Source organism: Microbacterium paulum (assembly GCF_015707995.1).
Taxonomy (GTDB): Bacteria; Actinomycetota; Actinomycetes; order Actinomycetales; family Microbacteriaceae; genus Microbacterium; species Microbacterium paulum.
In genome coordinates this window covers 1-42243 of sequence record NZ_JAAGRY010000023.1, presented here as the reverse complement: position 1 = coordinate 42243, position 42243 = coordinate 1, and the positions used below count along the sequence as shown (strand labels likewise).

At 68.6% G+C, this 42243-nt stretch carries 44 protein-coding genes and 3 pseudogenes; 25 read left to right on the top strand and 22 right to left on the bottom strand.

Annotation, left to right across the window (positions count from 1 at the left end):
• From rpsF to G3N18_RS07365, 8 genes are all read left to right on the top strand, one after another.
• Positions 1 to 231: 30S ribosomal protein S6 (gene rpsF, locus G3N18_RS07400; RefSeq protein ID WP_196383651.1), on the top strand; the 231-nt coding region annotated here is incomplete at its 5' end.
• A 6-nt stretch (positions 232 to 237) separates the two neighbouring features.
• A complete protein-coding gene (locus G3N18_RS07395; protein ID WP_196383650.1) occupies positions 238 to 735 on the top strand; it encodes a single-stranded DNA-binding protein in 498 nt (165 codons plus the stop codon).
• Between the two features lie 70 nt (positions 736 to 805).
• The gene (gene rpsR / locus G3N18_RS07390; RefSeq protein WP_005054609.1) at positions 806 to 1060 is read left to right on the top strand and encodes a 30S ribosomal protein S18; all 255 of its coding nucleotides are present in this window, start codon (positions 806 to 808) and stop codon (positions 1058 to 1060) included.
• 12 nt (positions 1061 to 1072) lie between these two features.
• On the top strand, positions 1073 to 1525 hold the full coding sequence (gene rplI / locus G3N18_RS07385; RefSeq protein WP_196383649.1) for a 50S ribosomal protein L9: 453 nt from the start codon (positions 1073 to 1075) through the stop codon (positions 1523 to 1525).
• A 135-nt stretch (positions 1526 to 1660) separates the two neighbouring features.
• Positions 1661 to 2290, top strand: coding sequence for a DUF6198 family protein (locus G3N18_RS07380; RefSeq protein WP_196383648.1), 630 nt, complete (start codon positions 1661 to 1663; stop codon positions 2288 to 2290).
• A gap of 333 nt (positions 2291 to 2623) precedes the next feature.
• Positions 2624 to 4003 (top strand): replicative DNA helicase, encoded by a 1380-nt coding sequence (gene dnaB / locus G3N18_RS07375; protein WP_196383647.1) that lies wholly within the window; start codon positions 2624 to 2626, stop codon positions 4001 to 4003.
• Positions 4004 to 4502: 499 nt separating this feature from the next.
• A complete protein-coding gene (locus tag G3N18_RS07370; RefSeq protein WP_045247062.1) occupies positions 4503 to 5669 on the top strand; it encodes an MFS transporter in 1167 nt (388 codons plus the stop codon).
• A 336-nt stretch (positions 5670 to 6005) separates the two neighbouring features.
• Positions 6006 to 6632: a dienelactone hydrolase family protein gene (locus G3N18_RS07365; protein WP_338038369.1), complete on the top strand. Its 627-nt coding sequence runs from the start codon at positions 6006 to 6008 to the stop codon at positions 6630 to 6632.
• Between the two features lie 431 nt (positions 6633 to 7063).
• Here G3N18_RS07365 and G3N18_RS07360 read toward each other — a convergent pair whose 3' ends face one another.
• From G3N18_RS07360 to cmtR, 9 genes and pseudogenes are all read right to left on the bottom strand, one after another.
• Positions 7064 to 7705, bottom strand: coding sequence for a M23 family metallopeptidase (locus tag G3N18_RS07360; protein ID WP_196383645.1), 642 nt, complete (start codon positions 7703 to 7705; stop codon positions 7064 to 7066).
• Between the two features lie 446 nt (positions 7706 to 8151).
• Positions 8152 to 8988 (bottom strand): WD40/YVTN/BNR-like repeat-containing protein, encoded by an 837-nt coding sequence (locus G3N18_RS07355; protein ID WP_230403968.1) that lies wholly within the window; start codon positions 8986 to 8988, stop codon positions 8152 to 8154.
• Positions 8989 to 9049: 61 nt separating this feature from the next.
• Positions 9050 to 9662: pseudogene (locus G3N18_RS07350) on the bottom strand (DUF305 domain-containing protein).
• 99 nt (positions 9663 to 9761) lie between these two features.
• A complete protein-coding gene (locus G3N18_RS07345) occupies positions 9762 to 10211 on the bottom strand; it encodes a DUF6153 family protein (protein WP_196383644.1) in 450 nt (149 codons plus the stop codon).
• A gap of 37 nt (positions 10212 to 10248) precedes the next feature.
• On the bottom strand, positions 10249 to 12393 hold the full coding sequence (locus G3N18_RS07340) for a heavy metal translocating P-type ATPase (RefSeq protein WP_196383643.1): 2145 nt from the start codon (positions 12391 to 12393) through the stop codon (positions 10249 to 10251).
• A 39-nt stretch (positions 12394 to 12432) separates the two neighbouring features.
• On the bottom strand, positions 12433 to 12756 hold the full coding sequence (locus G3N18_RS07335; RefSeq protein WP_196383642.1) for a heavy-metal-associated domain-containing protein: 324 nt from the start codon (positions 12754 to 12756) through the stop codon (positions 12433 to 12435).
• A gap of 31 nt (positions 12757 to 12787) precedes the next feature.
• Entirely contained in the window at positions 12788 to 13069 is a 282-nt protein-coding gene (locus tag G3N18_RS07330) for a metal-sensitive transcriptional regulator (RefSeq protein ID WP_196383641.1), read from the bottom strand.
• Between the two features lie 82 nt (positions 13070 to 13151).
• Positions 13152 to 13793, bottom strand: coding sequence for a cation diffusion facilitator family transporter (locus G3N18_RS07325; RefSeq protein ID WP_196383640.1), 642 nt, complete (start codon positions 13791 to 13793; stop codon positions 13152 to 13154).
• Positions 13790 to 14143 (bottom strand): Cd(II)/Pb(II)-sensing metalloregulatory transcriptional regulator CmtR, encoded by a 354-nt coding sequence (gene cmtR, locus G3N18_RS07320; protein ID WP_196383639.1) that lies wholly within the window; start codon positions 14141 to 14143, stop codon positions 13790 to 13792. Before cmtR ends, G3N18_RS07325 begins: the two co-directional genes overlap by 4 nt.
• Before the next feature lie 461 nt (positions 14144 to 14604).
• Here cmtR and G3N18_RS07315 point away from each other — a divergent pair, with 461 nt between their 5' ends.
• The gene (locus G3N18_RS07315; RefSeq protein WP_196383660.1) at positions 14605 to 15855 is read left to right on the top strand and encodes an IS256 family transposase; all 1251 of its coding nucleotides are present in this window, start codon (positions 14605 to 14607) and stop codon (positions 15853 to 15855) included.
• Positions 15855 to 16534 (top strand): annotated as a pseudogene (locus G3N18_RS16595) (SDR family oxidoreductase). The gene G3N18_RS07315 and the pseudogene G3N18_RS16595 overlap by 1 nt, the downstream one beginning before the upstream one ends.
• A gap of 32 nt (positions 16535 to 16566) precedes the next feature.
• Here the strand turns inward: G3N18_RS16595 and G3N18_RS07305 are convergent.
• The gene (locus tag G3N18_RS07305; protein WP_338038368.1) at positions 16567 to 17838 is read right to left on the bottom strand and encodes a COG4705 family protein; all 1272 of its coding nucleotides are present in this window, start codon (positions 17836 to 17838) and stop codon (positions 16567 to 16569) included.
• Between the two features lie 80 nt (positions 17839 to 17918).
• Between G3N18_RS07305 and G3N18_RS07300 the strand changes: the two genes are divergently transcribed.
• Together G3N18_RS07300 and G3N18_RS07295 are read left to right on the top strand one after the other, a co-directional pair.
• Positions 17919 to 18671, top strand: a complete 753-nt coding sequence (locus G3N18_RS07300) for an ABC transporter permease (protein WP_196383638.1) — start codon at positions 17919 to 17921, stop codon at positions 18669 to 18671.
• 48 nt (positions 18672 to 18719) lie between these two features.
• Positions 18720 to 19361 (top strand): hypothetical protein, encoded by a 642-nt coding sequence (locus G3N18_RS07295; protein WP_196383637.1) that lies wholly within the window; start codon positions 18720 to 18722, stop codon positions 19359 to 19361.
• A gap of 459 nt (positions 19362 to 19820) precedes the next feature.
• Here G3N18_RS07295 and G3N18_RS07290 read toward each other — a convergent pair whose 3' ends face one another.
• Positions 19821 to 20045: a hypothetical protein gene (locus G3N18_RS07290; protein WP_196383636.1), complete on the bottom strand. Its 225-nt coding sequence runs from the start codon at positions 20043 to 20045 to the stop codon at positions 19821 to 19823.
• Between the two features lie 71 nt (positions 20046 to 20116).
• On the opposite strand from G3N18_RS07290, the gene G3N18_RS07285 reads away from it, so the two are divergent.
• From G3N18_RS07285 to G3N18_RS07270, 4 genes are read left to right on the top strand one after another with little or no spacing between them, the layout of a single operon-like run.
• Positions 20117 to 21019, top strand: a complete 903-nt coding sequence (locus G3N18_RS07285; protein ID WP_206693051.1) for a DUF1295 domain-containing protein — start codon at positions 20117 to 20119, stop codon at positions 21017 to 21019.
• Positions 21020 to 21028: 9 nt separating this feature from the next.
• Entirely contained in the window at positions 21029 to 21256 is a 228-nt protein-coding gene (locus G3N18_RS07280; protein ID WP_196383635.1) for an RNA-binding S4 domain-containing protein, read from the top strand.
• Positions 21257 to 21295: 39 nt separating this feature from the next.
• Positions 21296 to 21856 (top strand): dihydrofolate reductase family protein, encoded by a 561-nt coding sequence (locus tag G3N18_RS07275; RefSeq protein WP_196383634.1) that lies wholly within the window; start codon positions 21296 to 21298, stop codon positions 21854 to 21856.
• Positions 21853 to 22086 carry an aldo/keto reductase gene (locus G3N18_RS07270; RefSeq protein WP_196383657.1) on the top strand — a complete coding sequence of 78 codons (234 nt, stop codon included), beginning with the start codon at positions 21853 to 21855 and terminating at the stop codon, positions 22084 to 22086. Before G3N18_RS07275 ends, G3N18_RS07270 begins: the two co-directional genes overlap by 4 nt.
• Positions 22087 to 22145: 59 nt before the next feature.
• On the opposite strand, the gene G3N18_RS07265 is transcribed toward G3N18_RS07270, so the two are convergent.
• Positions 22146 to 22595, bottom strand: a complete 450-nt coding sequence (locus G3N18_RS07265) for an effector binding domain-containing protein (protein ID WP_196383633.1) — start codon at positions 22593 to 22595, stop codon at positions 22146 to 22148.
• A gap of 107 nt (positions 22596 to 22702) precedes the next feature.
• Here G3N18_RS07265 and G3N18_RS07260 point away from each other — a divergent pair, with 107 nt between their 5' ends.
• A complete protein-coding gene (locus tag G3N18_RS07260) occupies positions 22703 to 23566 on the top strand; it encodes an NAD-dependent epimerase/dehydratase family protein (protein WP_196383632.1) in 864 nt (287 codons plus the stop codon).
• Positions 23567 to 23585: 19 nt separating this feature from the next.
• On the opposite strand, the gene G3N18_RS07255 is transcribed toward G3N18_RS07260, so the two are convergent.
• Positions 23586 to 24248, bottom strand: a complete 663-nt coding sequence (locus G3N18_RS07255) for a DUF4386 domain-containing protein (RefSeq protein ID WP_196383631.1) — start codon at positions 24246 to 24248, stop codon at positions 23586 to 23588.
• 106 nt (positions 24249 to 24354) lie between these two features.
• Here G3N18_RS07255 and G3N18_RS07250 point away from each other — a divergent pair, with 106 nt between their 5' ends.
• Positions 24355 to 25059, top strand: a complete 705-nt coding sequence (locus G3N18_RS07250; protein ID WP_338038365.1) for a TetR/AcrR family transcriptional regulator — start codon at positions 24355 to 24357, stop codon at positions 25057 to 25059.
• 10 nt (positions 25060 to 25069) lie between these two features.
• Here the strand turns inward: G3N18_RS07250 and G3N18_RS07245 are convergent, their stop codons facing one another.
• The 5 genes from G3N18_RS07245 to G3N18_RS07225 are packed head-to-tail and all read right to left on the bottom strand — an operon-like array spanning position 25070 to position 30935.
• Complete coding sequence (locus G3N18_RS07245; protein ID WP_196383629.1) at positions 25070 to 25993, bottom strand: NAD-dependent epimerase/dehydratase family protein; 924 nt, start codon at positions 25991 to 25993, stop codon at positions 25070 to 25072.
• 57 nt (positions 25994 to 26050) lie between these two features.
• Positions 26051 to 27757, bottom strand: coding sequence for a glycoside hydrolase family 13 protein (locus G3N18_RS07240; protein WP_338038364.1), 1707 nt, complete (start codon positions 27755 to 27757; stop codon positions 26051 to 26053).
• A gap of 60 nt (positions 27758 to 27817) precedes the next feature.
• Positions 27818 to 28729: a carbohydrate ABC transporter permease gene (locus G3N18_RS07235; protein ID WP_196383628.1), complete on the bottom strand. Its 912-nt coding sequence runs from the start codon at positions 28727 to 28729 to the stop codon at positions 27818 to 27820.
• A complete protein-coding gene (locus G3N18_RS07230; protein WP_196383655.1) occupies positions 28729 to 29652 on the bottom strand; it encodes a carbohydrate ABC transporter permease in 924 nt (307 codons plus the stop codon). Before G3N18_RS07230 ends, G3N18_RS07235 begins: the two co-directional genes overlap by 1 nt.
• On the bottom strand, positions 29652 to 30935 hold the full coding sequence (locus tag G3N18_RS07225; RefSeq protein WP_420827084.1) for an ABC transporter substrate-binding protein: 1284 nt from the start codon (positions 30933 to 30935) through the stop codon (positions 29652 to 29654). Before G3N18_RS07225 ends, G3N18_RS07230 begins: the two co-directional genes overlap by 1 nt.
• Before the next feature lie 113 nt (positions 30936 to 31048).
• On the opposite strand from G3N18_RS07225, the gene G3N18_RS07220 reads away from it, so the two are divergent.
• Entirely contained in the window at positions 31049 to 32236 is a 1188-nt protein-coding gene (locus G3N18_RS07220; protein ID WP_338038362.1) for an ROK family protein, read from the top strand.
• A 51-nt stretch (positions 32237 to 32287) separates the two neighbouring features.
• On the opposite strand, the gene G3N18_RS16320 is transcribed toward G3N18_RS07220, so the two are convergent.
• The 3 genes and pseudogenes from G3N18_RS16320 to G3N18_RS07210 all read right to left on the bottom strand — a co-directional run bounded on the left by G3N18_RS16320 (position 32288) and on the right by G3N18_RS07210 (position 34330).
• A complete protein-coding gene (locus G3N18_RS16320; RefSeq protein ID WP_338038371.1) occupies positions 32288 to 32782 on the bottom strand; it encodes a low temperature requirement protein A in 495 nt (164 codons plus the stop codon).
• Positions 32716 to 33345 (bottom strand): annotated as a pseudogene (locus tag G3N18_RS16315) (low temperature requirement protein A); the annotation flags it as partial. The gene G3N18_RS16320 and the pseudogene G3N18_RS16315, both read right to left, overlap by 67 nt.
• Before the next feature lie 250 nt (positions 33346 to 33595).
• Positions 33596 to 34330, bottom strand: a complete 735-nt coding sequence (locus G3N18_RS07210; RefSeq protein WP_196383626.1) for an IclR family transcriptional regulator — start codon at positions 34328 to 34330, stop codon at positions 33596 to 33598.
• 179 nt (positions 34331 to 34509) lie between these two features.
• Between G3N18_RS07210 and dhaK the strand changes: the two genes are divergently transcribed.
• From dhaK to G3N18_RS07185, 5 genes are all read left to right on the top strand, one after another.
• Positions 34510 to 35502: a dihydroxyacetone kinase subunit DhaK gene (dhaK, locus tag G3N18_RS07205; RefSeq protein ID WP_196383625.1), complete on the top strand. Its 993-nt coding sequence runs from the start codon at positions 34510 to 34512 to the stop codon at positions 35500 to 35502.
• Positions 35503 to 35504: 2 nt separating this feature from the next.
• On the top strand, positions 35505 to 36182 hold the full coding sequence (dhaL, locus tag G3N18_RS07200; protein ID WP_196383624.1) for a dihydroxyacetone kinase subunit DhaL: 678 nt from the start codon (positions 35505 to 35507) through the stop codon (positions 36180 to 36182).
• Entirely contained in the window at positions 36179 to 36940 is a 762-nt protein-coding gene (locus tag G3N18_RS07195; protein WP_196383623.1) for an HPr family phosphocarrier protein, read from the top strand. Before dhaL ends, G3N18_RS07195 begins: the two co-directional genes overlap by 4 nt.
• A gap of 358 nt (positions 36941 to 37298) precedes the next feature.
• Positions 37299 to 38354, top strand: a complete 1056-nt coding sequence (locus G3N18_RS07190; RefSeq protein WP_196383622.1) for a hypothetical protein — start codon at positions 37299 to 37301, stop codon at positions 38352 to 38354.
• A 94-nt stretch (positions 38355 to 38448) separates the two neighbouring features.
• Positions 38449 to 39903, top strand: a complete 1455-nt coding sequence (locus tag G3N18_RS07185; RefSeq protein ID WP_338038360.1) for an SDR family NAD(P)-dependent oxidoreductase — start codon at positions 38449 to 38451, stop codon at positions 39901 to 39903.
• 25 nt (positions 39904 to 39928) lie between these two features.
• Here the strand turns inward: G3N18_RS07185 and G3N18_RS07180 are convergent, their stop codons facing one another.
• Positions 39929 to 40303 (bottom strand): NUDIX hydrolase, encoded by a 375-nt coding sequence (locus G3N18_RS07180; protein ID WP_338038358.1) that lies wholly within the window; start codon positions 40301 to 40303, stop codon positions 39929 to 39931.
• Positions 40304 to 40599: 296 nt separating this feature from the next.
• Here G3N18_RS07180 and G3N18_RS07175 point away from each other — a divergent pair.
• Positions 40600 to 42243 (top strand): phosphotransferase (locus G3N18_RS07175; protein ID WP_196383621.1); only part of this gene is annotated, 1644 nt, incomplete at its 3' end.

Here is a 42243-nt window from a genome sequence, read left to right as displayed (position 1 = left end):
TGGGGCAAGCGCCGCCTGGCATACGAGATCCAGAAGAAGAACGAGGGCATCTACGCCGTCGTCAACTTCACCGCGACCAGCGAGGCCACGCAGGAACTCGACCGTCAGCTGAAGCTGAACGAGCAGATCATGCGTACCAAGGTGCTCCGCGCCGAGGAGGCGATCGCTCAGGTCGCCGCCGAGAAGGAGCGCGCCGAGGCCAAGGCCGCCCGCAAGGCAGCGAAGGCGTAACGGACGATGGCCGGCGAAACCGTCATCACCGTCGTGGGCAACCTCACGGCAGACCCCGAGCTGCGTTACACGCAGAACGGCCTGCCCGTCGCGAACTTCACGATCGCGTCGACGCCCCGCACGTTCGACCGTCAGGCGAACGAGTGGAAGGACGGCGAAGCGCTGTTCCTCCGCGCGTCGGTCTGGCGCGACTTCGCCGAGCACGTCGCAGGGTCCCTGACGAAGGGGATGCGCGTCGTCGCCACCGGGCGTCTGCGCCAGCGCAGCTACCAGGACCGTGAGGGCCAGAACCGTACCGCGATCGAGCTGGAGGTCGACGAGATCGGCCCCTCGCTTCGGTACGCGACGGCTCAGGTCACCCGTGCCGCATCGAGCGGTGGCGGTGGCGGCGGTCAGCAGTCGCGCCCGCAGGTGCAGCAGGAGGAGCCGTGGGCGTCTCCCGGCTCCGCCGCTCCGGATGCCTGGTCGGCGCCCGGCTCGTACGGCGACGACACTCCCTTCTGACCCCGACCGGTTCGGGGACCGACAGATCTCGGATGCCACCGGCATCCACTCACACTCGTAAGGAAAAACAATGGCTGGAAAGGCTACCGGCGATCGCCGCAAGCCGCGGAAGGGCGCGAAGAACGCCGCTCCCGCGAAGGCGATCCGCGTCGGCGTCATCGACTACAAAGACGTCGCGACGCTTCGCAAGTTCATCTCGGAGCGCGGCAAGATCCGCGCCCGTCGTATCACCGGTGTGTCGGTGCAGGAGCAGCGTCTGATCGCCAAGGCGATCAAGAACGCGCGCGAAATGGCGCTCCTGCCTTACGCCGGCGCTGGCCGCTAAGGAGCACCCATCATGGCAAAGCTGATTCTCACGAACGAGGTTGCCGGGCTCGGAAGCGCCGGCGACGTCATCGAGGTCAAGAACGGGTACGCCCGTAACTACCTCATCCCCCAGGGCTTCGCCGTGGCGTGGAGCCGCGGTGGCGAGAAGCAGGTGGCGTCGATCCGCGCCGCCCGCGAGTCGCGCGCGATCCACGACCACGAAGAGGCCGTCGCGCTCAAGGACGCCCTCGAGTCGAACACCGTCAAGCTGCCCGTCAAGGCCGGCAAGGAAGGCCGTCTGTTCGGTTCGGTGAAGACCGCCGACGTGGCCGACGCGGTCAAGGCTGCCGGCCTCGGCGACCTCGACAAGCGCAAGATCCACATCACCTCGCCGATCAAGGCCGTGGGCGAGCACGAGGCGACCGTTCGCCTGCGTGACGACCTCACCGCCGTGATCACCCTGCAGGTGGTCGCCGCGAAGTAATTCGCGCACGACGGATGCCGCGACCCGCCCCCTCACGGGGTGCGGGGCGCGGCATCCGTCGTTCCTGCCCTGCTCTCGCGGATGCGGCGGCGTTGCGGCCATACTTCCCCCAGGACGACCGTGAGGAGCGCGCGCATGGCCGAGCAGGGATCGGCGCCGGGAGAGTTCGTCGCACGCTGCGTGTGGGTCGTGGTCGGCGTGCTCGTGATCGGGCTCGGCAGCGGCCTGCTGAAGGCGATCGACGTCGGCGTCGACCCGTACACGGCCGCCAATATCGGCATCAGCACCCTGCTCGGGTGGGACCTCGGCAGCTACCAGCTGCTCAGCAACCTCGTGCTGTTCATCCCCATGCTCATCTGGGGTCGCAAGTGCATCGGCGTCGGCAGTGTCGCGAACATGGCGTTCACCGGCTACGCGATCCAGTTCTTCGCGGGTGTGATCACGCCGCTCGTGCCGGATGAGCCTGCCCCGGTCCTGAAGATGATTCCTGTTCGTCATGGGCATCTGCGTCTTCGCGCTCGGCGCTTCGCTCTATATGACGGCGGCGCTCGGCACGGCCCCTACGACGCGCTCGCGCCGATGATCGTGGATGCCACGGGGGCCAAGTATCGCGTCGTGCGCACCGCGCAGGACGGCCTCGCTGCTGCCCGCGCCGACGGCGGCAGCACCGGTCTCGACGGCGCGCGGCATCGTGCGGACCGGGGGTGGCGCACCGGATGCCTCGGCGGCACCCCCCGGCGAGAATTAACGCTCACAGGGTATTGACAAACTCGCCGTCTGGCCGGGTGGTTTTCCGCAGGGTTGTCCCCAGTCGCCCCGCGTACGCACAACCTTCAACCCACACTTCAAGCACATTGCGAGTCCACAGGGTGTGAGTGAGGTTTCACCAGGTCAGCTGGTAAATAAAAGTCGCTCTGCATCCGTATCCCGGGCGTTTTCCACAGCCACTGTCCACATGCGTCTCGGCGTTTCACGCAGATTCTCCACACAGTTATCCACAGGCGGGTTTGCGACTGTCGGACCCCCTCCCTAGCGTGGCCTGTGGCCCGGCGAGCGGGGCAGGGGGATACGTGGGGATACGTGAAGAAAGGGCGCCGCATGTCGATCGCTGACATTCCGGAGGAGCGTCTCGGCGGCCCTCGCGAGCGCAGCAACGAGCGCACGCCGCCGCATGATCTGCTCGCCGAGCAGTCGACGCTCGGCGGCATGCTGCTGTCGGCCGACGCAGTCGCCGACGTCGTCGAGTCGATCCGCGGCACCGACTTCTACGTGCCCAAGCACGAGCTGATCTTCGAAGCGATCCTGAGCCTCTACTCGCACGGCGAGCCGACCGACGTCGTGGCGGTCACCGACGAGCTCATCAAGACCGGCGACCTGATGCGCGCCGGCGGCGCCGACTACCTGCACTCGCTGACCTCGATCGTGCCGACAGCGGCGAACTCGTCGTACTACGCGTCGATCGTGCGCGAACGGGCGCTGCTGCGTCGACTCGTCGAGGCCGGCACCCGCATCGTGCAGATGGGCTACAACGGCCAGGGCGAGGCGCTCGACCTCGTCAACAACGCCCAGGCCGAGATCTACTCGGTGACCGGCGCCGAGCAGGCTGAAGACTACGTCGCCCTCGAGGTGGCCGTCGGTGCGGCCATCGAAGAGATCGAGGCAGCCCGCGGGCGTGACGGTCAGATGACCGGCATCCCCACCGGCTTCGCCGGCCTCGACCAGCTGACCAACGGCCTGCACCCCGGCCAGATGATCGTCGTCGCCGCCCGACCGGCCATGGGCAAGTCGACGCTCGCGCTCGACTTCGCCCGGGCCGCGGCGATCAAGCACAACCGTCCGACGATCTTCTTCTCGCTCGAGATGGGGCGCAGCGAGATCGCGATGCGCCTCATGAGCGCCGAGGGCGCCGTGCCGCTGCAGTCGATGCGGAAGGGGTCGCTCGACTCGCGCGACTGGACGACCATCGCCTCGACGCGGGGGCGCATCAACGACGCTCCGCTGTACATCGACGATTCGCCGAACATGACGCTCGTCGAGATCCGCGCGAAGTGCCGCAAGCTCAAGCAGCGGGTGGGTCTCCAGATGGTCGTGATCGACTACCTGCAGCTGATGACGTCGGGCAAGCGCGTCGAGAGCCGCCAGCAGGAGGTCTCGGAGTTCTCGCGCGCGCTCAAGCTGCTCGCGAAAGAGCTGCAGGTTCCGGTCATTGCGCTGTCGCAGCTGAACCGTGGTCCCGAGCAGCGCGCCGACAAGAAGCCCGCGATCAGCGATCTGCGTGAGTCGGGCTCGATCGAGCAGGATGCCGACATGGTGATCCTGCTGCACCGCGAGGCCGCCTACGAGAAGGACAGTCCCCGTGCCGGCGAGGCCGACCTGATCGTCGCCAAGCACCGCAACGGCCCGACCGACACCGTGACCGTCGCCTTCCAGGGCCACTTCTCGCGCTTCACCGACATGGCGCCGGGGGACTTCGGGTAATTGTAGGTTCCACGCCGAAATGACATATTCCACGGGTAGTTGGCAGGCACTTGGCATCTGTAGGTTCCGGTTGAAGTTGTCCATTTCGCAGATGAAATGTCCACGGTGTGTCCATCTGGACATTTCAACTCCTGAGTGACGCTCTGGGACGATGTGGGGGTGAGCGAGTCGGTAGATGACGGATACGGGTCTGTCGAGAACGGCGAGCAGTGGGGTGAGGAAGACGGCCGAGAGATCATCTTCGAGACGCCAGCGTAAGCAGCAACCTTCGTCCCTACGCTTGTCCGATAGACGATCCGCTTGCAGGCGTCTATGTGCTGTGGTCGGAGGGGCCGGCAGCCGCGCGGTATCCACATCGGCTGGTTGCGAGACCTCAAGGCGGTGTGCGCGTCGAGCGCTACCCAGGTCGACGCGGCTCGGAGGCACGGAGCATCGATCGAGTTGCGAATGGGCCGGCTGCGACGGGGGTACCAGCGCAGAATCCCCCTAGGGTGGTCAAATGTCGACGACCTCCGCACGCCGCCGCGCGATCGGGGCGTCCGCGACCCTCTTGAGTGGCCCCGTCGATCTGCTCGACTTCCTTATTCCGCTCTGGGGGGGCGCGGTGCTCGGGCTCAGTACGTCTGTGGTCGGATGGCTGGTGGCCGCGGAGCTGGTGGTATCGGTGCTCATGCGACCGGTTGCCGGGTATCTCGCCGATTCGCGACCGCGCACCCGAGTCGCAGCGGTCGGAGCGTTCCTCTACAGCGCCAGCTGCGTGCTCTACGCGTTCGCGGATACGCCCGGGATGGCGTTCGTCGCGGCTGCCGTCGGCGGCGTCGCCGGCCCCCTGTTCTGGATCTCGCTGCGCGCCATCGCCGCCGAATACCTGTCGGACGACTCGGGGACGTTTGCAGGGCTGATGTCCTCCGAGGCCCTCGGATCCTGGATCTTCTGGGCGCCCGCGATGTTTCTCCTTGCATCCTACGGATACTCGGCCGTCTTCATCGGACTCGCCGCCGCGGCGATCGCCGCCGCGGTGCGCCTTCTGTTCGTGCCGAAGGAACCGCTCGTCGTGCGGGAAGAGTTCGCGGGCGGAACACGCGGACATGTCCGTCGACTCGCACCGCTCTTGGCGCTCGGCGTCTTCGTCACCGCCGCCGAGGCGGGCGTGGGTCTGGCGCTGCTCCTGCAGCTGCAAGCCCTGAACCTTCAGGTCTGGCAGATCGCGCTCGTTTACCTGCCGGGCGGTATCGCGCTCACGATTCTCCCGCGCCTCCTGCACGGTCTCGTCGAGCGATGGGGTCGCAAACCCGGCTACGCCGCCGCGTCCATCGCGTCTGCGGGGAGCGCAGCTGCGCTGGCGGTCTCCCCTCCAGTGATCGTCATAGCCGCGCTGTGGGTCTTCGTGTGTGCCGCGTTGGGCCTCCTCTACCCTCTGCAGAAGACCCTCGTCTCGGAGGCGAGCGGCGACCGCGTCGCCCGCGGGATGAGTCTGCAGGCGAACGCCGACACGATCGGCGCCGCGATCGGGGTGGTCGCTGCAGGCGCGTTGATCGCCGGTGGCTGGTGGGCTCCGGCGTACCTCGTGTTCTCCGCTGTCATCGCGAGCGGTACGGTCCTCGGCCCCTGGGCCATCGATCGCATAGGTCGGGATCGCCCACTGGCCGAGACTGCGGAGCAGTGACATGGCGAGCATCTGAGCGATCGCGTCGGCGACACATTTATTTCGATGGTGTCGCGGATGCTGGTAGCTTTCAGGGGTCCGTGCAGGAGTTTCGAGGAGGTGGTACCCGTGAACGAATCGACGTGGGTGCTCCCCACGGGAGTCACGGTCGGGCGATAGGTCGCCCGGGAGCGCCGCATCCTTGCAGCACTCCCGGAAGGCACGACCATGCACTTCACCTCCGAAACCCGCCTTGACCAGGGACCCATCGAACGCGAGTTCACCCTCGGCGACATTCCCGGCATCCTCTGGACACCACCCACCGCGTCGACGGCCGGCCCCGTTCCGCTCATCCTGTTGGGTCAGCCCGGCGGGCTCGGGCTACGGCGCATGCACCCCCGTCTGGAGGTCCGAGCACGCAGCGCCGCCGCACAGGGTTTCGCCTCGGTTGCTCTCGAACTGCCAGGTGCCGGAGACCGGCACCCGCTGCCGTGCGCGGAACAAGCCCGTGCCGACCTCGTGCGCGCGATCTCGGTGGGCGAGCGTCCCGATGACGACATCATCGACCGGCTCATCCTTCCCATCGTGGAGCGGGCAGTGCCGGAGTGGCAGGCCGCACTCGACGCAGTGCTTGGGCTTCCGGAGATCGGGGATCGGGTCGCCATCTCCGGCGGGGTCATCGCGGTCGCCGTGCGCCTGGCCGCGACCGATCGGCGCATTGCGGCCGCGGGCCTGTTCGCCGGAAGCTACGTGCCGCGATCGACCATGGACGAAGCGCGACGGATCACGATCCCCCTCCATGGGCTGCTGCAATGGGATGACGAGGGCAACGATCGACAGATGGCGCTCGATCTCTTCGATGCCTTCGCATCGACCGAGAAGACCCTCTACGCCAACATGGGCGGACACACCGGCGTCCCCTCATTCGCCAGCGAAGATGCCGCGCGCTTCTTCGCCCGCCATCTCGACTCGACAGGTGATTGATGTCCACCACGGATCGAGGACTGTAGGAATCTGCCGTTTCGCGTGGAACCTCGAACTCGAGATCACTGCCATTTGCCGTGGAATCCCGGCATCCTCCGCCATCTCGAGCGGGAACTTACAGTAGTTGTAGGTGTAGGGATTTTTTGGAGGTGTCCATTTCGCAAACGACTTGTCCACGCGATGTCCAGATGGACATTTATTGCTCGGCGAACGGCATGAAACGCCGCGAGGCGATGCCCCGTATAGTGACTCGCCACCGGGCAGGACTTACGGCGTCACGTGAGGCCCCGCGGAGACTGCGACCGGAGATGAGGAAGGCCGATGCGGAGAACGCCTCCTGGCTTCCCGCGGGGTGGATCGACGTCGGCTGCGGCGGCTCGAGAGGCCAGCGTTAGAAGAGCGCCGGTGGTTGGGCTATGGCTTCCGTGCGGTCAGCATGCGGCGTAGGTCTGCAACCAGGGCAGTGGGTCGGTGGCACTGGTGCCGTTGCGGAGCACTTCGAAGTGCAGGTGGGCGCCGAACGAGCGGCCGGTGTCGCCGGTGCGGCCGATGTATTGGCCGACGCTGACTGTGTCGCCGACCTCGACTTGTCGGGAGTCGTATTCCATGTGGGCGTAGCGGCTGGAGACCGGTTGTCCGTCGACGACGTGGTCGATGACGATTGTGACTCCGTACGCGCCGCCGTTGTCTGTTGCGACACTGACGACCCCGTCGGCGATTGTTTGGATGTGGGCGCCGGCGCCGGGGATGAAGTCGGTGCCCTCATGCAGTCGGCCGTCACGCATGCCGAACCCGTAGGTCATCGGAACGCCGACCGCGTACGGCCATTGGACCGCGCAGTCGGGATTGTTGGTGAAGACCGCGGTGGAGTAGTTCGTGATGCCAGCGGTTCCGGCGAGATCCACGAGGGTGGCTGTTGAATAGCCGTCGCGATTGATAACGAGGCTGGGTTGCGTCTGGGCGGGTGTGACGTAGGCCTGAATGTCTCCGCCGGGCACGTCACTAGAGGCCAGTGTTGTTGTTGTTGTTGCGGCGGCGTGCTCGTGGGGAAGGGCCTCGGCGTCGACGGTCATCCCGATAGTCATCAGTCCTACGAGCCCAAATACGTGCGCGGAGAAGAACGCCGCCCGTGTACGAGCGTGCGGGGCGACTTTCGCCTCGGTCACGTCTGGCCGCTCATCGGACTGGGACGACGGCGCGGAAGCTGGGGGGTTTGGCTCGGGCTTGGGTTCGGCAGGCTGTGTCGGAGCGAAGGAGAACAGGCGTACCGCGGCATCGAAGGGGTCCAGCGGGAGGTCCGCATGGGCGTCAGCGTGGCGTGCGGTGGCCGGGGGGGTGCCGGTGGATGCCTGTGATCGGGTGCGGGCTTGGCGTCGGGTCAGGACGGCATCGGGCTGCGGCGTTGGAGCCGCTGAGGGCATCTCCCTGGCACCGTTTGGATGTCGCCTGTCGGAGCGTGGGTGCGTCGGGCTAGTGGCGGGTGTGTGGGTAAGCAAACGTGGTGACTTTCGGTTGAGTGTTAGCTGGAGGAGGGCATCAGGCTGAGTCCGCTGTCGTCGATGACGAGGATGTCTCCGGCGTCGGTGGTGGCGATCGCCTGGGCGGAGCGGTGCACGGTTCCGACGTCTTGCCAGGTCGTGTCACTGGTGGTGCTGCTCCAGATGGTGCCTTTGCTGTCCACGCCCACGAGTCGCTGGTGGTCGGGGGATGCGGCGATGGGATACAGACTCGGTGCGGCTGGAAGTGGGGTGAACGTTACGCCCCGGTCGGTGCTGGCCTGAGGTCCGTCCGGCGTAGTGGCGATGATGCGGCCGGTGGCGTCAACGACGATCGCGAACGCGAGCAGTGCGCCGCCGGTCGGGGTCCAACTGACACCGAGGTCGGAGCTTGCCAGGACCACGTTGTTGCCCGTGGCCTGTGCGTAGAGGGTGCCGTCAGGGCCGGCGGCGAGGGCGTGGAAGTCCTTCTCCCCGGTGAACGCGACCGGATCCCAGGTGTCGCCCCCGTCACGACTGCGGATGATGCCCAAGTTCTGGTCACCGAGTTCGGTGGGTGTGAGGGTGCCGGGGTGACCGGAGGCGATGAGGTCACTGCCGACCGCGGTCAATCCCATGGCGTCGAGGTTGTCGCGGCCGACGCGGGTGCCGAGCTGCCCGGCCGAGGTCGCGGTGTAGACGCCGTCGTGGGTGCCAAGCAGGAAGCCGTCACCGTCTGGGGCGGGCACGATGGCGTGCACGTGTGGCAGTACGGTCGCGTGGTCGGTGCCGGTGGAAGGCGGCGCGCCAGCAGTGCAACCGGTGAGGGACAGAGTCAGAAGCGCGACGAGGACCGCTGTCGCGCGCAGGGGAATGCGCATACGCACCCTTTCGAGTCCGGGGTGAGAGGCACCTATACGGGGTGCCCCTCACCGGGGTGCGTTAGAGCTGCGCGAGCAGCTCCTGCATGGTGGCGATCTCGGCGGTCTGCGTCTCGACGATGGTCTGTGCCATCGCGACCGCGTCTGTGTTCTGGCCGTTGTCTGTCGACTTCGTCTTGCGCCATCGTGATGGCACCCTCGTGATGCATCGTCATCTGCTCGAGGAACAAGCGGGACGCGTCAGTTCCGGTCGCGGCTTCGAGAGTTTGCATGTCGTCGTCGCTCATCATGCCGTCACCGTGGTCCATGCCGCCCATGGACTCGGTGTCCGTGTCGGCACCCCACTCGTCCAGCCATCCCTGCAGCTGCTCGATCTCCGGCTGCTGGGCGGCCTTGATGTCCTCGGCGAGCGTGAGCACACCCTCGTCGATGTCGTCTTTGGCAAGGATCATGTCGGCCATTTCGACGGCCTGCTGGTGATGCGGGATCATCATCTGCGCGAACATCACATCCGCGTCGTTGAAGTCCGCCATCACTACGGAGGGCGAGGAGCTGCTGCCGTGGTCCATGCCGGGCATGGACTCGGAGCTGGAGCCGCTGTTGCCTGCGCAGCCGGCGAGAGTGAGGGCGGTGGCCAGGGCCAGTGCGGCGGTCGCCGCGGTACGAATTCTCATCAGGGTTCTCCAAAGGGGTACGTGAAGGGTGCGCCGGTCAGGGTTGACCAGGCGCATGCGCGGACGGAGCCGGGGCAAAGTTGCCGAGGCTCCACCGCATCACGTACGGCTAATGCAGAGAGCAGTGAGCGAGGGAGGTCGAAGACAGGTGCCAACCGGAGGCGCGGCCGCGGGCGGTCCCGGGCGCGGAAGGAGCGCGAGCCATCGTTGTGCGCCGCGCATCCGTGCCAGGAGCAGCACCGTCGCCAGGAGAGCCAGAACACACGCCATAGCGAGCATGGTCGAGTGGCCCGTGCCGCAGTCCGCGCACGTTTCATCCACCGCGGCGGCAGCGGGTCCGGTTGAGGCGTGCGCATCCTCGAGAGTTGCGCCATGGACGTCGGCCGCCACGGCGGAGTGATGACCGGCTTGCGCGGCGGTGTGGGTGTTGAGGGAGTGCATCGCCAACAGGCCAACGATGACGGCGCCGGTAAGAGCGATCAGCAAAAGCAGCGTGCGGGCCATAGAACGGCCGGCACGGAGTTGCTCCGTGAGTGCGATCAGCGACATGTCACCTCCCTCGTCCTTCTACGGTACGGCACCCCGGTCAGCGGCGACCAATGACGGCTTCCGGGCTGAGATCCAATCGCCGCAGCAGCTGGGCGTTCAGGGCAACCACAATGGTGGACAGCGACATCAGGATCGCGCCCACCGACATGGGCAGCACGAAACCGATCGGGGCGAGCACCCCCGCGGCCAGCGGTACCGAGATCATGTTGTAGCCGGCTGCCCACCAGAGGTTCTGCTTCATCTTCCGGTAGCTGGCCCGAGACAATTCGATCACCGACACCACCGACCGGGGATCATCGCTCGCGAGGATCACTCCGGCCGACGCGATCGCGACATCAGTGCCTGCGCCGATGGCGATACCGACGTCGGCCTGCGCGAGGGCGGGGGCATCGTTGACGCCGTCACCCACCATCGCGACCTTGCGACCCTCGCTCTGCAACTTCTTTACCTTCGAGGCCTTGTCCTCCGGACGGACACCGGCGAAGAACCGGTCGATGCCGAGTTCTGCGGCCACGGACGCGGCGACCGCTTCCGCATCACCGGTGATCATGACCACCTGCACCCCGCGGCCCTGAAGAGCGGCGACTGCGGCACGCGACTCCGGGCGGATCTCGTCAGCAAGCCTCAGCGCACCCGCCACAGTTCCGTCGATAAGGACGTGGAGAATGATCGCACCCTCCTCGCGCCACTCGTCCGCGACGGGCAACTCGATCGCACCCTCCTGCTCGAGCAGGTACGGCCCACCCACCTGCACGGTGCGCCCATTCACCAGGGCACGCACACCCACAGCTGGCGAGGACTCAAAGTCGGTCGAGCCGGGCACGGTGAGCTGCTTTTGCTTCGCGGCGTTGACGATCGCCCGGGCGAGGGGATGTTCGGAGTCCGCTTCCGCAGCGGCCGCCAGCGCGAGCAGCTCATTCGGATCAGTGCCGTCGATGGGGTCGATAGCGGTGACGGCAGGAGTGCCCTTGGTGAGGGTGCCGGTCTTGTCAAACAGAACCGCGTCGACAGTACGCATGCTCTCCAACGCCAACCGGTCCTTCACCAGCACCCCGGCGCGAGCGGCGCGTTCGGTAGCGATCGACACCACCAGGGGAATCGCCAACCCGAGGGCGTGCGGGCACGCGATCACCAGCACAGTGATCGTGCGAACGACGGCGTCATCCGGGAACCCCAGCACCGTCCACACCACCGCGGTGATGGCGGCAGCGACAAGCGCGAACCAGAACAACCATCCCGCGGCGCGGTCAGCGAGCCGCTGCGCGCGAGAGGAGGAGTTCTGTGCCTCGGTGACGAGCTTCTGGATTCCGGCGAGGGCGGTGTCCTCACCAACCGCGGTGACTTCCACCCGCACCCCAGAGTCTGTGGCGACGGTCCCGGCGATCACCTGGTCCCCGTCGCTGCGGCGCACCGGGCGGGACTCACCGGTGATCATCGACTCGTCCATGCTGGCTGAGCCCTGCACAACGCGACCATCTGCCGGCACCCGTCCTCCCGGGCGAACGACGACGACGTCTCCCACCTGCAGGTCGGACGGAGGAACAGTGACGGTGGTGTTCCCCTCGACCTTCTCTGCCTCATCCGGCAGGAGGGCGGCGAGGGAGTCGAGCGCGGAGGTGGTTTGGGCGAGGGAGCGCATCTCGATCCAGTGGCCCAGGAGCATGATGACGATCAGCAGCGCCAGCTCCCACCAGAAGTCCAGCTCGTGATCCAGCACGCCGAGGCTCGCACCCCAGGAGGCGACGAACGCGACGGTGATCGCCAGGGCGATCAGCAGCATCATCCCGGGCTTGCGTGCGCGCAGCTCGCTGACAGCGCCGGTCAGGAACGGGGCACCACCCCACACATACATGACCGTTCCGAGGATCGGGGACACCCAGCCCACCCACGCGGCATCCGGCAGCGGGTAGCCGATCAGCATCGAGAACATCGTCGAGAAAACGATCACCGGAACGGCGAGGACCAGCATGATCCAAAACAGCCGCCGGAACCGAGCCACATGATCTCCGTGCCCGGCGTGGCCGCCATGATCAGCGTGGCCCTGCCCGGACTGGCCCGCGGCCGGTGCCCGGTCGTCGTGGTGACCGTGCTGGGTCATGGCCGCATGATCGTGCGCAGTCGCAGTCGTAGCGGCGTCCCCGCTGCGGTCGGCGGGAGTATGGGAGTGGTCGTGCTGGCTCATCAGAGCCTCCTTCGTTGCGTTGCGTTGCGTTCGAAGTGTCTAGACCGGGCTGTCAGCCAGGGCGTACCCGGCCTCGTCGACGGCTGCCTTCACCTGTGCAGGGTCAAGCGCGCTGGCGCTGTGAATGGTGACGCGGGATGTCCCGCCGGCGTTCAGTTCAACGGTCACGCTCTGCACGCCGTCGATGCCGGTCAGTTGCTCGGTGACGCTGGACACGCAGTGCGAGCACGTCATCCCCGACACCAGAATGTCATCCGTCACTGCAGCGGGCATCGGGACCGGGGTCTCGGCAACCGTGGATGTGGCGCAGCACGCGCAACCAGCCGTGGTGTCTTTCAGACCGAGGTCGATGTGGTCAGTCATGGTGTTTCCTCCAAGGGTTGGGTGGGGGTGATCAGGAACGGACGAGACGGGCGATCGCGTCGTTAGCTTCACGGATCTTTTCGGCAGCGACCTGGCCGCCTTCGGCGCTTGCCTCCGCGACACAGTGGCGCAAGTGATCGCCCAGCAGAGACAGCGCGACCGTCTCAAGAGCCTTTGTCGCTGCGGACACCTGGGTGAGGATGTCGATGCAGTACTTGTCCTCCTCGACCATCCGCGCGATACCTCGCACCTGGCCCTCGATGCGTCTAAGCCGCTGTTGCAGGTCGTCCTTATTGCCGTCGTAGCCGTGCATACCTATACCATACCCCCCTAGGGTATGTAAGCCGACGATAGAGCCCATCATTCCCGAGACCCTGCGGTGGAAACGGTCTGGCCTATTCGTCTTTCATCTCGGTGAGTACCTCGAACGGTGACTCGACGTCACCACGCCACGCCTCGATGCCCTCGCGGATGGCCAGGGCGGCGACGATGAGGGCGGCGACGGAGTCTGCCCACCACCATCCGAAGAGGCTGTTCAGGATGAGGCCGATGAACACGGCTCCCGAGAGGTAGACACACAGCATCAATTGGCGTGCGTCAGCGAGAACACTCTTGGAACCGAGCTCGCGACCGGTGCGTATTTCGAACGAGGCGAGCAGAGGCATCACGAGCAAACTGAGGGCGGTGATCCCGATACCGAGAGGGCTGTGTTCCGGGCCTTCTTGCGAGATGAGACTGAGGATCGCATCGATGCTGACGTAGGCGGCGAGGGCGAAGAAGGCGAGGCCGATGGCACGGACGGTGGCCTTCTCCCAACGCTCGGGGTCCTTGCGTGTGAATTGCCAGGCGATGGCGACCGCGGAGAGTACCTCCACGACGGAGTCCAGGCCGAAGCCGATGAGCGCCGCCGAGGACGCGAGCATCCCCGCGGTGATGGCGACTATCGCTTCGATGACGTTGTAGGTGATGGTGAACGCCACGATGAAACGGACGCGGCGGTGTAGCCGTTCACGGCGTTCAGTCGCCAGTGCGGTCATGGTGCGACCTCACAGCAGCCGGGGGCGGTGCAAGTGGAGTCCAGGCATGGGGCATTCTCGTCAACCGCCAGGGCGACGTCAACGAGCGCGGTGAGAGCAGCAGTGAGGTGCGGGTCGGAGATCTCGTAGCGAGTTTGCCGGCCTTCTGGTTCCGCAACAACGATCCCGCAATCGCGAAGACATGTCAGATGATTCGAGACGTTCGAGCGGGTCAGCTCGAGATCGCGAGCCAGCACGGCCGGATAGCTCGGCCCCTCAAGCAGGGTCATCAGAATGCGGGATCGAGACGGGTCGGCCATGGCGCGGCCGAGGCGATTCATCACGTCGAGACGGGTGGTCATGGTCAGCATCTGCTGATCATACAGTGATGGCTGTATCGATGGAGGTCGGGATGCGGTCTCCGACCTTCGAAGGCAACGGGCATCCGATGCGTGCGAGCTTGCCGGTCACGTGAGGTCGCACCGCAAGGTGACGTGGACATCTTCTCGCAACGATGAGGCTGCAGCACCTGGACATTTCTCGAGTCGATAGCCCGCTCTGCTGCGGGCGCGGTGGACAAGTCGAGCCGTACCCTACAGTAGGGATTCTTCTGAGATGTCCATTTTGCAGATGAAATGTCCACGCGATGTCCATCTGGACATTTCATCCGAGCGTGCCCCACGGTGGCGTCGCTGATCTCTGCGCACGAAGGATGACCGCTAAGCCTCGATCCACCGATAGGGGACTGTCTGAATAACGGTGTGTGGGGTCCGGCCTGATCCGTAAGGAGATGGCCGTGACTGTCGCGACCGATGTCGTCTTTGACGACGAGATGATTGATCCCGTGACCGGGGAGATCATCGATCAGAAGGAACTCGCCCAGCGGCTGCTCGCGCAGGCGAGGGGCCAGGGCGTGAGCCTGACCGGGCCGGGTGGCCTGCTCAGCCAGTTCACGAAGAACGTGCTCGAGACCGCGTTGGACGCGGAGTTGACCGAGCATCTCGGCCATGAACACGGCGGGACCCCGATCGCAGAGAACATGCGCAACGGGACCCGGGTGAAGACCGTGCTGACGGAGATCGGCCCCGTCGAGATCGAGGTCCCCAGGGGTCGCGACGGCTCTTTCGAGCCCATCGTCGTCCCGAAACGCAAACGTCGGCTGGACGGGGTCGACCAGATCGTCCTCTCGTTGACCGCTCGGGGACTGACGACCGGGGAGATCGCGGCGCATTTCGATGAGGTCTATGGCGCGAAGGTCTCCAAAGACACCATCAGCCGCATCACCGAGAAAGTCGCCGGCGAGCTCGCCGAGTGGGCTTCGCGTCCGTTGGATTCGTTGTATCCGGTGATCTTCGTCGACGCGATCGTCGTGAAGGTCCGTGACGGGCAGGTCCGCAATACCCCGTTCTACGTCGTGATGGGAGTGACCACGGCCGGGGAACGCGACATCCTCGGGATCTGGGCCGGAGACGGCGGCGAGGGAGCACGGTTCTGGCTGCAGGTGTTGACCGAGCTGAAGAATCGCGGGGTCGAGGACGTCCTCATCGCGGTCTGCGACGGGCTGAAGGGTCTCCCGGAGGCGATCAACACGACCTGGGAGCGGACGGTGGTGCAGCAGTGCATCGTCCACCTGATCCGCAACTCGTTCCGCTATGCGGGCCGGCAGCATCGCGACGGCATCGTGAAAGCGCTCAGACCGGTCTATACGGCCCCGTCCGAGCAGGCCGCGAAGGATCGGTTCGAGGAGTTCGCCGCCGAGTGGGGCGGGCGGTATCCAGCGATCGTGCAGCTCTGGCGCAACTCTTGGGCGGAGTTCGTGCCCTTCCTGGAGTACGACGTCGAGATCCGCCGCGTGATCTGCACGACCAACGCGATCGAGTCCATCAACGCCCGCTATCGGCGGGCCGTTCGAGCCCGCGGCCACTTCCCGAACGAGCAAGCGGCGTTGAAGTGCTTGTATCTCGTGACAAGGTCGCTTGACCCGACCGGCGGCGGGAGGGCACGCTGGGTGATGAGGTGGAAGCCCGCGCTGAACGCGTTCGCGATCACCTTCGCCGGACGGTTCGAGAGAACCACTCACTGATGAAAACCGCCGGACCCCACACACCGATTATCGGACAGTCCCGGTACCGGGTCGCATTGCTCGCACGACGTGCCGACCGGATCTCGGCTCTCGCCGCTGAGCTGGGGGCCGGCGCACTCCCGATCCAGGCCGATGTCACCGACCGTAAGCAGCTCGTCGCAGCCGCCGACCGCGTGCAGCAGGAACTCGGCGGAGCGAACGTACTGGTCAACAACGCCGGCATCATGCTCCTCGGCCCATTCGCGTCCGCCCAACGCGACGACTCCGCAACATGATCGACATCAACCTCCTCGGCGCGATCACCGCGACCGAAGTGTTCCTCGACCAGCTGCGCGACGCGCCCGGCGACGTCATCAACCTGTCGTCCGTCGCCGGGCGCACCGCCCGCGCAGGCAACGGCGTCTACGCGGCGACGAAGTGGGGGCTCAACGGCTGGTCAGAGTCCCTCCGTCAGGAACTTCTCCCCAACGTGCGCGTGACCCTCATTGAACCGGGCGTCGTCGACACCGAGCTCCCCTCGCACATCACCCACGACGCCACACGCGAAGCCGTTCTGAAGGGATACTCCGCGGCCACCGTCAAGCCGGAAGAGATCGCCGCGGTCATCGGCTTCGTTCTGGCTCAGCCGCGCCACCTCGCCATCAACGAGATCCTGCTGCGCCCCGCCGACCAGCCCTGAGGGTCGCTGTCCGCCAGGGCCGGTCGGCTCGGTCACGACGAGAGTGCCGAGAGCAGGGTGGACAGCGCGTCCTCCTCCGCTACCGCGTCCGGGCTGGAGGCGCGCACCTCGGTGAGGACCGCGTCGATCATCCCGTCGAGCACAGCCCACCCGTTCGGATTCAAGGGTTTCAGCACCGATTGCGCGGCATCCCACGCTGATTCGAGGTCCTTGACGCGAGCCACGGCACCGGCCTGATCCCCGGCTTTCACCTTTTCGAGGGTGTCTTGCGAGATCGTCCGAAGTTCGCTGACGTCTGCGGCGGGGAAGCCCGCGGTCGCCGACTCGCCGGGTGCGAGAGTTGCGGTCGACGCGGGTCCTTCTTCGCTCGCTGCCGCTGTCGTGTGGGGCTGCGCAGACGCCCAGACCAGCAGGCCGGCGGTGAGCACAGCGACTCCACCGAAGTAGCCGAGCATCGCCCGTTCCCGTTTCGGGCTCGACCATGGGCTCCGCGCCCACGAAGGCTGCTTTGTCAGTTTGTCGGGGTCGATGGCGTCCGCGCGCGATACCGTCAGATAGATCACAGTCGCGATGATCGCGACGAGGAAGATCACGCTGGTCACAGCGACTCCCAGCCCGAGACCCTGCTGGTCAGCCGGGAAGCCCATCCAGTCTCCGAGGTTGGCGCCCAACGGGCGGGTCAGGATGTAGGCGAGCCAGAACGACAGTGTCGCGCTCGCGCCCAGGCGCCAGCCGATGATCACCGCGCTGATGAGCGCCGCGGGAAGCAGCACCGACACACCCGGACCCCAGCCGGTCACCTCGAGGATCCAGTCGCCGGCGGCGGTCCCCAACGCGAAGGTCACGAGGATCGCGAGCCAATAGAACAACTCGCGCGGGGTGCTGGTGATGCTGTGGATGGATAGGGTGCGCTGGCTGGCCCACCAGACTCCGAACGCCACTGCGAGCACGCCCGCGAACACGGCTGTGCTGACTGCGAGAGGTACGCCGAGCGCATCGGTCAGGATGTCGGTGTACAGGGTGCCGGTCACGCTGACCACCACCACGGTTAGCCAGTACACGACCGGCACGTATCGTCGCAGCGACAGCTGCCAGATGAGGACGCCTGCGAAGACGATCGTGAAGAGGACCGCGGTCATCTCGAGGCCGACGCCGAGGGTCATGTTGATCCATTCCGCGAAGCTCTCACCGACCGTGGTGCAGAGGATCTTGATGATCCAGAACCACAGCGTGCTCTCCGGCACCTTGCTGAGCATCTCGCGGCGGCCGGAACCAGCGGGCGCGATCGTCGTGTTGTTCGTCACGATCTGCACGCTACGAAGGTGCGACTAATCCGTCTCTAAGCGGAATACCGCTCGTTTCATGCCTTCGGTAGGCTCCGGCTGTGACCCTGTCCGACGACCTCGCCGCGTCCCTCGTCGGTGTGGTCGTGCTCGCAGTGGTCGCCACGCTCGTCCTGGCGCTCTTCCGTGTTCCGCGGCTCTGGGAGCCCGCCGTTGCGATCGTTCGAGGCGCCGCTCAACTCGCGGTGATCAGCGTGATTCTCACGGGGATCGTGTCGAGCCCCGAATGGATCGCCGTGGCGCTCGTCGTGATGTTCACCATCGCCAGCATCGTGGCGACGGGTCGCATCGGCTGGTCGTTGCGCGACTTCGGCATGATGTCCTCCTCGATCGCGGCGGGGGTTGTCGTCGCCCTGTCGATCGTCTTCAGTACCGGTGCTCTGGAGTTCACCCCGCGGTACGCCCTCGCGATCGGGGCGATCATCATCGGCAACTCAATGAGCATCGCCACCTTGACAGGCAGATCGTTCACGAGATCCGTCAATGATCACTGGGATGAAGTCGAGGGGTGGTTGGCGCTCGGCGCGAAGCCCCGTCAGTCCACGATCACGCTCGCTCGCGGCGCAGTGCGCGACGCGCTCATCCCCTCGATCGACCAGACCAAGACCACAGGCCTGGTCGTCCTCCCGGGAGCCTTCGTCGGCGCTATCTTCGGCGGTATCTCCCCGCTCGAAGCCGGTCGATTCCAGATCGTCGTGCTCGCCGCGATCATGGCCGCCGGGTCGGTCGCCGCAGTGCTGATCGCCCTTTGGATGGGCGACGTCCGTACGCGGCCTAAAGCGGTGCTGGCGTGATACTCGCGCGCATACCCGGACGTCGGGGGTCCGGCCTATCGTCAAACCGTGTCAACAATTGAAGCAACTGAGTACCGCGATCGGCTAGGGCGAGCGGCATCCGCTGCCCTGAGTCCGACACCGGTGCTCACCGTCCTCATCATCACCGCTGTGCTCGGGTCGCTTCTTGGTCACCAGGCTGCCTACGCCCTGTTTTGGGCGATCGCCGCACTCGTCAGCGCCGTTGCACTCACCGTGTTCGCCGGCGCCCGCCCTCTTCCCAGGCTCGCCGACAGGAGTCATCTGCTGCATCGGCTCTCCTGGCTCGTGCGATATGGCACCGGCGCCGTGCTGCTGTGCGTGTCGACGTTCGTCGGCGGCTTGGCCGGCAGCGCCGTCGCGGGAGGCACCACGGCGTCTCAGCTCGAGGCGCTGGACCACCTCATCGGGATCATGGGCGCCTACGCCTTCCAGATCGCCCTCGTGCTCTTCCTCGGATGGCTCGCCATAGACATGTGGCGACTGACCGCGGATCTGAGGACGGCCGGGTTCACGCGAGTGGCAACGTGGGTCGGTGGCCCGGACGTGGCGCGGGCGACATTCATGCCGGTCGTGGAACGCTGGGCGGGTGCGCTCAGCGCACCCGCGCTGGTGTCGACGATCGCATTCATCGGGATCGCGTACGCGCTGATGGTGACGAAGCCTTTCTAGCTGCCGGCCGGCGGGCGCCACGGCGGGACACCAGGGGCGGGGATGTCGATCTTCAGTCGGAGCCGGCCGCCCTCGCTCGGATTGAGGGGTGGAGGATGACGAGATGCTCGGGTACGAGGCTCGAGCGGATCGGCCAGATCCCCTATGAGGAGCGGATGACGTATGTTCACTCGCTCACGTCGCGTCTCGTTGCACACCTTCCGTATCCCGTGTGGGGGTCGATCACCTCGTCGACATTTCCTCAGTCGGTCGCGGACGGCTGTTCCACGATGGCGGCTACTTGTACCTCTTTCAAGCCTCTGGTGCCGATATCAAGGCCAACTTCCCGACGACGGGCGAGGGAGACGTCTCGGACCTCGGGGATGAAACCTGGTATCTCGTTGAAGCCTGGGACCAGAGCTAGAACTTGGTCTTCTCGATGGATCTCACCGAGTGGCGACGCGCTGACGGGAGGCATGATCAGTCGAAATCAAAGTGCGTGGGCGGGTTGACTGCATCGCTCTCGAGGCCAGCCACGCGGGCTATCGCCCAAGTGGCTTCCCTCGTAATCAACGAGATACCCGCCGTCCAAGGCACATGCTCGTCTGCGGCGACGAAGTACGGCGCGAAGGTGTAGTCGCGCAGAATCGTGGGATCGGTAGTCAGCTCGACGTGGCCGGGCGTCGAAAGGGATCGAGAAGGCATCCGAGGCCGTCGCCGGTCTGTACCGCTGACGCCGCGCGCGCCCCTCCCTTCCCCCCGCACCGAGGAACATCATGAAGTCGAACCGCACCTCCGTCATCACGATCGTGGTCGCCCTGCTGATCGGCGCGGGCTTCGCGCTCGCCGGAAGTCAGGGCGGCGCGACGATCGGCGGATTCCCGCTGTTCGCGCTCGCCGTGATCGCCGCGTTCGCGATCCAGGTGATCGCGTTCGTGCCCGCCGCCGCGCTGCGCACCGAGCGCTTCTTCGACCTCACCGGCAGCCTCACGTTCATCGTGATCTCGATCGCCCTCGTACTGCTCGTGCCCCAGATCGACGCGCGCGGCCTGATCCTCGCCGCGATGGTCGTGCTGTGGGCGGTGCGGCTCGGGTCGTTCCTGTTCGCCGCGCGGGTGCGCCGCGCCGGATCGGACTCGCGCTTCGAGCAGATCAAGGGCTCGCCCGTGCGCTTTCTGCAGGTGTGGGTGCTGCAGGGCCTCTGGGTGAGCATCACGGCGGGCGCCGCCTGGATCGCGATGGCCGTCGCGCCGGCGCAGCAACGCCCCCTCGAGTGGCTGGGCGTCGTCGGGATCGTCGTCTGGGTGGTGGGGCTCACGATCGAGATCGTCGCCGACGCCCAGAAGTCCGCATTCCGCGCCGACCCGTCCAACGCGGGCGAGTTCATCAGCACGGGACTGTGGGCGCGCTCGCGGCACCCCAACTATTTCGGCGAGATCGTGCTGTGGATCGGCGTCGCCCTCGTCGCGGTGCCGGTGCTGCAGGGCTGGCAGTGGGTCGCGCTGCTGTCGCCGGTGTTCGTCGCGCTGCTGATCGGCCGCGTGAGCGGCGTGCCGATGCTCGAAGCCAAAGCGGATGCCACGTGGGGCGGCCGCGACGACTACGCCGCCTACAAAAAGCGCACGCCCGTGCTCGTTCCGCGCCTCGGGGCCTCGCCCGCGCGCGGCGCGAACGGTTAGCATTCCGGCATGACCAACGAGACTGCGCCCGTCGACGTGTCGATCGGCGGCGACGGCATCAGGCTCGGGCAGTTCATGAAGTTCGCGGGGCTGCTCGACTCGGGCGGCGACGTCAAAGAGGCGATCATCGACGGGTTCGTGACGGTCAACGGCGAGGTCGACCGGCGCCGCGGGCGCCAGCTCGTCGTCGGCGACGTCGTCGCCTTCGCCGAGCACCGGGTGCGCGTCTGCGCGTGACCGGCTGACCGCGGCATCCACCTCGACGAAGAGGACACCATGCAAGCACTGCGGTACTCGATCAACGTGACCCTCGACGGGTGCGTGCACCACGAAGCCGGCGTCGCGCCCGACGAAGAACTGATGCGGTTCTGGACCGACGAGCTGCGTCGCGCCGACGCCCTCGTCTACGGTCGCGTGACGTACGAGATGATGCAGTCGGCGTGGCGGCGCCCGGTGAGCGGCGGGTGGCCGGACGGGATGGATGCCTGGGAGGTTCCCTTCGCCGAAACCATCGACGCGGCACGCAAGCACGTCGTCTCGAACACCCTCGCGAGCGTCGACTGGAACGCCGATCTCGTGCGCGGCGACCTCGCCACCGAGGTGCAACGGCTGAAAGAGGAGCCCGGCCGCGGCCTCTCGCTCGGCGCCGTCACGCTGCCCGCCGCGCTCGCCGACCTCGGACTCATCGACGAGTACCTGTTCGTCGTGCACCCGCTCGTGGCCGGCCACGGCCCGCGCCTGCTCGACGGCCAGCACGAGCGGCTGCGCCTCGAGCTCGTCGAGCGGCGCGCCTTCGCGTCGGGAGCCGTCGCGCACCGGTACGTGCCGCAGCGCTGACGCGCGCCGCGCAGGTCGTGCTGCGGTGGCTGATCCAGCGCGGGGTCGTCGTCATCCCCAAGACCGTCAGCCCCGAACGCATGGCGCAGAACCTCGACGTGTTCGACTTCGCCCTCACGCCCGGAGAAATGGCGCAGATCGCCACCCTCGACGCGGGCGGATCGCAGTTCTTCGACGACCGCGATCCCGCGATGGTCCGCTGGCTGAGCGCCCGCCGGCTCGACGGCTGACGGCTGGTCCGGTAGATCGCTATTTGTCACATGCCAAATTGTCCGAGCGGAGGTGAAGGCTACGGGAGGGTTGCGACCAGGATCGTCGCCGAGCCGTCGGGGTCGTGCACTTCGATGTCGCACGAGAAGGCTCGGCGCAGCGAGCCCTCGGCGGTGTCGGTCCACACACGGCCCCAGGCCGCAATGAGTGCCGCGGGCATCTCGCCCGCGGCGGCGTATTCGGCACGGGGCGCATCGGCGACGCGCACGATCGCGAGGTGCGGGGGCAGCGGATGCGAGGCATCCACGCCGATCCCGACGATCTGCGTATAGGCGCCGGTCTCGTCGGAGTCGTAGTCGAACAGCGCCGCGTAAAGGCGCACATCGGCGCGGGCGGGCGAGTGCAGCAGGGCGTCGTCGGCGATCACCCGCGCCCAGAGCGCACCGAGTTGCGCCCGCTGCGGGTCGGATTCGGCGGCGTTCGTGGTGCGCACGGCGTGGCCGACGATGAAGGGGGGAAGAGCGCTCACGCGCCGAGCCTAACGGGGTGGGTGCGGCGGTGGGAGGGCGCAGGGTCTCGCGCGAGATCTTCGGCTGAGCGGCCCTCGCTGTCTGCGGCCGTGCCTACGATGACGGGATGAGAATCGTCCTCACCGGTGCGACCGGGTACATCGGATCGTCCGTCCTCACTGCCCTTCTCGCCCGCGGCCACGACGTGATCGCGCCCGTGCGCAGCGAGGCATCCGCCGCCACGGCATCCGCCGCGGGTGCCATTGCCGTCGTCGGCGACATCACCGACGCCGACTGGTTCACGCCGCTGCTGCGCGACGCCGACGCCGCGATCCACCTCGCCGCGTCGAACGCGGGCGACGGGCCGCAGTTCGACGGCGCGGTCGCCGATGCCGCGATCGCCGCCTTCGCCGGAACCGGCAAGCCCTACGTGCACACCGGTGGCCTCTGGATCCACGGCCCCTCCGACGACCTCACCGAAGACACCCCGTTCAACCCGCCGGCGCTCGTCGCGTGGCGCGAAGGCGTCGAGTCGCGGCTCGAGGCCGCCGACCTGGCGCTCTCGATCGTCGAGCCGGGCATCGTCTACGGGCGCGGCGGCGGCATTCCCGCATCGTTCCCCGAAGCGCCGAAAGACGCCGAGGGTCGCCTCACCGTCGTCGGCGACGGCACCCAGCACTGGGCGACGGTGCACGTCGACGACATCGCCGACCTCTACGCCCTGATCGTCGACGGCCCCGCGCCCGCCGGCCGCGTGCTGGGCCTGAGCGGGCAGAACCCCACGGTCACCGAGATCGGCGAGGCCTTCGCGGGCGGCCCGGTCGTGCCCGAAGGGGTGGATGCCTCGCGCGCCCGCCTCGGCGCGGCGTTCGCCGACGCCCTCCTGCTCGACCAGCAGGGGTACGGCGCCAAGGCACGCTCGCTCGGCTGGGCGCCGTCGCGCGCGTCGCTGATCGACGACATCCGCACGGGAAGCTACGCGCGCAGCTGACTGTGCGGTTCGGCTCGCGTCACGAGGCCGCGCTCGGCGCGGCGTCTGACGCGGCTGCCGTCGCCGCGCCGGCCGGGGCGGGGCGCACGGCCGACGAGAGCCCTCGGATCAGCAGCAGCACGGCGAACCAGATCTCGAACGCGAAGATCGGCAGGGCGCAGGCCGCCGCCACCGGACCGTTGAGAGGCACGACGCCGAAGAGCTGACCCAGGTCGCTCAGCAGCACGAGCGCGCCGCCGGCCATGCCGAGCACCGCGAGCGGTCGGGGAACGGCGCGCGAGGTGAAGAGCAGCGAGCCGAGCACGATCGTGTTGACGCCGATGACGAGGCCCTGACCGACGAGGAACGCCGCCGTGTGGGCGGCGGTGAACGAGGTAGTCGCGTCGGGCGACAGCGGCGCGAGGGTCAGCGCGACCATCGGCAGCGTGCCGGCGAGGATCACCGCGGCCTCGACCGCGCGAAGCGTCGCGAACGTCGCCGCACGTGCGGGCCCGGCCCCGTGGAGCAGCACCCAGAGCAGGATGCCGGTGCCGAGGCATCCGAGTGCGAGGGTGAACTCCAGCGCGACCCCCAGCGCGATGGCGCCCGCGCCGTAGGCGGCCACGGCGGCGATCGAGGTGACGTGGGTGACGAGGTAGAGCGCGCCGGCGGTGCGGGCGTAGGTGAGCGGTGTGGTCGGCATGGTCTGTTCTGTCTCCCCAGTCTCAACGGTTGGTCGGCAGTGTCTTCTGCACCGGGGTATACGTCGTATACCCTCGCGAGGCGAGCGTACGGTCTACGGTGTATACGTGTCAACTGCACCGCCGCGCGCGACCCTCGACCGCGACCGCGTCGTCGAGGCCGCGATCGGCTATGCCGACGCGCACGGCCTCGACGCGACGACCATGCGCCGCCTCGGAGAGGCGCTCGGCGTCACCCCGATGGCGCTCTACAAGCACGTCGCCTCGCGCGAGGGCCTGATCGACGCGATGGTCGACCGCCTCGTCGCCGCGATCGATGACCCCGACGGCGCGGACGCCCCCGACGCCGCGGCCCCCGAACACCCGCCCGCCGACTGGCGCGCCGTCGTGCGCGGTCGCATCCTCGCCGCACGCGAGGCGCTGCGCACCCACCCGTGGGCGCAAGACGCCATCGAGTCGCGCACCGAGGCGAGCCCCGTCGTGCTCGCCTACTTCGACTCGCTCATGCGCGCCATGTTCGACGGAGGCCTCTCGGCCGATCTCGTGCACCACGGCATGCACGCGCTCAGCACGCGCATGTGGGGCTTCACGCGCGACGTCATGCCCATGCCGACGGCGCCCGCCGATCCCGCCGCACGCGCCGCCGCGATCGGTGCCTTCTTCACCGCGTATCCGTCGATCGGGCGCATGTCGACCACCGCGCCGCACGCGGGCGACGGGTGCGACGACGACGCCGAGTTCGCGTTCGCCCTCGACCTGCTGCTCGAAGGCCTCGCCGCGCGCCACGCCTCGGGCTGGACCTCGGCGCCCTGAGCGCCACGGATCACCCCGTCGGCCGCAGCGCGGCGATGCCCTCGGGGTAGCCGGTCACGCGGAACTCGGGAAAGGCCTGCGCGAACTTCTCGGTCACGAAGATGTTGTCGTGCGCGTAGCGCGGCAGCAGTTCGACGATTGTCCGTGCGCCCTTGTCGAACACCGCGGCGGCCCTGAAGGCGATCGCCGGTGCGACGGTGTAGCGCGCCTCGACGCCCCACAGGTCGGATGCCAGGGCCGCGAGCTGCGCATACGTGCGGCGTTCGGGATCGCAGGGCAGGTGCCAGGTCTGCCCGAACGCGGCGGGGGTGTTGCCGATGAGCGCCATCGCGCGGCTCGCGTCGGGCGTCCAGATGAGGCTGCGGAGCGTGTCGTCGCGCAGCGGCACCCGGCCCCGTTCGCCGCGCGCGATCGGCCCGAGCAGCAGCGCGTTCGTGAAGCTCTGCGTCTGCGCGGGCCCGTAGAACTCCGGCGCACGGCAGATCACCGCCTCGACGCGGCCCGCGGCCATGGCATCCAACAGCATCGTCGCGATCTCGGCGCGCACCTTCGCCCTCGGCCCCTGCGGGTCGAACGGCGCCGCTTCGGTGAGCGGCTCGCTCGTCATCGGATACATGTAGGTGTTGTCGAAGAACACGAGCTTCGCGCCGTGCCGCGCGCACGCGTCGATGGCGTTCCGCATGATCGCGGGGAACTTCTCGGCCCAGAGCTTCGCGTCGGCCGGCAGCCCCGCCGTGAGGTAGGCGATGTCGCTGCCGGCGACCGCGGCGTCGGTCTGCGCGGGGTCGGTGAGGTCGGCGGCGAACACCTCGTCGCTCGGGTGCACGGCACGCGGATGCCTGCTCACCAGCCGCAGCGGCACACCGAACCGGTCGTGCAGCTCGCGCGCGAGCTCGGTCGCGATCTGCCCGCCCGCACCCAGGATCGTCTGCACGCTTCTTCTTTACACCCTTGCGACAGGTGCCGGCCGTGCCTCGAACGCGGCCGTGTCTCAGTCGCGCGCGAGCCAGACGGTCGTCTCGCCCGGAACGACGCCGGTGGATGCCCCGTCGTCGCCGGCGCTCGAGAGCACCACTCGCCCCGCGTCTGCCGGGAGGGCGTAGGGCTCGGCGCCGAAGTTCGTCACCACCTGCCAGCCGTTCGGGCGGGCGAAGTGCAGCACGTCGGCCCGGTGCGTCTCGACCCACGTGAGCTCTTCGGCCGCCTGCAGGTCGTGGCGCAGCGCGAGCGCGCGGCGGTAGAGCGACAGCGTCGACGCGGGATCGTGCGCCTCGACGTCGGCGGCGTGATCGGCGAACCAGGCCGGCTGCGGCAGGTGCGCGCCGTTCGTGCCGAAGCCGAACGACGGTCCCTCGGCCGTCCAGGGGAGCGGCACGCGACATCCATCGCGGCCGAACTGCTCGCGGTTCGTGCGCTCGAACGTCGGGTCTTGACGCTCGTCGGCGGCGATCTCGGCGACCTCGTGCAGGCCGAGTTCTTCGCCCTGGTAGAGATACGCCGACCCGGGCAGCCCGAGCAGGAACATCGACGCCGCGCGCGCCCGGCGCTCGCCGGCTGTCCGGTCGAGCAGGGCCTGATCGGCTCCGGCTTCGAGCCACCCGCCGCCGTGTCGGCGCGGCACCGCACCGGGCTCGTCGGTCGCGGGCAGGCCGATGAGGCCGTAGCGGGTCGCATGCCGGAACACGTCGTGGTTCGACAGCACCCACGTCGACGACGACCCCGACCGTGCGGCGAGGGCGATGTTGTGCGCCACGATGTCGCGGAACTGCGCCGCGTCGAAGTCGGCGACCAGCAGGTCGAAGTTGAACGACTGCCCGAGACTCTCGGGGCTGGCATACTTCGGCACGCGGTCAGACGCGACCCACGCCTCGGCGACCGCCGTGCGCGGCGGGTCGTAGGAGTCGAACACCTCGCGCCACTGCGCGTAGACCTCGTGCACGTCGTCGCGGTCGAGCAGCGGGTGCGTGCCGTCGACCGGCATGGCGGCGAGCTCGGCGGCCGACGGCAGCGGCTCGCTGAGATCTTTCGTCAGCATGTGCGCGACGTCGATGCGGAACCCGTCGACGCCCCGGTCGGACCAGAACCGCAGCGTGTGCACGAAGTCGGCACGAACCTCGGGGTGCGCCCAGTTCAGGTCGGGCTGCTCGATCGCGAAGCTGTGCAGGTACCACTGCCCGTCGGCGACGCGCTCCCACGCGCTGCCGCCGAACGCGGCCGTCCAGTCGGTGGGCGGCTCGGCGCCGTCCGGCCCCGAGCCCTCGCGAAAGAGGTACCGCTCGCGGGCCGCCGACCCGCGCCCCGCAGCGAGAGCCTCGCGGAACCAGGCGTGCCGGTCGGAGGTGTGGTTCGGCACGATGTCGATCACGACCTTGATGCCGCGGGCGTGCAGCGCTGCGATGAGGTCGTCGAGGTCGGCGAGGGTGCCGAGGCGCGGGTCGACGTCGCGATAGTCGGCCACGTCGTAGCCGCCGTCGGCGAGCTCTGACGGGTAGAACGGGCTCAACCACACCGCGTCGATGCCGAGCTCGGCGAGGTAGTCGACGCGCGAACGGATGCCACGGATGTCGCCGAGCCCGTCGCCGTCGGCATCGGCGAAGCTGCGCGGGTAGATCTGGTACACGGTGGCCTGACGCCACCACGGAGCGGTGTCCACGGCGGGATCGGCGAAGCGGTGGTCGGTGTCGGCGGGGGAGATCACGAGGGGGCCTTTCGGTGGGAGAGAGGGGGAGAACGGGCGACGGGCGGGCGGATGACCGGGTCAGCCCTTGACGGCGCCTTGCGTGACGCCTTCCATCACCCAGCGCTGGGTGAACAGGTAGGCGACGATCGCGGGGGCCATGGCCATGAGGTACGAGGCGAACGAGACGTTGTAGTTGTTGCTGAACTGCGTCTGGAAGAGGTTCTGCCGCACCGGCAGGGTCTGCAGGGCCGGGTCGGAGATGATGAGCGAGGGCATCATGAAGTCGTTCCACGCGTAGAGGAAGGCGAAGATGCCGACGGTTGCGCTCATCGGTGCGAGCAGCGGAAAGATGAGCCGCCAGAAGGTCTGCCACGTGGTCGCACCGTCGATGCGCGCGCTCTCTTCGAGCTCGATCGGGATCGAGCGCAGGAACGCGGTGAACAGCAGCACGCTGAAGCTGAGCTGGAACATCGTGGCGAGGATGACGACCCCGAACGGGTTGTCGAGCCCCACCCGGCCGGTCAACTGGATCTGCGGCAGGGCCACGACGGGGAACGGGATGAACATCGCCGCGAGCAGGTAGAAGAACGAGTAGCGGAAGAGCTTGCGATCCCAGTTGCGCACGATCGCATACGAGGCGAACGCGGCGAGCACGATCGTGGCGATCACGGTGCCGGCCGTGACGAGGAGCGAAATGGTGACGCCCACCGGGAACTTGGTGAGGTTCCAGGCCTCGACGAACCCGTCGATCGAGAACGGCGCGGGCAGTGAGAACGCGTTGCCGTCGACGGCCTGGCCGGTCGTCTTGAACGCCATCGAGAGGGTGACGTAGAGCGGCAGCAGTACGGTCACGCTGCAGAGCATGAGGATGATCGTCGTCGACCAGTTGACGCGTTCGAGGATCGGCGCCCGGCCGCGGCGGCGGCCCTTCGTCGCGGCCGCGCCGGTGTCGGCGGGTTCGAAGGCGAGGGCAGGCTGTGTCGTGGACATCAGAACTGGTTCCTTCCGCGGGTGAGCGAGAGCTGGAGGACGGAGATGATGACGGCGACGATGAAGAAGATGGTCGCGTTGGCCATCTGGTAGGCGTAGTCGCCGCCGTTGAAGCCCGCGATGATCGTCATCGCGATGCTGCGGGTGGCGGTGCCCGGGCCGCCGTTCGTGAGGCCGACGATGATGTCGTAGGCGTTCAAGAAGCCCTTGAAGCCGAGGATGACGTTGATCACGACGTACCCGGCGACGAGCGGAAGGGTGATGCGCACGAGCTGCTGGCGCTTGCTCGCCCCGTCGAGATCGGCCGCCTCGTAGACGTCGCTCGGCACCGAGAGGAGCCCCGCGATATAGATGAGCAGCGTGCCCGGGATCGCCTGCCAGGCCGTCACGATCACGATCGCGACCCACGCGAAGTCGGGGTTCGCGAGGATGCTCGTCTGCAGCCAGGTAATGCCGAGGGCCGTGCCGAGCGCCGGCACCGAGTTCGAGAACAAGAAGTTGAAGACGTAGGCGATGATGATGCCCGAGATCACCATCGGGATGACGAAGATCGTGCGCAGCCCGGTCTTGAACCGGATGCGCGAGGTGAGCCCCACGGCCAGCAGGAACGCCACCACGTTCACGACGAGCACAGTCGCGATCGAGAACCCGATCGTGAACAGGTAGCTCTGCAGGATCGCCGGGTCGCTGAACAGGGCGACGTAGTTCGTGAGGCCCACGAAGTTCCAGTCGCCGATGCCGATCGAGTCGGTGAAGCTGAAGAAGATGCCGATGACGCCCGGCGCGGTGATCGCGAGCGTGAACAGCACGAGGCTCGGCAGCAGGAACAGGTAGTAGATCGGCTCGACGCGGCGCCTGCTGCGGCGCACGGTCTGGCCGCCGCGGGTCGCGCCGGCGGTGACGATGCTGCTGGTCGTGGTCATCATCGACCTTCCTTCGGTTGACGGAACGCCAGGCGCGCCCAGTCCTGGTCCATGGTCTGCAGAATGGATGCCGGCGGCTCGCCGAACACCATCGCCTGCGCGTAGTTGAAGACGGGGATCGTCTTGGGCACGAGCACCGAGGGGCCCTGGTAGACCTGCCCGGTGTTGTAGAACGGGATCATGCCGGCGATGCGCGAGTCGGTCGGCTCGGGGGCATCCGTCATCGGGCTGAAGCCGAGCTGCGACTCGTTGTAGGCCTGCACACGATCGGGCTCGAAGAGGTACTCGAGAAAGTCGCGTGCCGCCTCTTGGTGCTTCGATCCTTCGGGGATCGTCGCGGCGAGGTCCATGTTGACGCGCACCTTGAGGTCTGCCGGGTCGTCGGTCATCGGCAGCGGGAACGTGCCGAGGTCCAGGTCGGGCGAGGTCTTCGCGATCTCGCTGAACGCCCACGGGCCCTGCAGGTACATCGCCGCCTCGCCCTTGGCGAAGGCCAGGTTTCCGTCGCCGTAGCCGCGACTGGCGGCATCCTTGTTCACGTACGTCGACGTGAGCTGCAGCATCTTGTCCATCGGCTCGGCGAAGTCTTTCTGGAACGAGACATCCGAATCGGGACCGACGTCGGCGCCCTCGGCCTTCAGCCGGTCGAAGAAGTCGAGCACGTCGAGCGAGCCGCCCACCGAGTAGTCGTACCAGCCCTGCCCGATCGTCCAGTCGTCTTTGAAGGTGGCGTAGAAGGGCGTCACGCCCGCCGACTGCAGCACGTCGCACACGTGCAGCAGTTCGCTCCACGTGGTCGGCACCTCGAGGCCGTGGTCGGCGAAGATCTGCTTGTTGTAGATCACCGAGGCGGCCATGACCGAGTAGGGAAGCGCGCTCACCCGACCCGCGCACGACCCGTACTGGTCGAGCAGCGGCTGCAGGTCGTCGCGGGTGTTCGCGGCGGCTTCGGTGCCCGACAGGTCGCTGAGCGCGCAGCGCTCGACGAAGCGGGCGATCTCGTAGTTGTAGTTCGCGAGCATGATGTCGGGCGGGTTGCCGCGCACGAAGCTCGCCGACACGACGTCGACTCCCGACGTGTCCATGACGACCTGCACCTTGTCCTGCGAGGCGTTGTAGTCGCTGACCACCTGGTTCATGAAGCCGAGCGCCTCGCGCTTGCTGAAGGTGAACCGGATCGTCTCGCGCCCGTCGGCGGAGCAGCCCACCAGAGCGGTCACGGCAAGAGCCGCCGCCGCCAGTGCGGCGACCACCCGCCGTGTTCGTCGATTTCTCTCTGACACCCTCGTCCTCCATCCGTGCTGGCCTCTCCGCCAACTTCGATGATTATATTTACTCGCCAAATCAAGTCTGTGACGGCAGTATTGCAGGAGCAACGACGAAAGGTCAAGAGGTCGTGTCAGAGTCATCCGCCGCCCCGACATCGTGGTCACCGAGCCACCAGTCGGTGTGGGAGTACGCGTGGGGCGTGCGCGAGTTCACCGCCACCGAGGCGATGGCCGCGACCGGCATGACCCGCTCGACCGTCATCGACGCGATGGACGGTCTCGCCGGCGTCGGGCTGTTGCGGGAACTCCCCAACGCCCGCGATGCCGGCCTCTACCGCAAAGGCCGGCCCGCGCGCCGGTTCGAACTGCGAGCCGACGCCGGGGTGCTCGTCGCGGTGGATGCCGGTCGCGCGCACGGCACCGTCGTCGTCACCGACCTGCGCTCACACCCGCTCGCCACGCACCACATCGCCGCCGACCCCGACAGCACCGACGTCGCCGAACGGCGCCGCGCCCTCACCGCCGCCGTCGACGAGGCTCTGCGCCTTGCCGGCAGCGAGCGCGCCGCCGTCGCGGCGCTCTGCATCGGTGTGCCCGCGCCCGTCGACGCCGCGGGGCGCTCGCCGTCGCATCCCGACGGCTTCTGGCAGCTGATGAACCCCGATCTGCGCGGGCTGTTCGGCTGGTCGACGCTGCTGCGCATCGACAACGACGCCTCGCTCGCCGCCGTCGCCGAAGGCGCCTCGGGCGCCGCGGTCGGGCGCCGCGACTACATCGCCTTGCTCGCGGGCGACCGCCTCGGCGCCGGAGTCGTGATCGACGGCCGCCTCTTGCGCGGGGCGCACGGCGGTGTCGGCGAGATGATCGCCTTCGACCACGTCGAGGGCGTCGGCACGGCCTACGGGCTCGGCCACCTCGCCGCGATGTGGGCGGCGGAGGCGGTCGCCGCCGGCGACGCCGACCCCGAGGGCGCGCTCGCCCGTGCCCCGCAGCGCGACGGGCGCACGGTGCTCGAGCTCGCCGCCGCGGGCGACCCCGACGCGCTGCGCATCACGGAGCGCATCAGCGTGGTGCTCGCGCGAATCGTGAGCGTGCTCGGCAGCATGTTCGATCCGAGTCTCGTGGTGGTCTCGGGTGCCGTCTCGGCGGGCGTCGAACAGATCGCGTCGGCGGCCCGTGCGGCGTTGCCGAGCGACCTGCACCTACCGGCCCCCGAGCTCGTCGTCTCGACCCTCGGCGCCGACGTCGTCGTCGCCGGGGCCCTCGCGGGGGCATCCGACCTCGCCCGTGCGAACCTGCTCAGCGTGTGGCGGTGACCGGAGGCCGCCACACCAGCACCGCGACCAGCAGCACGAGCAGCACCGTGGTCAGCGCGAACGGCACCGGAATGAGCGGATCGACGAGCACGAGCAGGCCGTCACAGGTATCGCCGTGTTGACGACACGGTCGGCCTGCGGGCGGATCGCGACCAGCCACACCCCGATCAGGAACACCGCGATCGGGATCGTGTACGCGAACGACGCCCACGGCGCCTCGAGCGCGCTTTCGCCGCCCAGCACGTCGATCTCGACCTCGATGCCCGCCGAGAAAGCGGCCGCCGCGGCGAAGATGAAATAGTGCCCGTAGCCGTACCCGATCGACTCGCGCAGCGTGCCGATCGCGTGGTGATGCGCGGGCCAGAAGTAGATCCACCACAGCGCCGCCGTCGTGATGAGGCGAGCACGCCGAGCCCGATGAGCGGGGCCACGTCTTCTGAGTCGTGCAGCGCCTCGAAGATCGCGTTCGCCGACGCCAGCAGACTCTCGTCCAGCACGATCAGGGTGAACAGTCCGTAGCGCTCGGTGATGTGATGCGGATGCCACGGCGTCGTGCCCGTCCGTTCGGCGACGACCGGCACCGCCAGCTCGGCGGCGACCAGCACGACGATGAACACGGGACGCACCTCGGTGGGCAGCAGCATGGTCGCCAGCCACAGCGCCTGCACCACCGCGATGCCGACGGCATAGGTGAGGGTGGCCCGGCGCAGACGTCCGGCCGATCGCGACGCGCGCAGCCACTGCGTGACCATCGCCAGGCGCATCACGACGTAACCCGCGATCATCACGGTGAAGTCTTCGTGCTCGAAGACGGCGGGGATGCCGGCCGCGAGCACGAGCACGCCGCCCATCTGCACGATCGTGAGCACTCGGTAGAGCCAGTCGTCGGTGTCGAACGACGTCGCGAACCAGGCGAAGTTCATCCACGCCCACCAGATCGCGAAGAACACGATCGCGAAGCTCACGATGCCGTGCAGCACGTGCCCGGCGCTGAGCGCGTGGTGCAGCTGCACCGACGCGACGCTGATCGCGACGACGAACACGAGGTCGAAGAAGAGCTCGAGGCTCGACGCCGCCCGGTGCGGCTCGTGCGGGCCGCGCGGACGCATCGGCGTCAGGCGCAATCGCGGGCGCGGGCTCGTCTCGGCGGGGGTGGTCATGCGCGCCAGGTCACTGGGTGGTCGTGTTCGGTACTCAGTCTGTGCGGGCGCTCGGGGCGCCCGGTGCAGCGCGATGGGGCGGGGGTGGGGCCGGGGACCGGTGGGGAGACTGAATACCGTACGCCGCGCGCGGGCGACCGGCCGAGGGAGCGCGCCCAGCCGACGATGCGCGCGGGCGACGAGCCAAAAGTGGGCGCCCTCAGCGCGCGCCGAGGTCGCGCGAGATCGCGCGGCCCGCGTCGCGCAGTTCGCGCAGCGTCGCCTCGGCGGGCGGGAACGCCTCGGCGGCGGTCAGCACGCCGAGCGCCGCGATCACGCGTCCGTCTTCGTCGTGCACCGGCACCGCCGCGGCGGCGTCGCCGAGCACCGCCTCTTCGATCGAGGTCGCGAGCCCCGCACGGCGCACCTCGGCGAGTTGGTCGCGCAGCACAGCGGCATCGGTCACCGTCGCGTCGGTCAGGTCGGGCAGCTCGCCCGCGAGCACCCGCTCGCGCACGTCGTCGTCGTGCGCGAGCAGCACCTTGCCGAGGGCCGAGGCGTGCGCCGGAAGGGTCAGCCCGGTCTCGGGCATCTGCTCCGACCCGTCGGGGCGGCGGTCGTGGTGGATGACGAGCACGTCGGTGCCGAGCAGCACGCCCAGGTGCGACGCAAGGCCCGTGCGCTGCGAGAGCTCGTGCATGCGCCGCAGCGAGCGGGCGCGCACGTCGAGCGTGTCGAGGTAGACGCTCGAGAGCTTGAGCAGTGCGGGGCCGAGCACGTAGCGGTTGCCGTTCGGCTCTTGGGCGACCAGGCCGTGGGCCTGCAGCGACTTCACGAGCCCGTGCACCGTGGAGGGCGGCAGTTCGAGGGCGGCGGCGAGTTCGCTGATGCCGAGCCGGCGTGCGCCCTGCAGCAGGTTCATGATGCGCGCGGCGCGGTCGATCGACTGGATCATCGGCGGCCTCCTCGCATCGCTCACGCCCCGGGTCGTGCCCGTCGGTCGCGCTCATCGCGACCATTGACAGCGTAGCGGCGAGAGGGGAGGATTCGGTATAGACGAATCGCAGTCGACAATGTCGAATGCCCGTCGGTGCGATGCCGCGCACATTCACGACTCGAAGAGGAGACCCGCGCATGAAGAAGCTCATCAATTCCCCTGACACGGTGCTCGCCGATGCCCTGCGCGGCGTCGCCGCTGCCCACCCCGACCTGTCGGTCGATCTCGAGAACCGCCTCGTCGTCTCGACCGCTCCGCGCGAGGGGCGCGTCGCCCTCGTCTCGGGCGGCGGCACGGGTCATGAGCCGCTGCACAGCGGCTTCGTCGGGGCGGGCATGCTCGACGCGGCCTGCGCGGGCGAGATCTTCACCTCTCCCACGCCCGATCAGATGCTCGCCGCGGCGCAAGCCGTCGACTCGGGCGCCGGCGTGCTGTTCATCGTGAAGAACTACACCGGCGACGTGCTGAATTTCGAGATGGCCGCCGAACTCGCCGCCGACGAGGGCATCCAGACCGCGTCGGTCGTCGTCGCCGACGACGTCGCCGTGCAGGACTCGACCTGGACCGCGGGGCGCCGCGGCGTCGGCACCACGGTCATCGTCGAGAAGATCGCCGGTGCTGCCGCGGCCGAGGGAAAGAGCCTCGCCGAGGTCACCGCCATCGCCGAGAAGGTCTCGTCGGCCGGCCGGTCGATGGGGGTCGCGCTGACGAGCTGCACGGTGCCGGCAGTCGGGCACCCGAGCTTCGACCTGCCCGATGACGAGATGGAGGTGGGCGTCGGCATCCACGGTGAACCCGGCCGCAAGCGCGTGCCCCTCGAGAACGCGCACGACATCGCCCGCGACCTCGTGACCGCCATCACCGACGACGCCGACTTCACCGGCGCGCCGGTCATCGTGCTGCTGAGCGGCCTGGGTGGCACGCCCCTGATCGAGCTCTACGTCATCTACGCCGACATCGCCGAGGCGCTCGCCGAGCACGGCATCGAGGTCGCGCGCGTGCTCGTGGGCGACTACATCACGAGCCTCGACATGGCCGGCTGCTCGCTCACGCTCGTGAAGGCCGACGACGAACTGCTGCGACTGTGGGATGCCCCGGTCAACACCACGGCGTTGCGGTGGGGGGTCTGACGATGGCAGACGAGATCACCTCGGCCGACCTCGATGCCTGGCTGCGTCGCAGCGCGGCGGAGCTCTCGGCGCACGCCGACGAGCTGACCGCGCTCGACTCGGCGATCGGCGACGCCGACCACGGCACGAACATGGCGCGCGGGTTCAAGGCCGTGCTCGACAAGCTCGACGCCGCGCCGGCCGGTGACGCGCCGACCGTGCAGGCGCTGTTGAAGTCGGTTGGCATGACCCTCATCTCGAAGGTCGGCGGCGCGAGCGGATCGCTCTACGGCACCCTCTTTCTCGACATGGGCAAGGCGGCCCCGGCGAGCACGTCGATCAGCGGCGCAGATTTCGCCGCCGTCGTCGCGGCGGGGGTGGCCGGTGTCGTCGGGCGCGGGCACGCGGTCGTCGGCGACAAGACGATGATCGACGCGCTCGAGCCCGCCGTGGCGGCGCTGACGGATGCCGCGGCCTCGGGCGCCTCGGCGGCTGAGGCCGCCCAGGCGGCGGCCGACGCCGTCACGATCGGCCGCGACTCGACCGTGCCGCTCGTCGCCCGCAAGGGCCGCGCGTCGTACCTCGGTGAGCGCAGCGCCGGGCACCTCGACCCGGGCGCCGCATCGTCGGCGATCCTCGTCCAGGCGCTCGCCGACACGCTCGCGGGCGACGCGGCGGGCGAGGGCGGAGACGCCGCGTGATCGGCTTCGTCGTCGTCTCGCACAGCGAGCCGCTCGCCGCGGCGGCCGTCGATCTCGCGATGCAGATGATCCACGGCGAGGCGCCGCCGGTGCGTGTCGCCGCGGGCGCCGACGGCGGCTTCGGAACGGATGCCGTCGCCATCGCCGCGGCGATCGACGAGCTCGCGGGCACCGATGGGGTGCTCATCCTCACCGATCTCGGCTCGGCGGTGCTGAGTTCTGAACTGGCGCTCGAGCTGCGCGAGAGCACGCAGCCGGTGCGCATCAGCAGCGGGCCCTTCGTCGAGGGGGCGACGGCGGGTATCGTCCGTGCGGCGACCGGCGGCACGCTCGACGAGGTCGCGGCCGAAGCGGCGGGCGCGCTCGCCGCCAAGCAGCCGCACGGCGACGAGCCCGGCGCGGCGCCCGCGGGAGTCGGTGTCGTGGATGCCACGGCCGCCCCCGCCTCGCTTGTCGCGACGGCGCCGACTCAGGGCGACGTCGTCGAGCGCGACGTGACGGTCGTCAACCCGGTCGGGCTGCACTCGCGGCCGGCGTCGCTCGTCGTGAAGGCGGCGAGTGGCCTCGGCACCGTGCCGACCCTCACCGACACGACGAACGGCAAGGGACCGGCGCCGGCCAACAGCATGATCTCGCTGCTCGCGCTCGGCGCGACACAGGGCCACGTGCTGCGGCTGCGGGCCGAGGGCCCCGGCGCCGCCGAGGCGGTCGACGCGCTCGCCGCTCTCATCGAAGACGGCTTCGGTGAGGTCGTGTAGCGGAGCCGTGGTGTCTGTCATCGGTAAACGAAGCGACTGGTAGACAGGGCGAGTGACCTGGCTCGATTGGCTCTTCGCCCCGCTGAGGTGCCTGACGCGCGCAGTCGGCGTGACCCCCGGCACAACGTTCGGCGAGTTCGTGGCGGCCTACCTCGTGACATCGATCCTCGTCGCGATCGCCCTTTTTGTCGCCCTCGCCGTGGTGTACTTCGGGCTCAGGTGGTTCGACCTGGCGTTCGAGCGTCTCATGCGCTGGTCTGCGCGCGGTGCGGACCTGGTGACGCACCGGACGATGGCGCGCAGATACCTCGCCGTCGCCGACGCGCTCAGCTGGATGCGGCTCCGGACGGGCATCCGTGTGGGTAGCAGCGAGGCGCGCGACAGGGGTCGGGTCGTCTGGCGTCGCGAGACGGCGGGTCGTCGATTCGTACGCACCGTCCTCGGCATACCGGGGATCGCGATCTCGTTCGTCCGTACCGTATGGGTGTGGGCCGGCAGTGTCGCGGGGCTCTATGTGCTCATCGGTTTGCTCTGGCTGCGGGATCCCTCAACCGACATCCTCTCGGAGGCCGTCACCGCGGTGTTCGCCGCCCTCGCAAATCCGGCCATCGCTGCGGTTGTTGCGGTGGTCGTCGCGATCCTCGCGATCCTGCTCGACCACGGCCTCACCCCGCGGCTACGTGCTCGCAACGGTCATCAGCGGGATCGCGCCGTCGAGGCGGAACGGACCCTGGAGGCGCTGGAAGCAGACGCGGTGGACCTCGTGCGCGATCTCGACAACGGCACAGATGAGTACGTGCGGCTCATGGACGCCGGGGCGCGCAGCGCGGTCGACTTCGTCTCCGACGGTGCCTGTCGCATCGTGGATGGAAAAGTCGAGGCTCGCCCGGCCGACACCATACCGCCGGTTCGCGGGGCCATGGGATCCGAACCTGATTGGCGCGCCGACGACCCGTGGGTGACCTTCGACGTGCCAACGGCTGGGCGGTGGGACCCCGCCGGTGAGGTGCGTCGAGACGTCGAGAAAATGCGCTCACTCCTAACCGATGACCCGCACTTCTGGCGGGTCTGGCGGCAGGCACCGCGTCGCGCACGGTCGCTGCTGCTCGACCTCCGGCCGCTGTCGGCGCGCCCCGGCGCCAGTGGGACGCTTCCGACATCGATGCAGGCGCTGGAGCGCTCACATCTGCGCCGGACCCTCACACCGATTCTGGGAGTGACGACGGACTCGGACACGCCGGACGTGCGTGCCGAGCGGTTGCAGCGTGCATGGGCCGGTGTGTGTGCGGACGTCGATGATGCGCTCTGGGAGTTCAGCGTCTCGCGGGAGCGAGCCGCGTTCTTCGTCAACGCGGTGGATTCGTGGCAGCGTCCTCGCGGACGCCTGCGGCGGCTTCTCTCGAGGGTCGTCTGAGGCCGCGCCGGAACGACCTCGAGCCTGCGCTGTCCGTCGTGGTGTGTGCGCTGCGCGCGGGGCATCCGTTCAGGCCCGCTCGATACACTCTTCTGTGCCCGAAAACCCGTCGATCGACCCCGCCGAGCTCGAGATCGCGCTGCGCGTGATCGCCGCGACCGCCGAGCTCGACCCCGACGACCCCGACTACATCGCCCTTCGCCGCGCGACCGGCAAGATGTACAAAGACGTCAAACGTCTGGCCCGCAAAGACAAGCGCCAGCGCATTGCCGATGCCGATCGTGCCGTGGTCGCCGCGACGGCGACGGGAGCGCCCGACCGCATCGACGACGAGACGCGGGGTATTCCGCTCGCGACGCGAGCCACTTCGCCGCACGCGGGCGAGCTGATCAAGCCGCGTGCCTGCTACATATGCAAGCAGCCGTATACGCTCGTCGACGCGTTCTACCACCAGCTGTGCCCGGAATGCGCGGCGATGAGCCACGCCAAGCGCGACGCGCGCACCGACCTCACCGGCAGGCGGGCATTGCTCACCGGAGGACGTGCCAAAATCGGCATGTACATCGCGCTGCGCCTGCTGCGCGACGGCGCGCACACGACGATCACGACCCGTTTCCCCCGCGATGCGGTGCGTCGGTTCTCGGCGCTGCCCGACTCGGGCGAGTGGATCCACCGCCTCAAAATCGTCGGCATCGACCTGCGCGACCCGGCGCAGGTCATCGGACTCGCCGACGCCGTGGCATCCGACGGCCCGCTCGACATTCTCATCAACAACGCCGCGCAGACGGTGCGCCGCTCGACGGGCGCCTACAAGCCGCTCGTCGACGCCGAGCTCGCGCCGTTGCCGAGCGGGCCGCTGCCCGAGCTGCTGACCTTCGGCCACACGAACGACGCGCACCCGCTCGCGCTCGCGCAGTCGGTGTCGAGCCACCCGATCCTCGCCGCGGCGGCGCGCGACGCCGACACGCTCACCGCCGAGGCGATGGCGGCGGGGTCGTCGTCGCTCGAACGCCTCGCCGCCGGCACCGCGATCGACGCGGGCGGGCTCGTGCCCGACGAGAACCACATCAACAGCTGGACGCAGCACGTCGACCAGGTCGAGCCCCTCGAGATGCTCGAGGTGCAGCTCGCGAACATGACGGCGCCCTTCCTGCTCGTCAGCCGCCTTCGCCCGGCGATGGCGGCGTCACCCGCACGACGGAAGTACATCGTCAACGTCTCGGCCATGGAGGGCGTGTTCGGTCGCGGCTACAAGGGGCCGGGGCATCCGCACACCAACATGGCCAAGGCCGCGCTCAACATGCTCACCCGCACGAGCGCGCGCGAGATGTTCGAGACCGACGGCATTCTCATGACCGCCGTCGACACCGGCTGGATCACCGACGAGCGCCCGCACTTCACCAAGGTGCGCCTCGCCGAAGAGGGCTTTCACGCCCCGCTCGACCTCGTCGACGGCGCAGCGCGCGTGTACGACCCGATCGTGCGCGGCGAAGCCGGCGAAGACCTCTTCGGCATCTTCTTGAAGGACTACGCCAAGTCGTCGTGGTGAGACCTGCCGTCAGCTCGCGGAGTAACTAGGCCTCCGGCAAGAAGTAGGCCGCCGCGAGCGGTGCCACGTCGATCTCGGATGCCTCGGCGCGGGTGACCCAGCGCAGCTCTGCGATCTCAGCAGCGGCGACGGGGGTCTGGTCGCCGATGCCGACGCGGAAGACGTCGGCCACGACCTCGAACCCGGGCTCGTTCGCCGCGGGGGCGGAGAACTCGCCGAGCGGCACGAGGTCGGCCTCGTCGAGCCGCAGTCCGACCTCTTCGGCGAGCTCGCGCACGAGCGTCTGCGCGGGGCTCTCGCCCGCCTCGGGCTTGCCGCCCGGCTGCATGAACGCGCTCGTGCCGGCTTTGCGCACGAGCAGCAGGCGCCCGCCCTCGTCGATGATCACCGCGGCCGACACCCGGATGGAGCGTTTTTGCGGGGAATCAGCGGAATCAGGGGGATCAGAGGGCGCGGGAGGCTCGGGCGTCGCGGTCACTCCCGCACGCTAACACTCCGGCGCCGGTGGGCCCGCGAGTGGGAGTGCCCGGCGAATCGATCGCCCGAAGACGCCGCCGACTTCGGACACACCGCCGCGGTCGGATCCGCGAGAATCGGGGTGCCCGGCCGCGTCGCCCGACTCGCCCGGCTCGGCGTCGCACCCGAACGACCCCGCCCGAACGAACCCGACCCGACCCACCGAAGGACGTGCTCTCGATGACCGAGAACTGGTTGCTGGCCCGACCCGAGGTCGACCTCGAGGCGGTGCGCGCCCTCGCGCTCCGCGAGTACGGCGTCGACGGCGCGCTCAGCGAACTCGGCAGCCAGCAGGACCGCAACTTCCTCGTGCGCGCCGGCGACGGCACAGGCATGCTCGTGAAGATCTTCCACCCCAGCACCGACGCCGACGCGGTCGCGCTGCACATCGCGGCATCCGATCGCCTGCGCGCGTGCGGCCTGCTCACGCCCGAGGTGCTGACCACCGCGGGCGGCGCCCGCACGACCTCGATCGGCTGCGACGACGGGCAGACGGCGCTGCTCGCCGGGTTCCAGATCGTCGACGGCCGGCCGCTCTCCGACATCACCGACGCCGACGGTGCGCAGGCCGAAGAACTCGGCGACCTCGTCGCCGAGGTGACCGAGGCCTTCGCAGGGATGGATGCCGACGACACCGACCGCAACCTGCAGTGGGAACTCGGCAACGCGCTCGCCGTCGTCGAGCAGCTCATCGGCGACCTGCCGGAAGACCGCCGCGAGCAGTGCCTCTCGGCTGCGCGCCGGGCCGCCGCCGAACTCGACCGCGTCGCGGCGGAGCTTCCGCGCCAGGTGATCCACGGCGACCTCACCGCCGACAACGTCATGCGCGACCGCCGCGGCCGGCACTGGGTCATCGACCTCGGCGACGTCGCGACCTCGTGGCGCGCCGCCGAGCTGGCGATGCTGCTCGCCGACCTCATGGGCCGCGCCGACGATCTCACGATCGTCGGACGGGCCGTCGCCGGGTTCGATGCGCGGGCGCGCCTCACCGACGCCGAGCTCGCGGCGCTCTGGCCCCTCGTCGTGCTGCGCGGCGCCGTGCTCGCCGTCAGCGGCTGGAGCCAGTTGCGCATCGATCCGGGCAACGACTACGCACGCGAGCGCGTCGAGCACGAGTGGCACGTGTTCGAACGCGCGGCGCGCGTGCCCGCGGCCGAGGCGACGGCGCAGCTGCGCCTGGCGGTGGGCCGCCCGCACCGCGCTGGCCTCGCCTACCACCCGCTGCGCGCAGGAATGGATGCCGCGGTCACGGTCGACCTCGGCACGCGCAGCCCGCTGCTCGACCGCGGCCGCTGGACGGTTCCGGGCATCGAGCAGCACCTCGTGCGCGAAGCGCTGCTCGGCGCTCCGATCGCTGCGCTGCGCTACGGCGAGAGTCGTCTCAGCCGCGTATCGACCGACACGACCCGGCCGGCTCCGACCCGCGCGCGCATCGTCGAGCTGTACACGCGGCCCGGCGCCGCCGTGACCGCGCCGTTCGGCGGCGTGCTCGAGGTCGACACGGATGCCGGGGCGGTCGAACTGCGCGATGCCGGAGTCGTCCTGCGCATCGAGGGGATCGTCGCCGAGGCATCCGGTGTCGCGGCATCCGTCGCCGAGGCATCCGCGGCGGCGACAGGTGCGGCAGCGGAAGCCGCCCCGGCACCCGGCACCTCGGTCGAGGCCAGCGCCCTCCTCGGCCGGGTTGCCGAAGCCGAGCCGGGGCTCGGCCACCTGCGCACCTCGCGGCGGCTCCAGGGCGCAGCCCCCGCCGCGGCGTTCGCCGACGCCGACGGCGAAGACCAGCCGCCGGGCGCCGCCGCCCCCTCGCCGCTCCTCGGCCAG

Excerpts from the sequence above, each read along its gene's own strand:
- G3N18_RS07395 (WP_196383650.1), top strand. The coding sequence starts at position 238 with ATGGCCGGCGAAACCGTCATCACCGTCGTGGGCAACCTCACGGCAGAC.
- rpsR (WP_005054609.1), top strand. The coding sequence starts at position 806 with ATGGCTGGAAAGGCTACCGGCGATCGCCGCAAGCCGCGGAAGGGCGCG.
- rplI (WP_196383649.1), top strand. The coding sequence starts at position 1,073 with ATGGCAAAGCTGATTCTCACGAACGAGGTTGCCGGGCTCGGAAGCGCC.
- G3N18_RS07380 (WP_196383648.1), top strand. The coding sequence starts at position 1,661 with ATGGCCGAGCAGGGATCGGCGCCGGGAGAGTTCGTCGCACGCTGCGTG.
- dnaB (WP_196383647.1), top strand. The coding sequence starts at position 2,624 with ATGTCGATCGCTGACATTCCGGAGGAGCGTCTCGGCGGCCCTCGCGAG.
- G3N18_RS07370 (WP_045247062.1), top strand. The coding sequence starts at position 4,503 with ATGTCGACGACCTCCGCACGCCGCCGCGCGATCGGGGCGTCCGCGACC.
- G3N18_RS07360 (WP_196383645.1), bottom strand. The coding sequence starts at position 7,705 with ATGACCGTCGACGCCGAGGCCCTTCCCCACGAGCACGCCGCCGCAACA.
- G3N18_RS07355 (WP_230403968.1), bottom strand. The coding sequence starts at position 8,988 with ATGCGCATTCCCCTGCGCGCGACAGCGGTCCTCGTCGCGCTTCTGACT.
- G3N18_RS07345 (WP_196383644.1), bottom strand. The coding sequence starts at position 10,211 with ATGTCGCTGATCGCACTCACGGAGCAACTCCGTGCCGGCCGTTCTATG.
- G3N18_RS07340 (WP_196383643.1), bottom strand. The coding sequence starts at position 12,393 with ATGAGCCAGCACGACCACTCCCATACTCCCGCCGACCGCAGCGGGGAC.
- G3N18_RS07335 (WP_196383642.1), bottom strand. The coding sequence starts at position 12,756 with ATGACTGACCACATCGACCTCGGTCTGAAAGACACCACGGCTGGTTGC.
- G3N18_RS07330 (WP_196383641.1), bottom strand. The coding sequence starts at position 13,069 with ATGCACGGCTACGACGGCAATAAGGACGACCTGCAACAGCGGCTTAGA.
- G3N18_RS07325 (WP_196383640.1), bottom strand. The coding sequence starts at position 13,793 with ATGACCGCACTGGCGACTGAACGCCGTGAACGGCTACACCGCCGCGTC.
- cmtR (WP_196383639.1), bottom strand. The coding sequence starts at position 14,143 with ATGCTGACCATGACCACCCGTCTCGACGTGATGAATCGCCTCGGCCGC.
- G3N18_RS07315 (WP_196383660.1), top strand. The coding sequence starts at position 14,605 with ATGATTGATCCCGTGACCGGGGAGATCATCGATCAGAAGGAACTCGCC.
- G3N18_RS07290 (WP_196383636.1), bottom strand. The coding sequence starts at position 20,045 with ATGCCTTCTCGATCCCTTTCGACGCCCGGCCACGTCGAGCTGACTACC.
- G3N18_RS07285 (WP_206693051.1), top strand. The coding sequence starts at position 20,117 with ATGAAGTCGAACCGCACCTCCGTCATCACGATCGTGGTCGCCCTGCTG.
- G3N18_RS07280 (WP_196383635.1), top strand. The coding sequence starts at position 21,029 with ATGACCAACGAGACTGCGCCCGTCGACGTGTCGATCGGCGGCGACGGC.
- G3N18_RS07275 (WP_196383634.1), top strand. The coding sequence starts at position 21,296 with ATGCAAGCACTGCGGTACTCGATCAACGTGACCCTCGACGGGTGCGTG.
- G3N18_RS07260 (WP_196383632.1), top strand. The coding sequence starts at position 22,703 with ATGAGAATCGTCCTCACCGGTGCGACCGGGTACATCGGATCGTCCGTC.
- G3N18_RS07255 (WP_196383631.1), bottom strand. The coding sequence starts at position 24,248 with ATGCCGACCACACCGCTCACCTACGCCCGCACCGCCGGCGCGCTCTAC.
- G3N18_RS07235 (WP_196383628.1), bottom strand. The coding sequence starts at position 28,729 with ATGTCCACGACACAGCCTGCCCTCGCCTTCGAACCCGCCGACACCGGC.
- G3N18_RS07230 (WP_196383655.1), bottom strand. The coding sequence starts at position 29,652 with ATGACCACGACCAGCAGCATCGTCACCGCCGGCGCGACCCGCGGCGGC.
- G3N18_RS07210 (WP_196383626.1), bottom strand. The coding sequence starts at position 34,330 with ATGATCCAGTCGATCGACCGCGCCGCGCGCATCATGAACCTGCTGCAG.
- dhaK (WP_196383625.1), top strand. The coding sequence starts at position 34,510 with ATGAAGAAGCTCATCAATTCCCCTGACACGGTGCTCGCCGATGCCCTG.
- dhaL (WP_196383624.1), top strand. The coding sequence starts at position 35,505 with ATGGCAGACGAGATCACCTCGGCCGACCTCGATGCCTGGCTGCGTCGC.